Raw genomic sequence first — 57,671 nt, forward strand, 5'->3', positions numbered from 1 at the left:
CACTGGCCAGCAGTTGAATCTTGCTCATCACATCCGGCGATTTTTTCGCCAGCTCGATCAGTTGATCCGCACTGCTGCCCAATCGATCAACAAACTCACCGGGATTCTTCAGAATGTCCGAAATCAGATTGATCCCGTCCCACACCCCTTCGATCGCCGCCCAACTGCCCGCCAACATGCCGTTGCCCACCGCGATGGAAGTCGACTGCGACCACTGCGGCTTGAACCCGTCCCACTCACTGCGCAGCCACTTATCCAGCTTTGCGGTGAGGCCATCGTAAGAGTTGAAAAGCTCATCAACCTGCTCCGGCGTAACCTCACTCTGCACGCGCACACGGTAGAACTTGCCCGCCTCGCCCCTGAACTCTCCCTTACCGTTTTCATCAAGGGTGACCGGCGTCGACCCGCCACCCTCCAGCGCAATCACATCAACCTGAATGTTCCCCAGCGGAACGTCATACACCGACTCGAACTTGCTCTCGATCTGCAGAACCCCACCTTGCGCACACTGCGCAACCGTGGAGATAAAGTCGTCGTCACTGCTGCCGACGACGGTGCGGGTGGAACCCAGTTTGATCACCCGCTCCATGCCCATCAGCGAAGGCATATCCGTGGCGCGGCTGGCCTTGTCGGCAGCCTGGCTGAACCAGCGTTTGAGCTGTTGGCGATAAAGCGTCAGGGTGTCCGGAAAGCTGTCGAGCTCCTGCTCGATGCGGGTGATGTGATCCATCAGCCCACCGAAAGATCAGCAGCCGCGTAAAAAGCCGGGTCGAACATGAGCAATCCCTCGCACAGGAAATTAGGCGCGAGGGACTTTGCGGGGGATCCGCGAGGAAAGAAGTCAGGCAAGGATGATGTTGATGTAGGGCGATTCGCTAAAACAAAAAACTGGCAATTGATGCCTTCTCGGTTCAGGCCAGCTTCCACAAAGACCTGATGAACTGTGTAAGAACGAGCCTGCTCGCGAAGGCGATTTAAAGTTCAACCAATCAACCGAGCCGTACCAAACAGACTCACCCGGCTCAACTCCCCCTGCTCTTCCTCCAGCAAAATCGGCGCGGTGCCACCGGGCATCACCACTTTCACTTCGCCGGCATTCACCCACCCCACTCGCCAAGCCGCGCAAGCGACCGCAGTAGCGCTGGTGCCCGACGATGCCGTTGGCCCTTCGCCGCGTTCGAACACCCGCGCGCTCACTCGCTGCCCGGACTCATGCATCGCCCATTGCAGGTTGATCCCTGCTGGACATGGCCGTCCTGCTCCCGCTGGCATGGCGTAGGCAATACGCGTCAGCCCTTCGGACAACCCCGGCTCACGCATCTGCTCATTGCTCGGCAGGGCGTCCACGCTCTGCACCAGGGTCACGCAATGGGGATTGCCGACCCGCGCGAACTGGCTGCGTGACCAGGCAGCATTGAGTGACGACAGCGGCTGCACGTGGCTCAGCTCGCGCCCGTTAAGCGTCACGCTTTCAACCCCGTGAGCGCTGACCGCCTCCGGGCCGAATCCGGGTTTGCCCAGGTCCAGCCAAAATCCCTTTACCTCTTCGACCACGGCCGGTTTCACCGAGATTTCCCCAGGCGAAAGCACATCAGCCTTGTCGTGATGAACCCGGAGCCGGCAAGCCTCGTCCTTCGGCCACAGCCCCTGATCGCTGAGCGCCTGGGAAAAAATCGTCAGCCCGTTGCCGCTGCGTTCGGCCAGCGTGCCGTCGGTGTTGACGATCAACAAATCAAAAGGTTGCGATGACTGAAAGGGGCCGACCAGCAGCCCATCGCTGCAATGCTCCTTGCTACCGGGCGGTTGAGTGCCGGGGGGCCAGCCACAGCAAGCCTCGATCGCCGCCAACGCCCAGGCCTCGCGGGTTTGCGCAGCGTGGCTGGCCTGTTCGGGCAAGTCGATACCCTGGTGGCGCAAGTCCTCGGGCGCCACCACTATGTAGATATTGCCGCGTGCATCGTACATCCGCGCCATGGCGCCCTCCGTGCTGGAATCGTTGATCGGGCTCAACATATCGCGAAACACGCCCGGGCTGTGCAAGGATGTCAGCCTGTTTCAGCGCAAACCTTGCGGACGCTGATCGAACCCTTGCGGGAGGATCACTGTCCGTTGGAGACGCGACGTTTTTTGCCAAGGATTGATATGACCAACCTCAACACCCAGAGCTCTTTCGTTCCGGGGCGCCTGGAGCAAATGTCCACGCGCATCGCTTTTTTCATTGCCGGCTTCGGCATCGCCGCGTGGGCGCCGCTGGTGCCGTATGCCAAGGCTCGCGCCGGCCTGGATGAAGGCACCCTCGGATTGTTGCTGTTGTGCCTGGGGGTGGGCTCGATTCTGGCGATGCCCATGGCCGGGCTTCTGGCCACGCGTTTTGGCTGTCGCAAAGTGGCGACTGGCGGGACCTTGCTGATCTGTCTGGCCCTGCCGCTATTGGCGACGGTGTCTTCGATCCCGGCGCTGATCGCGGCGTTGTTCATCTTCGGTGCCGGCCTCGGCACGGTGGATTCAACGGTGAACCTGCAAGCGGTGATCGTCGAACGGGCCAGCGGCAAGAACATGATGTCGGGCTTCCACGGCTTGTTCAGCCTCGGCGGGATTGTCGGGGCGGCGGGCGTCAGTGGCTTGCTCGGCCTGGGGATTTCGCCGCTGGGCGCGACGCTGGTGGTGATCGTCTTGCTGCTGATTGCGCTGGCCAAGGCTGCGCCGCATCTATTGCCCTACGGCAGCGAGAGTTCGGGGCCGGCATTTGCCGTTCCTCACGGCATCGTGCTGTTTATCGGTGGGATGTGCTTCATCGTGTTTCTCGCCGAAGGTGCAGCGCTGGACTGGAGCGCGGTGTTCCTGGCGCAGGAGCGCGGGATCGACACGGCCTATGCCGGATTGGGGTACGCAGCGTTTGCCCTGACCATGACCGCCGGGCGGTTGACCGGTGACTCGATCGTGCGACGCCTTGGGGCGACGCGGGTGATTGTGTTCGGCGGGCTGACGGCGGCGGCCGGGTTGTTTCTCGCGACCTTTGCCCCGAACTGGGAAGCGGCGCTGGTGGGTTACGCGCTGTTGGGGGCCGGTTGTTCGAACATTGTGCCGGTGCTGTACACCGCAGTGGGTAAACAGACCGTCATGCCGGAAAGCGTCGCTGTGCCGGCGATTACCACCTTGGGTTATGCGGGGATTCTTGCGGGGCCTGCGGTGATCGGCTTCGTCGCCCATGCCGCCAGTTTGAGTTTTGCTTTTGGGCTGATGGCGCTGTTGCTGGTGGCCGTGGCGATTGGCGGGAAGGTGTTGAAGGTTTAAAAGCGAAAAGATCGCAGCCTCCGGCAGCTCCTACAGGATTGCGTCGTACTCAGTATTTGTGAACGACACTGGACCTGTAGGAGCTGCCGAAGGCTGCGATCTTTTGATTTTAACTATTAAAAACCGACACTGGCCTGCACAAAGAACGTGCGCGGTGCGCCAACATACATGCCCGAGTTGTTGTCGCTGGAGCGGGTGAAATACTGCTTGTCGAAAACGTTCTTCACCCCGGCCCCGACTTTCAGGTTCGACACCGACGGACCGAAGTCATAGCCGCTGCGCACGTTCCAAGTGACATAACCCGGAATGTCGCCGTACTGGCCATCGGCGGTGCCTTCGGTGATGTAGTTGTTGGTGAAGCTGCCATCGGCGTTCACGGCGACACCCGGCGAACGCTGTTTGGACTGGGCGAAGGCGTCGATGTTGTAGGTCCAGCGGTTGATGTCATAGCGCAGGCCGGCCGTCGCCACCTGGCGCGAGTAGAACGGCAGGTCGCGGCCCTTGAAGCCGGGAATTTCACCTTCATAAACGGCGCGGGTGTAGGTGAAGCCGGCATTGGCGGTGAGGCCTTCGAGGCGCGGGTCGAGCGCCGCCATGTTGTAGTGCACCGACGTTTCAATGCCACGGTGCGTGGTCGCGCCGAGGTTGGTCCAGCCCGCGTCGTTGCTGATGTATTGCAACTCCTTGTCGAAGTCGATGTAGAACAGCGTCACTTCGCCGCCCCACACATCATCGTTGTAGCGCGTGCCGATCTCGTAGGTCTTGGCCTTTTCCGGCTCAAGGCCATTGGCGGGTTCGTCGCCTGCGCCACCCTGACCGAGCTGGAAATATTGCAGGGCGCCGAACGAGGTTTCGTAGTTGGCGAACAGCTTCCAGGCATCGGACATGTGATACATGACGCTCAGGGCCGGCAGTGGCTCGTTGCTTTCAATGCTGCGGTGCTTTTCCGGCACAGGCCGGCCAGCGGTATCGAGCACAGGGCGGTCGTGCCAGTCGGTGCTGATGTGTTCGAAACGGATACCCGGGGTAATGGTCCAGTTGCCGACATCGATTTTGTTGTCGACGTACACCGAGTTGGCTTCAGTGCCACCGGTACGGTCCTGATAGACATGGCCGTCCGAACCGGGACGCGCCACCGGCTCGTTGTTGACCAGCGCCAGGCGGCTGGCCTCTTCGTGCATGCCTTCTTTCAGGTAGCGATAACCGACACTGACTTCCTGGGTGGTCTGGCCGAGGTCGAACACATGGGACACACGCAGTTCGATACCGAAGGTGTAGTAGGTGCGCGGGAACGAGCCGAGGGTCTTCTGATCGCGGGCGGCGATGTTGCTGCCGCGAAAACTGTCGGAATAGTAAGTCAGCACTTCAGCCTGGGTGCGCTCGCCGATGAGCCGCGCCCATTTGAACGACACGTCCTTGCGGCGGCCGCTGAAGTTGTCGTGGTCGCGGTCGGACTGGAACGGGTCGGCGTCGTACTGCGCCTGGGTCAGGCCGCCGGGCATGTCGGCCTTGGCGTCGTAGTAGTGAAAGTTGAGACTGAAATCGTCGACATCGGTGGGCGCCCAGTGGGTCTTGAGGATCACGTCGTCGATGTCGTTGCCGTTGTTGCTTTCACGATAGCCGTTGCCGTTCACGCCGGAATACAACAGCGCCACGCCCATGCCGTTATCGGCGGTGCCGCCGGCAAATAACGTGTCGATGTGCTTCCAGCCGCCGTGCTGGGACGTTTCCAGGGTAGAGCCGATTTCCGCCGAGGCTTGTTCCGGGATCGCCCGGGTCACGAAGTTGATCACGCCGCCTACGTTCTGTGGTCCGTAGCGTACGGAACCGGCGCCACGCACCACGTCGATGCTGTCGAGGTTACCGGAGGAAATCGGCGCCATGGACAACTGAGGCTGGCCGTAAGGCGCGAACGCTGCTGGCACGCCGTCGATCAACACGGTGGAGCGCGGAGAAAGACGCGAGGTCAGGCCACGCACACCGACGTTCAGGGAAATATCGCTGCCGCCCGTCCCGTTGGCGTCCTGGACTTGCACACCGGGTACGCGCTTGAGCACGTCGCCGACGTTCATGGCGCCTTGCTCGACCATCGCTTCACGTCGGATCACGGTGCGCGCGCCCGGGTGGTTTTGCACCACGGCGGCATCGGCGTCGCCGAGCCAGTCGCCGACCACTTTGATGTCGGTCACGCCCAGTTCCAGCGGGCCGTTGGCCGCCGCAACCGGTGCCGGCATCAGCGTCACCGAGCCTTCATCGATCTGGTATCGCAGTCCGCTGCCTTGCAGCAACTGACGCAGCGCCTCTTCCGGCGAGATATTGCCTTCCACCGCCGGGGCTTGCTTGCCGGCGACCAGTTCAGGACTGAAAAAAACCTGCAGCGACGTTTGCTGGCCAAGCTCGCTCAAAGCCTGACCCAATGGCTGCGCCTTGATGTGGATGGCGTCGGCGGCGAATGCCTGCGGCATCGCAACGTTGACCGCCAGCGCAAGCGCCAACGGCAACCAAGGGAATTTGTTGTTTTTAGCGGTGGATTTTTTCACGTCGAACGTAGTCCTGTGGATCGCAAGAGTGTGCGCTTGTTAATGCAAACCAGTTGCAGTTAAACAGGAAGACGACGAACTCGTAAAAAACCTGAATTTTATTTTGAAATTATTTCCTGACTGCCGTCATCGAGGGTGCGCACGGCCACCGGAAGGATGTTCGGCAAGGCCTTGAGCAGCGCGTCGGTGTTGTCGGATTTGAATACGCTGGTCAGGCGCAGATTGCCCACCGCCGCGTTACCGACCTTGAGTGGCTTCTCGCGGTAGCGCGAAACTTGCTCGGCGACATCGGCAAGGCTGGCGTTGTTGAACACCAGTTTGCCGTTACGCCAGGCGGTCATTTCCGCGGGATTAACCGCGTAAGCCGCTGCGACTTTGCCTTGGGCATCGACATGGGTGCCGAGACCGGCGGTGAGGTTGATGAAATCGGTGTCGGCGCCTTCGCGCCCCTGAACCTTGACCGTGCCCTGCTCCACCACGACCCGCGTGTCAGCGCTGCCCCGGCGCACATCGAAACGGGTGCCGGTGACCGTGACCTTGCCGCTGCCCGCTTCAACTACAAACGGCCGACTGGTGTCGTGCTCGACGCTGAACATCGCCTCGCCTTCGGTCAACTCGATGGCGCGACGATCCTTCTCAAACCGCACCTGAATCCGGCTGCGGCTGTCCAGGTCGACCACCGAGCCATCCGGCAATGCCACATGCCGACGCTCGCCCAGTGCCGTGGAAAATTCGGCGGTGTACGGCGTCGGGTGATTCAAGCCGCTGAACAGCCCCAATCCCGCCGCCACCACCAGCACACTGGCGGCCACCGCGTAACGCAGCATCGGCCGACGTTGACGGCGCGCCGGCGCTTCTTCGCACAAGGCCTGCAAACGCGCCGCTGGCACCAGGTCGGTGGCTTTCCACAGGCCCTGGAGCCATTCGAATTCGTCGCGGTGCTGGGGGTGTTCATTCAGCCAGGTTTCGAACTGGCGATACTCTACGACATCGACCGCGGGTTCCTGCAAACGCACAAACCACCGCGCCGCGTCATCGCGAACCGCTGTTTGCCCGCACGCACAATCACGAGTATCCATCATGGAAGTTCCTGTTTGGCTGGGGATGAAAAATCACACGTTCGCTTTGTGTAGGAGCTGCAGCAGGCTGCGATCTTTTGACGGCAATGAGATCGCCGCAGAGCAAGATCAAAAGATCGCAGCCTTCGGCAGCTCCTACAGGTCATTTCGAGGCCACCGTGCATCATGACTGCAACCCGTCCAGGCGATCGCGCAGATGCCGCAGCGTGCGGATCATATACTTTTCCACCATGTTCTTGGACAGTCCCAGGCGTTCGGCGATTTCGGCCTGGGTCAGGCCTTCGATTTTCTGCCAGACAAACACTTTGCGGCAGTTGACTGGCAGCTCGGTGAGCGCCCGTTCGATGGAATCAGCCAACTGGATCGCATGCATGAGATGCTCCGGGTCGCCGGATGACGACACACTGTGATCAATCGCCTCCGACTCCATGGCGCCCCGCCGATCCTCACGCCGATAGCCATCCACCGCGATATTGCGCGCGGTCTGGTGCAGATACGCCCGTGGTTGCTGCACCGCCGCCGAATCGGACTCAAGCACTCGCACGAAGGTATCGTGGGCCAGATCCTCGGCCTGCTGACGATTTCTCAGGCGACGGGTCCAGGTGCCAACCAACTCTTCGTAATGCTCGAAAAAGCCGTGTCTGCGGGGCAGCTTGGGGGTCATTGCGATGTGCTGTGTAAACGGGGCGTGAATAGTAATGCTTCTTATTAAAACGAAGCAATCGTTTGCCGCCCTGCGGTTCTGGAAGCCCTTTAATTCGGTTCCTGTAGGAGCTGCCGAAGGCTGCGATCTTTTGACGTTGATCTTTAAAGGGCAAGATCAAAAGATCGCAGCCTCCTACATTGGAATGCGAATTCCGTAGGAGCCGGCTTGCTGGCGATGGTCGTGAACGATGATGCGTGTGGTCTGGTTAACCGCGGTGCATCCATCACCAGCAAGCCGGCTCCTACAGGTATCGCGCTATCGGTTTAAGCACAAAAAAGGCCGCTGATTGCTCAGCGGCCTTGTTCAACGCGGGTTCAAGCTGTCACTCACAAATCGGTAATTTCCTTGTGACGTGGCACCAGCGTCTTCATCACACTCCACGCCACCAGGTAGGCCACGGCGCAGATGGCGAACATGATCATGTAGCCGGTACGGATTTCGCCGACCGATTTGTAATAGTCAAACACCCAGCCGCCGATCTTGGTCAGCAACACGCCGCCCAAGCCGCCCGCCATACCACCAATGCCGACCACCGAAGCAACGGTCTTTTGCGGGAACATGTCGGACACGGTGGTGAAGATGTTGGCCGACCAGGCCTGATGCGCCGAGGCGCCAATGCCAATCAGCAACACCGGTACCCAGACACTGATGTGACCAAGCGGCTGCGCCAACAGCACGACCAACGGGAACACGGCGATCACCAGCATGGCTTTCATGCGGCCGTCATACGGTTTGTCACCGCGCGCCATAAAGTAGCTCGGGAACCAGCCGCCGCCGATACTGCCGACCATGGTCATGCTGTACAGCACGGCCAATGGCACGATAATCGCTGCGCCCTTCAAGCCGTACTGTTCCGACAGGTAGGTTGGAAGCCAGAACAGAAAGAACCACCACACACCATCGGTCATGAACTTGCCGAAAGCGAATGCCCAGGTCTGACGGTATTTCAGCAGTTTGAACCACGAAACCTTTTTGTCAGCGCCAGTCTGCACTGCGGCATTGGCGGGCGAATCACTGCGGATATGTGCCAGTTCCGACGCCGACAGGCGCTTCTGGTTTTCCGGTTTGTCGTACAGCACCAGCCATACGCCCATCCAGATGAAGCCCAGCATGCCGATCACGATGAACGCGGCTTGCCAGCCCCACAGGCTGGCAATCAGCGGCACCGAAATAGGCGCCAGGATCGCGCCAACGTTGGCGCCAGAGTTGAAAATCCCGGTAGCGAAGGAGCGTTCCTTCTTCGGGAAATACTCAGCGGTAACCTTGATGGCGGTCGGGAAGTTGGCTGATTCACCTATCGCCAGCACGGCGCGCGACAGCATGAAGCCGGCGATCGAGACCGGGATGACCGCGATGCCCAGCGTGGCACAGATGGAGGCAATGCCCTCGCCCATGGGTTCGGCAAACGCGTGCATGACCGCGCCAGTCGACCAGATACAAATCGCCACCACGAAAGCCGCCTTGGTGCCGATCTTGTCGACTACCCGGCCCGCAAACAGCATGGAAATCGCGTAAGTGAACTGGAACACCGCAGCGATGTTGGCGTAATCGGTGTTGCTCCAGCCAAATTGCCTCGACAGGTCCGGCGCCAGCAGGCTGAGCACCTGACGGTCGAGGTAGTTGACGGTGGTTGCAAAGAACAACAACGCACAAATGGTCCACCGGTATTTACCGACGGACTGGCTGACACGCTGCGCAGTGAAGGTCTCGTTCAGATTCATGGCATCACTTTATTGTAGATTTTTGGTGATGATCTCTCGGTGTAAATCGAGATCAATTGGGCATTTTCGGACAGCTCATCGGACAACTCACTGCGAAACGAGACTGTTGGTCAGCCTGCATTTCTCACGCGAATCACTGCTGGGCTGTCACCGGTAACGGGCGCAATTGTGTGGGTGGGTGAACACGGGGATTTCTGAACGAGAGGGGGGCGATTGGATTCATGCTGATGTCGACACTCATTTTTATTTTTAAAATACACGCGTATGTCATATGTCGTCGTATGACTTGCGAGATTTATAGCCAGACGCTGGTTTACTGTCAACACAAAAAACCCTTAGATCTGAACGGCCTGACTAGCCTGAAAACGCTACATATAATCGAATAACGTTGTGAAACAAGCGCTTGGTTCTGTTGCAGCAGCTTCCATCTCCGACCATTGTCTGATTGGAAGTTGGTTTCTGTTAGCTCCATGTTGTACGACAACAACAGAGCATCGATCAGAACGCGCTTCATCAGAGCTAAAAAAGGCACAGATCCAAACTAATCTGGCAGGATTCCCAAAGCAGCCATTCACAGGCTGTAGCAAAGTGCGGGCATGCCTGTCATCGGTTTTTCCGAAGGAACCCAGAATGTTCACCTCCCTTGCGTTGCGAAACAGAAAACCGCTGGCCCGGCTCGCGCTGGCTATCACTTTGGGCACGCTCGGCCTGCCTTATTGGGCGGGCACTGCGCAGGCTCACGGCGGTCACGCCGAAATGGTGCCGTTGCAAGCGGGCCTCGAGGAATTTGGTGCGTCGGTCAAATGGGACGACTATTCCAACCTGTTCACCATTGCCAAGGACGGGGTCTACCTCAAGGTCAAGCCGAACAGCAAAGTGGCCATGCTCAACGGCAAACGCATGGAGCTGACGGTGCCCGTGGTGTTCAAGGGCAAAACCGCGTTCATGTCCAAGGACTTCATCAACCAGGTCTTCCAGTCCGGCCTGGACACCACTTTCGTCGTGGAAACCCGCCCTAACCCGCTCAACCCATTGAGCGCGGATGAAATCAATGCGGCGGTGGACATCGTCAAGAAGTCCGAGCACTACCAACCCGGTTTCCGCTTCACCGAAATCTCGATCAAGACGCCGCCGAAAGACCAGGTCTGGAACTTCGTCTACACCGGGCAAAACGTCACGCAGCCGCGCCAAGCCAACATCGTAGTGCTGGACGGCAAGCATGTGATCGAAGCGCTGGTCGATCTCGACAGCAAACAACTCACATCGTGGAAACCGGTTGAAGGCGCCCACGGCATGGTCTTGCTGGACGACTTCGCCACGGTGCAAGCGGCCGTGGAGAGCAGCCCGGAATACGCGCAAGCCCTGGCCAAGCGCGGCATCAATGACGTGAAAAAAGTCGTGGCGACGCCGCTGACGGTGGGTTACTTCGACGGCAAGGATGGTCTGGCGCAGGACAAGCGTCTGCTGAAGATCGTCAGCTACCTCAACACCGATGACGGCAACTATTGGGCGCACCCGATCGAGGGCCTGGTGGCCATCGTCGATCTGGAACAGAAGAAACTGATCAAGATCGAGGACGAAGCGCTCATCCCGGTGCCGATGAAACCGACGCCGTATGACGGTCGCGGGCGCAAGGGTGTGCAGGTCAAGCCACTGGAAATCATCGAACCCGAAGGCAAGAACTACACCATCACCGGCAACAGCATTCACTGGCAGAACTGGGACTTCCACGTTCGCCTCGATTCGCGGGTTGGCCCGATCCTGTCCACCGTCACTTACGATGACAAGGGCAAGAAACGCAAAATCATGTACGAGGGCTCGCTGGGCGGCATGATCGTGCCTTACGGCGACCCGGATGTCGGCTGGTACTTCAAGGCGTATCTCGACTCCGGCGACTACGGCATGGGCACCCTGACCTCGCCAATCGCCCGAGGCAAAGACGCCCCGGAAAACGCCGTGCTGCTGGATGCGACCATCGCCGACTACACCGGCGCACCGACCGCGATCCCGCGCGCCATCGCCGTGTTCGAGCGCTATGCCGGCCCGGAGTACAAACACCAGGAAATGGGCCAGCCCAACCTCAGCGCGGAACGTCGTGAATTGGTGGTGCGCTGGATCAGCACCGTCGGCAACTACGATTACATCTTCGACTGGGTCTTCCAGCAAAACGGCACCATCGGCATCGACGCGGGCGCCACCGGTATCGAAGCGGTCAAGGGCGTGAAGTCCAGGACCATGCACGAAGAAACCGCCAAGGAAGACACGCGCTACGGCACCCTGCTCGACCACAACATCGTCGGCACCACGCACCAGCACATCTACAACTTTCGCCTCGATATGGACGTGGACGGCGAGCAAAACTCGCTGGTGGAAGTGAACCCAGTGGTACTGCCGAACGACCGTGGCGGGCCGCGAACCAGCACCATGCAGACTGAAACCAAAGTGGTCAGCACCGAGCAGCAAGGTGCGCAGAAATTCGACCCGTCGACCGTGCGCCTGCTGACCAACTTCAGCAAGGAAAACAAAGTCGGCAACCCGGTTTCCTATCAACTGATTCCGTATGCCGGCGGCACGCATCCGGTGGCCAAAGGCGCCAACTTCGGCAAGGACGAATGGCTCTATCACCGCCTGAATTTCATGGACAAGCAACTGTGGGTGACGCAGTACAACCCGGAAGAGAAGTACCCGGAAGGCAAGTATCCGAACCGCTCGGACAAGGACTCGGGCCTGGGGCAATTCACCCAGGATAACCAGTCGATCGAGAACACCGACGATGTGGTGTGGCTGACCACCGGCACCACCCACATCGCCCGTGCTGAAGAGTGGCCGATCATGCCGACCGAGTGGGTGCATGTGCTGCTCAAGCCTTGGAACTTCTTCGATGAAACGCCGACGCTGAACCTCAACTCCCCGAAGTAACACCCAACCTGTAGGAGTCGGCTTGCTGGCGATCACGGTGTGTCAGGCAACAGCATTGCCAGCTGACCCACTGCCATCGCCAAGCAAGCCGGCTCCTACGGGGTGCGGGCGCGTTGAAAACCCGTGTCAGTCTCAACTCCTGTAGGAGCCGGCTTGCTGGCGATCACGGTGTGTCAGGCAACAGCATTGCCAGCTGACCCACTGCCATCGCCAGCAAGCCGGCTCCTACGGGGTGCGGGCGCGTTGAAAACCCGGATCAGCCTCAACTCCTGTAGGAGCCGGCTTGCTGGCGATCACGGTGTGTCAGGCAGCAGCTTTGCCAGCTGACACATCGCTATCGCCGGCAAGCCGGCTCCTACGGGGTTATTTGGTGTTCAATGAACGATCAAGCATGCTGCTTGCGATACTCCCCCGGCGCAATGCCGAAGCGTGATTTGAATGCGGTGGAAAAGTAGCTCGAATCGGAAAAACCCCACGAATACCCCAGCACCGACAGCTTCTGTTCCTTGCCCGATTGGCGCAGCGATTCGGCGCAAAGATCCAGGCGCCGGTTCTTGATGTAACGTGCCACCACCAGGCCTTTCTTGGCAAACATCCGGTACAACCCGCGAGTGGACATGCCCACTTCCCGCGCCAGCCATTCCGGGCAAAGCTCTTCCGAGCGAATGTGCTGATCGATAAAACTCAACGTCTTGCGGAAGGTGCGTTCGTGCAGATCGGTGCAGTCGTCGACTTGACTGATCGCCGGACGCAGCAGGCTGACAATCGCTTCCAGCGTCGCTTCGCTTTCCTGACGGCTGAGGTTCTGCTGGCGCGTCGCATCGAGGATCAACCGGTGCGACAGCATCGCAATAGGCGAAGTCGCGACGATCCGATGGCCGCACTTGACCTGATTGAAGCGCAGAGTCTGCTCCACCAGTTGATACGGCAGGATCAGCGACAACTGCCGGGAATTTTCGCTGTAGGTGAAATCACTGGGCCGCGCCGCGTCGATCAGCGTGATGTCGCCGGCGGACAGCAGCACCTTGTCATCGCCCTGAGCCATACCCGCCGTACCTTCGAGCTGGAACACCGCAAAGTATTTACCGCCCTCGCCCGCCGCCACTTCCTGCGGCGTGCGGTACAGCCGTGCCTGACAGGCATCGACAAAACTCAGTTTCAGGGCATCACTGCGGTACTCGCGGATCTGGCCGGAAAATTCGCTGCCCAGGGGTTGCGCGTTAAAGGCGCCACAGATCTGGTTGATCTGATGGATCCACTGATCGAACCCATCCTGGCGCTGTGCGGTTGTAGAAATCATGGCAGGCCTCACGCAGGCTTATTTTTATTGTCTACGTCAAAACACAGGTTCTCCTGAACAGCGACTCTCCCTGAACGACAGCGGGTTATTTCAACCCGCCAAAGCGTCGATAAAAACTCTCGCCCACGTCCGGCAACGGGCCGTCGGCGGTTTCCAGTGCACTGTTCAGCCACTCTTCGGCTTTGGCGTAGATCAAACGGTAAATGTTGCGGCACAACTGCCGGGCCGCACGCCCTTCCCAATCGCCGGGCAGCAATTCGTCCGGCAGTTGCGGGTCGCGCAGCAGCAGTTTGCGGTACTCATGAATCAGCAGAATCCGTGCCAGGAAGCAGTCGGCCGGTTGCAGGTTTTCCTGCTCGCGAAGCGCCTGCCAGAGCGGTCGGAACAATTGGATGAACTCGCTGTAGTGAGTCGCCAGTTCCTCGATGTTCCAGCTCTCGCGCACCTGCAGGCGCAGGGCCTTGGAGGCCAGCACGTCCTGGGCGGTGGTTTCGAAGACGATGGTTTCTTCCTGGGCGCCGAGGTCGATCAGGGTCGCGTTGACATCGGTACGGTCGCTCCGCGGGCACGCGAGCACCGCCGGCGAAATCGCACCAAAACCTTGCCACTCCAGTTCTTCGCGCACTTGTTTGCGCTTGTCCTGGGTCAATTGCGACAGCATCACCAGGCACCAGGAACCATCCCAAGCCGGCATGCTGGTGCTGTAGACCCGCTTGAACGCCTTGTCGAAACGCCGGCGACCGGTTCCGGTCAGGCTGTAGTAGCTACGACGACCGACTTTCTCGGCGGTCAGCCAGCCTTCCTTGGTGAGGCGAAAGATCGAAGTGCGGATCAGCCGCTCGTTGATGCCGATCGGTTCGAGCAATTGAATCAGGCTGCCCAGCCACACAGTCCCGCCATGGGGTTCGATGGCATCACCGTACAACGTGATGATCAGCGAGCTGGCGCGGATCGGCGTCTGTTCCTGGAAGCGGGTGATGAGATGGTTCAAGGGTGTCAGGGACGACATGGGCGTACCGAGCAAAAAAAGAAAAGGAATATACCGAATTATTCACCAATCCCTGTAGGGGTCAGGTGCCTTTGGGGCGATGGCCGCTGTCGCTGATTCGCGGGCGATCCGCTTCCGGCTCGCTCAACGGTTCGCAGACCTGCATCTGTTCCAGACACCGCTGGGCCAGTTGCTGATACTCGCGCGTCCCCGCCTGTTTCCACGCCACTTCCTGATCGCTGAGGCTGCGCTTGACGCTGGCCGGGGCGCCCATGATCAGCGACTGCTCCGGGCATTCGAAGCCGGCCTTGACGAACGCCGCCGCCGAGACGAATGAACGCGGGCCGATGCGCGCGTTATCCATCACCACCGCATTCATCCCCACCAACGCATCGGCGCCGATCCGGCAACCGTGCAGCACCGCGCCGTGGCCGATGTGGCCGTTGCGCTCGACCACCGTGTCGCTGTCGGGGAAACCGTGCATCACGCAGGTGTCCTGCACATTGGCGCCCTCCTCCAGCACGATCCGCCCGAAATCGCCACGCAGGCTGGCCAGCGGCCCGACATAGCATTGCGGGCCGATGATCACATCACCGATCAATACGGCTGACGGGTGGACGTAAGCACTGGGATCAACCACCGGGGTCAGGCCATTGAGGCTGTAGCAGGTCATGGCGGGTTCCTTCACAAAGCGATGCCGATATTGACTCGTTTTGTATCACATCGCTTTTACCATCACAAAGACAAAAAAACCGTATCACTTGAAAAGGGCTTTCTCTGGCGTCCTTATTGACCCATGAAAACCTCGCCAAAATCCATATAAACCGGGCATTAAAGCGACACAACCGTCCTCTTTCACTCGATAAGCTAAAACCAAACAAACGACAAAAGGACACATTAAATCAATTTCGGTGTTGCTTTTGCGTATCACGTTACAGGTATACTCCGACAAAACCGGCCCCAGCGGCCGATCCAATAACAAGCCGGCATCACCGCCGAGCGCGCACCGTGAGGGCATCCGCCATGCCTCTAACCCTTGCCGTCGAGATGATCGAGCCCGGCGTCCGCCTGATTACCCTGCAGCGCCCGCAAGCCTTGAATGCCCTGAACACCCAATTGCTGGGCGAACTGGCGGAAGAACTGAGCGCCGCACAAGCCGATCCCGAGACTCGCGCCGTAGTCATCACCGGCAGCCGCAAAGCCTTCGCCGCCGGCGCCGATATCAAGGAAATGGCCGAACGCGATCTGGTCGGCATCCTCGACGACCCGCGCCAGGCTTCGTGGCAAGCCATCACCCGCTTCAGCAAACCGCTGATCGCTGCCGTCAACGGCTTCGCTCTCGGTGGTGGCTGCGAACTGGCGATGCACGCCGACATCATCATTGCCGGCGAAGACGCTCGTTTCGGCCAGCCGGAAATCAACCTCGGGATCATGCCCGGCGCCGGCGGCACCCAACGCTTGCTACGCGCGGTCGGTAAATCCATGGCCATGCAAATGGTCCTGACCGGCGAGCCGATTGACGCGCGCCAGGCCATGCGTGCCGGACTGGTCAGCGAAGTGACGCAACCGGAATTCACTGTCGACCGCGCCCTGCAGATCGCCCGCAACATTGCCGGCAAAGCTCCACTGGCGGTGCGCCTGGCCAAGGAAGCGCTACTCAAGGCCATGGACACGGACCTGGCCAGCGGCCTGCGTTTCGAGCGCCACGCCTTCACCGTGCTGGCCGGCACCCGCGACCGCGACGAGGGCATTGCAGCCTTCCAGGAAAAACGCCTGCCGACCTTCACCGGCCAGTAATCACCGAATTCGAGATCGCCAAGAGAGCGCCAAGACCATGAACTTCGAACACATCCTGTTTTCCATCGAGGCTGGCGTCGCCCTGCTCAGCCTCAACCGTCCGGACCAGCTCAACAGCTTCAATGCGCAGATGCATGGCGAAGTGAAAGAAGCGCTCAAGCAAGTGAGGCAGAACCCTGACGTGCGCGTGCTTTTGCTGACCGGTGAAGGTCGCGGCTTCTGCGCCGGGCAGGATCTGAGCGACCGCAATGTCGCACCGGGCAGCGCCGTACCGGATCTGGGCGAGTCCATCGAAAAGTTCTACAACCCGATGATCCGCCAGTTGCGCGACCTGCCGATGCCAGTGATCTGCGCGGTCAACGGCGTGGCCGCGGGTGCCGGCGCGAACATTCCGCTGGCCTGCGACCTGGTGCTGGCGGCGCGTTCGGCCAGTTTCATCCAGGCGTTCTGCAAGATCGGGCTGATCCCTGATTCCGGCGGCACCTGGACCCTGCCGCGCCTGATCGGCATGGCCCGTGCCAAGGCTCTGGCCTTGCTCGGCAATCGCTTGAGCGCCGAACAGGCCGAACAATGGGGACTGATTTACCAGTGCGTGGACGACGCTGATTTGCGCGACGAGGCCCTGAAACTGGCCCGACATCTGGCCACGCAACCGACCTACGGTCTGGCGCTGATCAAGCGCAGCCTCAACGCCAGCATGAGCAACAGTTTCGACGAACAGCTGGAGCTGGAGCGCGACCTGCAACGCCTGGCCGGGCGCAGCGAGGACTACCGCGAAGGCGTCAGCGCCTTCATGGAAAAACGCACCCCAAGCTTCAAGGGACGCTGAGCCATGACCGCACTCAATACCAACGCACGCGTCGCCGTGATCGGCGCCGGCGCCATGGGTGCCGGCATTGCGCAGGTCGCCGCCCAGGCCGGTCATCCAGTGTTGCTGCTGGACAATCGCCCCGGCGCCGCCGCCCAAGCCATCGAAGGCATCGACCGGCAACTGGGCAAACGGGTCGAGAACGGCAAGCTGGCCGCCGAGTCGCGCAACGCCACCATCGCTCGCCTGCAAGCCGCAGAAGCCATCGAAGCGCTGGCCGATTGCGAGCTGATCATCGAAGCCATCGTCGAGAACCTTGAGGTCAAGCGCGCCCTGTTCCGTCAGCTCGAAGGCATTTGCGGCGAGCGCTGCATCCTGGCCAGCAATACCTCGTCACTATCGATCACCAGCATTGCCGCGCAGCTTGATCATCCGAATCGCCTGCTCGGCTTGCACTTCTTCAACCCGGCGCCAGTCATGGCGCTGGTGGAAATCGTCTCCGGTCTGGCCAGCGACCCGGCACTCGCCGAGTGCCTGTACGACACCGCCAAAGCCTGGGGCAAAAAACCAGTGCACACCCGCTCCACACCGGGCTTCATCGTCAACCGTGTGGCGCGTCCGTTTTATGCCGAGAGCCTGCGCCTGTTGCAGGAAGGCGCCGCCGATTGCCCGACGCTGGATGCACTGATGCGCGACGCCGGCGGGTTTGCCATGGGCGCGTTCGAACTGACCGACCTGATCGGCCATGACGTCAACTACGCCGTGACCTGTTCAGTGTTCGACGCCTATTACGCGGACACCCGCTTCCAGCCTTCGCTGATCCAGAAGGAACTGGTGGACGGCGGGCGACTGGGGCGCAAAAGCGGCCAGGGTTTCTACAGCTACGCCCAAGGTTCAGAACGCCCGCAACCGCTAGAGATCAGCAGCGATGCGAACGTAGAGGTTTGCATCGCCGAAGGTGATTTGGGCATCGCCCGAAGTTTGCTCCCGCGATTGAGCGAGCAAGGCGTCGAGGTCATCCAGCGCGATGGTCGCGGCCTGCTGCGCGTCGGTGACGCGGTACTGGCCTTGAGCGACGGTCGCATGGCCTGTCAGCGGGCCAAAGAAGACGGGCTGCGCAACCTGATCCTGCTGGATCTGACCCTCGATTACGCCAAGGCCCAGCGCATCGCCATCAGCTACGCGGCGGGCATTGATCCGCTCGCGCTCAAGCAAGGCATCGCCCTGCTGCAACAGGCCGGGCTCAAGGTCAGCCTGCTCAGCGACAGCCCGGCCCTCGCCGTCCTGCGCACGGTGGCCATGCTCGCCAACGAAGCGGCGGACGCCCTGCTGCAAGGCGTGGCCTCGGCCGCCGACATCGACCTGGCGATGCGCGCCGGAGTCAATTACCCGCAAGGCCCGCTGGCCTGGGCCGATGCCGTCGGCCTCGCGCACATCTTGAAGGTGCTGGAAAACCTGCAAGCCGGTTATGGCGAAGAACGCTACCGGCCGTCGCTGCTGTTGCGCCGCCGGGTTGCCGAAGGGAGGACATTCCATGACTAACCACGAAGCGATGAACCTGGCCGTCAACTGCGCGCAAACGCTGCTGGAGCGCGACGCCGCCAGTCAGGCGATGGGCATCCGTTTGCTCTCCGCCGCCCCCGGTTGCGCCCGCGTCGGCATGACCGTGCGTGCCGACATGGTCCAGGGCCACGGCACGTGCCACGGCGGTTATCTGTTCGCCCTCGCCGACTCGGCGTTCGCCTTTGCCTGCAACAGCTACAACGAAGCCACGGTGGCCATCGGTTGCAGCATCGACTACATCGCGCCGGCTCGGCTGGGCGACACCCTGAACGCCGATTGCATCGAGCAAAGTCGTTCCGGTCGCACCGGCAACTACGACGTCCGCATTGAAAACCAGCAGGGCCAGTTGATCGCCCTGTTCCATGGCAAATCCTACAAAGTGCGCGGCTCGGTGCTGGCGCAGGAGAATCCCAATGAATGACGCCCTGATCATCGACGCGGTCCGCACCCCGATCGGTCGCTACGCCGGAGTCTTGAGCAGCGTGCGCGCCGACGACCTCGGCGCGGTGCCCCTGCGTGAACTGCTGCGCCGTCACCCGCAAGTTGACTGGAGCAGCGTCGACGATGTGATCTACGGCTGCGCCAACCAGGCCGGCGAAGACAACCGCAACGTCGCGCGCATGTCGGCGCTGCTGGCCGGGTTGCCGGTCAGCGTGCCCGGCACCACCCTCAATCGCCTGTGCGGCTCCGGACTGGATGCGGTCGGCACGGCGGCACGGGCGATTCGCAGCGGCGAAGCCGGGCTGATGCTGGTAGGCGGCGTCGAATCGATGTCCCGCGCACCGCTGGTGATGGGCAAGGCTGAGCAGGCGTTTTCCCGTGCCGCCGAAATCTTTGATACCACCATCGGCTGGCGCTTCGTCAATCCGCTGATGAAAAAAGCCTTCGGCATCGACTCCATGCCGGAAACCGCCGAGAACGTCGCCGTACAGTTCAACATCTCCCGCGCCGACCAGGACGCCTTCGCCCTGCGCAGCCAGCAACGCGCCGCTGCCGCGCAAGCCAATGGGCGTCTGGCGAAAGAAATCGTCGCGGTCGAAATCCCGCAGCGCAAAGGCCCGGCCAAAGTGGTCGAGCACGACGAACACCCGCGCGGCGACACCACCCTTGAGCAGCTGGCCAAACTCGGCACGCCGTTCCGCGAAGGCGGCAGCGTCACTGCCGGCAACGCTTCCGGGGTCAACGACGGTGCTTGCGCATTGCTGCTGGCCAGCCCGGAAGTCGCCAAGCGTCACGGCCTCACCGCACGTGGTCGAGTGGTGGCGATGGCAACGGCTGGCGTGGAACCGCGAATCATGGGCATCGGCCCGGTCCCGGCGACCCGCAAGGTGCTGGAACTGGCCAACCTGAGCCTGGCCGACATGGACGTGATTGAGCTCAACGAAGCCTTTGCCGCGCAGGGCCTGGCGGTGTTGCGTGAACTGGGTCTGAGTGACACCGATCCGCGGGTCAACCCCAACGGCGGCGCCATTGCCCTCGGCCATCCGCTGGGCATGAGCGGCGCGCGCCTGGTGACCACCGCCCTGCATGAGCTTGAGGAACGCAATGGCCGCTACGCCCTGTGCACCATGTGCATCGGTGTTGGCCAGGGGATCGCGCTGATCATCGAGCGTCTACCCCACTAAAGAACCGCGATTCCCGAGGAGCCGAGAGGTATCCTTGGGGCATGCACTCAAAGCCCTTGTGCAAAAGGGCCGGAACACAAAAACAATTCGAGTGAAGTCATGAACATGCCAATTGCCCAATCCGTGCTTGATCCTGTGCTGGACCCGCTGGAAACCGCCAGCGTCGACGAACTCCGTCAGCACCAGCTGGAACGCCTGCGCTGGAGCCTCAACCACGCCTACAACAATGTGCCGCTGTACCGTCAGCGCTTCGATGCCCTGGGCGTGCACCCGGACGACATCAAGTCCCTCGACGACCTGGCGAAATTCCCGTTCACCACCAAGTCCGACCTGCGCGACAACTACCCCTACGGCATGTTCGCGGTGCCGATGCACGACATCGTGCGCCTGCACGCGTCCAGCGGCACCACCGGCAAACCAACCGTCGTCGGCTACACCCAGAACGACATCGACACCTGGGCCAACGTCGTGGCCCGTTCAATCCGAGCGGCGGGTGGCCGGCGTGGCGACAAAGTGCATATTTCCTATGGCTACGGCCTGTTCACCGGCGGCCTCGGCGCGCACTACGGCGCTGAACGCCTGGGTTGCACGGTGATCCCGATGTCCGGTGGCCAGACTGAAAAGCAAGTGCAGCTGATCAAGGATTTCCAGCCGGATATCATCATGGTCACGCCGTCCTACATGCTCAACATCGCCGATGAAATCGAGCGCCAGGGCATCGACCCGCACAAACTGGCCCTGCGCCTGGGCATCTTCGGCGCCGAGCCGTGGACTGCCGAACTGCGCAGCGCCATCGAACAACGCCTGGGTATCACCGCCCTCGACATCTACGGTCTCTCGGAAATCATGGGCCCGGGTGTCGCCATGGAATGCGCCGAAACCAAGGACGGCCCGACGATCTGGGAAGACCACTTCTACCCGGAAATCATCGACCCGGTGACTGGCGAAGTGCTTCCGGACGGTCAGATGGGCGAACTGGTGTTCACTTCCCTGAGCAAAGAAGCCCTGCCGATGATCCGCTACCGCACCCGCGACCTGACGCGCCTGCTGCCGGGCACTGCACGGCCAATGCGACGCATCGACAAGATCACCGGACGCAGCGATGACATGCTGATCATCCGCGGGGTCAACGTGTTCCCGACGCAGATCGAAGAGCAGGTGCTGAAAGTCAAACAGCTGGCCGAGTGTTATGAGATCCATCTGTATCGCAATGGCAACCTCGACAGCGTGGATGTGCATGTCGAGTTGAAGGCTGAACATCAGCACCTGAGCGATGAACAGCAGAAGGCTGTTTGCGGGGAGTTGAGCAAGCACATCAAGACGTATATCGGGATCAGTTCGCGGATTGTCTTGCAGCCGTTCCATTCGATCAAACGCTCGGAAGGCAAGGCTTGCCACGTATTGGATAACCGTCCGAAAGCATGACTGCTGCACCCCTTATGGCCCCGCTTTTGCGGGGCTTTTTTTTGCCTGGAGCTTGTTGATTCCGAAGCCAGTCGCAATTCCTGTAGGAGCCGGCTTGCTGGCGATGGCGGCCGTACAGTCGACATCGCTGCGCCTGACATACCGCTATCGCCAGCAGGCTGGCTCCCACAGTTTGGATTGGGTACATCCGGTGGTGATTCGTTGCCTGTAGGAGCTGACGAGTGAAACGAGGCTGCGATCTTTTGATTTAGTTTTTTAAGGGCAAGGTCAAAAGATCGCAGCCTTCGGCAGCTCCTAAAGGGTTGGGTACATTCGAGAGAGATTTGTAGGCAGGCAGGGTGCTATCGCGAGCAAGCTCCCTCCCACAGTTTTGAAATGCATACGGACCAAACAACCAGGCCGGCCGGTAGGCCGCCTCGGCCCTTTTGATTCACCCGCCCCCTCGGCAGGCTGAGTGGAGGCGTTTATCCGGGGGTGGGCGCGCAGCGCCGTGCGGCGAAGCCGCACATATCGAGAGGAGGTCGTCGCGAAGCAGACCGGAGGCGATGCCCCCCGGATGAATGCCGGAGCGAAGGAACACCGAGCCTTAGCGAGGGGCCGTACGTAAGGGGCGAGCGTTTTTTGCTTACTTTTTTAGGCGCTTGTAAAAAAGTGAGTCGCCGTAAGGGCGAAACCATAAGCCGCCGTTACCGCAGCAACGGATATGTACCCAGCCCCGAAAAAACCACCACTCATCCAAAGCGATACAAAAAACAAATACGACACGTCATTTACTGTTTGATATTAATTTATGTATCGCTTATAAAGTTCTCCATGCCCTCGAACAGATTCACGGCGGGAGACCCCCAATGTACGCACAGCTCGTAGAAACAGGCGTAAAGCGCATCAAAGACCTTTCGGAGATGTCCGAAGAGGAACGCGCTTTCCAGGAAAAAATCGATTCAGAAATCAAGATCGAAGCCAAGAATTGGATGCCAGATGCCTACCGGAAAACCCTGATCCGGCAGATTTCCCAGCACGCCCACTCCGAAATCGTCGGCATGTTGCCCGAAGGCAACTGGGTCACCCGCGCGCCGACGCTCAAACGCAAACTGCAATTGATGGCGAAAATCCAGGACGAGGCCGGTCACGGTCTGTATCTGTACAGCGCCATGGAAACCCTCGGCGCCGACCGCGACGAAGAGATCGCCAAGCTGCACAGCGGCAAGGCCAAGTATTCGAGCATCTTCAATTACCCGACGCTGAACTGGGCCGACATGGGCGCGGTGGGCTGGCTGGTGGATGGCGCGGCGATCGTTAACCAGGTGGTTTTGCAGCGCACCTCCTACGGCCCCTACTCCCGGGCCATGGTGCGCATCTGCAAGGAAGAGAGTTTCCACCAGCGCCAGGGCTACGAAATCCTCCTGACCATGATGCGCCACGGTACTCAGGCACAAAAAGACATGGTCCAGGACGCCATCAATCGCCTGTGGTGGCCGTCGTTGATGATGTTCGGCCCGAGCGATGAACACTCGCCGAACAGCGCGCAATCCATGGCCTGGAAGATCAAGCGCCAGAGCAACGACGAACTGCGCCAGCGCTTCATCGACCAGACCATCCCGCAACTGGAGCTGCTGGGCTGCACCTGCCCCGACCCGGACCTGAAGTGGAACGCCGAAACCGGCCACTACGATTTCGGCGAGATCCAGTGGAGCGAATTCTACGAAGTGCTCAAGGGCAACGGCCCGTGCAACACCGAACGCGTCGCCACCCGCCGCAAGGCGATTGAAGACGGCGCCTGGGTTCGCGAAGCCGCCGTCGCCCACGCCTACAAAAAACAAAACAAGAACGCCGCCTGATTCGGCACGTTTGATGATCTTGATCTTCGGCGACTTCCCTGCCGCCAAAAGATCGCAGGCTGCGCCAGCTCCTACAGGAGCCGGTGATCCCGTGTAGGAGCTGCCGAAGGCTGCGATCTTTTGATCTTCAGCCCCGCCAGTAAAAACCGAACAGATGTGGAGTAACTGAAATGTCCGAGTGGACCCTCTTCGAAGTTTTCGTGCGCAGCAAGCACGGCCTCAACCACAAACACGTCGGCAGCGTGCATGCCGCCGACACCACCATGGCCATTGAGAACGCCCGCGAGCTGTACACCCGTCGCAGCGAAGGCGTGAGCCTGTGGGTCGTGCCATCGGCGCTGATCACCGCCTCGTCGCCGGATGAAAAAGATCCCCTGTTCGATCCGTCGGACGACAAGGTCTACCGCCATGCCAGCTTCTACGAGCTGCCGGCCGAAGTCGGGCACATGTGAGGTCGACCATGAATAACAAGACCGATCTGATCGAATACCTGCTGCGCCTCGGCGACAGTGCCCTGATCCAGGGCCAGCGCCTGTGCCAATGGTGCGGCAAGGCGCCGGCGCTGGAAGAAGAACTGGCGCTGATGAACGTCGGCCTCGACCTGGTGGGCCAGGCGCGCAACTGGCTGGATTACGCCGCTGAACTGCTGGACGACGGCCGCGACGCCGATGACCTGGCGTTCCGCCGCGACGAACGTGCCTATCGCAACCTGCTGCTGGTGGAACAACCCAACGGCGACTACGCGGTGACCATCCTCAAGCAGTTCCTGTATGACGCCTGGCACCTGCAAGTGCTCACCGGCCTGAGCCAGTCCAGCGATGAGCGCATCGCCGGAATCGCCGCCAAAGCCGTGAAGGAAGTCACCTATCACCTGCGCCGCTCCGGCGAGTGGGTCGAGCGTCTGGGTGACGGCACCGAGGAAAGCCACCGGCGTATGCTCGCGGCGATTCCCGAGGTTTGGCGTTTCACCGTGGAACTGACCAGCGCCGACGACAGCGAACAGCGTCTGCATGCCGCTGGCATCACCCCGGACACCGCGCAAGTCGCCGCTGCCTGGCAAGCCAAGGTCAATGAAATTTTCGCCAGCGCCACCCTGCCGGTTCCCGCCGCGCCAAGCTATTTCTACCTGAACGCACGCAAGGGCCTGCACACCGAACACCTGGGCATTCTGCTGGCCGAAATGCAGTTCCTGCCACGAGCGTACCCCGATGCAACCTGGTGAGCTGATCGCCAGCGACCTCGGCGCCCGGCCGGCACAACCGACCGACCTGGCGGCTGCGTGGGCGATCCTGTCCGAAGTCATGGACCCGGAAGTGCCGGTGGTCAGCGTGGTGGACCTTGGCATCGTTCGCGATCTCGATTGGCAGGCTGGGCATTTGCACGTGGTGGTCACACCGACCTACTCCGGTTGCCCGGCCACCGAAGTGATTGAGAGTGATATCCGCCAGGCGCTGGAGCTGGCCGGTTTCCAAGCACCCAACCTGGAACGCCGTTTGACCCCGGCCTGGACCACCGACTGGATCAGCGCCAGCGGCCGCGAACGCCTGCGCGCCTACGGCATCGCACCGCCAGAAGGCAGCACCAGCAAGCGCAGCCTGCTCGGTGAAAGCCCGGTGATCGTCTGCCCGCAATGCGGCAGCGCCCACACCGAGGTGCTCAGCGAGTTCGGTTCCACCGCGTGCAAGGCGCTGTACCGCTGCGTCGATTGCCGGGAACCGTTCGACTATTTCAAGTGCATCTGAGCGGCGATCGGCCGACCCAGTTGGAGAACAATAATGAGCAAATTTCACAGCCTGACCATCAAGGACGTGCGCACCGAGACCCGTGATGCGGTGTCCATCGCCTTCGAGATTCCGCAGGAGCTGCAAGACAGCTTTCATTACACCCAGGGCCAGCACCTGGTGATGCGCACCCAACTGGACGGTGAAGAAGTACGCCGTTCTTACTCGATCTGCACCGGGGCCAACGACGGTGAACTGCGCGTTGCCATCAAGCGTGTGGCGGGCGGGCGTTTTTCCGCGTTTGCCAACGAACAGCTGAAAGCCGGGCACAGCCTGGAAGTCATGCCGCCCGCCGGACATTTCAGTGTCGAACTCGATCCTGCTCGCCACGGCAACTACCTCGCGGTCGCGGCCGGCAGCGGTATCACGCCGATCCTGTCGATCATCAAAACCACCCTGGAAACCGAGCCCCACAGCCGCGTCACGTTGCTGTACGGCAACCGTTCCAGCTCTGGCGCGCTGTTCCGCGAACAGCTCGAAGACCTGAAAAACCGCTACCTGCAACGCTTGAACCTGATCTTCGTGTTCAGCCGCGAGCAGCAGGATGTCGACTTGTACAACGGCCGCATCAATGCCGAGAAATGCGAGCAATTGTTCAGCCGCTGGCTCGACGTCAAGGCCCTCGATGCCGCGTTTATTTGCGGCCCGCAGGAAATGACCGAGACCGTGCGCGACAGCCTCAAGGCCAAGGGCATGGCGCCTGAGCGCATTCATTTCGAACTGTTCGCCGCCGCTGGCAGCCAGCAAAAACGCGAAGCCCGCGAGGCGGCGCGTCAGGTGGATGCGGCGGTCAGCCAGATCACCGTGATCAGCGACGGCCGCGCCCTGGCCTTCGACCTGCCGCGCAACAGCCAGAGCATCCTCGACGCCGGCAATGCCCAAGGCGCCGAACTGCCCTACTCGTGCAAGGCCGGCGTGTGCTCGACCTGCAAATGCAAGGTCATCGAAGGCGAAGTGGAAATGGACAGCAACCACGCTTTGGAAGACTACGAAGTGGCCGCCGGCTATGTGCTGTCGTGCCAGGCCTTCCCGATCAGCGACAAGGTGGTGCTGGATTTCGATCAGCTCTGATTCTTCTGCCGTAATTGAATGATCCACAAAAACCTGTGGCGAGGGAGCTTGCTCCCGCTGGGCTGCGAAGCGGCCCCAAAACCGGCCATCTGGTTTAGCTAGATAAAACGCGGATGCAGGATTTACGACGGCTGCGCCGCCGAGCGGGAGCAAGCTCCCTCGCCACAACACAGGCAATACGTTCGTTCATACAAAAACAATAAGGAGAGCGCTTCCATGACACCCCAAGACATAGAACTCATCCGCCAGCACCCCGACTTCATCCAGTTGGTGCGGCGCAAGCAAAAGCTCTACTGGTCGCTGTCGCTGATCATGCTGGTGATCTATTTCGGCTTCGTGCTGCTGGTGGCGTTCTCCCCTTCCACCCTCGGCCAGTCGCTGAGCGGCGGCGTGACCACCGTGGGCATGTTGGTGGGTGTGGTGATTGTGGTGCTGGCCTTTGCGTTGACCGGTTTTTATGTCTATCGCGCCAACAACGTGATCGACCCGCTGAATGAAAAACTCAAGCAGGAGTGCGCCCGATGAGCCGCCTTCTCGCGCTGTTCCTGCTGCCGCTGGCAGTGGTAACGGACCTTGCGGTCGCTGCCGACGGCGCATCGCGACCATTGAACTGGAACGCCATCGGCATGTTCCTGGTGTTCGTTTTATTCACCCTCGGCGTGACCCGTTGGGCGGCATTGCGCACCCGTTCGGCCAGCGACTTCTATACCGCCGGCGGCGGCATGAGCGGCTTTCAGAACGGCCTGGCGATAGCTGGCGACATGATCTCGGCGGCGTCCTTTCTAGGCATTTCCGCGATGATGTTCCTCAATGGCTATGACGGTTTGCTCTACGCCTTGGGCGTGTTGGCGGGCTGGCCGATCATCCTGTTTTTGATTGCCGAGCGCCTGCGCAACCTCGGTAAATACACCTTTGCCGACGTAGTTTCCTATCGCTTGGAACAAACGCCGGTGCGACTGACTTCGGCCTTTGGCACCCTGACCGTGGCGCTGATGTACCTGGTGGCGCAGATGGTCGGCGCCGGCAAATTGATCGAGTTGCTGTTCGGCATCGACTACCTCTACGCGGTGATGCTGGTCGGCGTGTTGATGGTGTTTTACGTGACCTTCGGCGGCATGCTCGCCACTACGTGGGTGCAGATCATCAAAGCGGTGATGCTGCTGTTCGGCACCAGCTTCATGGCGTTCATGGTGCTCAAGTATTTCGGTTTCAGCACCGAGGCGATGTTCGCCGGGGCCACTGCCGTGCACGCCAAGGGCAACGCGATCATGGCCCCTGGCGGCTTGCTGTCGAACCCGATTGATGCGATTTCCCTGGGAATGGGCATGATCTTCGGCACCGCCGGCCTGCCGCACATCCTTATGCGTTTCTTCACGGTCAGCGATGCCAAGGAAGCACGTAAAAGCGTGTTCTACGCCACCGGTTTCATTGGCTACTTCTACCTGCTGCTGATCATCGTCGGCTTCGGCGCCATCGTCATGGTCGGCACCGATCCTTCGTACCGCGATGCCAGCGGCGCGATCATCGGCGGCGGCAACATGGTCGCCGTGCACCTGGCCCAGGCCGTGGGCGGTAACCTGTTCCTCGGCTTCATTTCGGCGGTGGCCTTCGCCACCATTCTGGCGGTGGTCGCCGGGCTGGCATTGTCCGGCGCCTCGGCGGTGTCCCACGACCTGTATGCCTGCGTGATGCGCAAGGGCCAGGCCAGTGAACAGCAGGAAATGCGTGTCTCGCGCATCGCCACGGCTTGCATTGGTGTGCTGGCGATCATCCTGGGCCTGCTCTTCGAATCGCAAAACATTGCCTTCCTCTCGGGCCTGGTGCTGGCCATCGCCGCGTCGGTGAATTTCCCCGTGCTATTCCTTTCGATGTACTGGAAAGGCCTGACCACCCGTGGCGCGGTCATCGGCAGCCTGATGGGGCTGGTCTCGGCAATCGTCTTGCTGGTGCTGAGCCCGGCGGTGTGGGTCAACGTGATGCACCACGACAAGGCGCTGTTCCCGTATTCCAACCCGGCACTGTTTTCCATGAGCCTGGCCTTCTTCAGCGCCTGGCTGTTTTCCGTCACCGACCGATCACCCCGTGCAGTGCTTGAACGTGGCCGTTACCTGGCGCAGTTCATCCGCTCCATGACCGGCATCGGCGCCTCGGGCGCCAGCCAGCACTGACCCTTAACTTGAAGGGCGCGGCTACGGCTGCGCCAGACACTGACCAAACCCGGAGCAATTGTGATGTCCTCTTCACCCACCCTGCAAAGCTTCATCGCCGGTCGCTGGATCGGCCAACACGGCGCGCAGGTCCTGCGCAGCGCCCTCGACGGCCATGAAATATTCCGTACCCACGAAGAACGCCCGGACTTCGCCGAAGCCATCGAACACGGCCGCCGCCAAGGCGTCAGCGGCCTGATGGCGCTGGATTTCCAGCAACGCGCCCAACGCCTCAAGGCACTAGCCTTGTACTTGAGCGAGCGCAAGGAACAGCTCTACGCGATCTCCCATCACAGCGGCGCGACCCGTGCCGACAGCTGGATCGACATCGAAGGCGGCAACAGCACGCTGTTCACCTACGCCAGCCTCGGCTCCCGTGAATTGCCATCCGGCAACGTCGTCCACGAAGGCCCGGCGCTGCAACTGAGCAAAATGGGCACCTTCGCCGGCACCCACATTCTGGTGCCGCGCGGTGGCGTGGCGGTGCACATCAACGCCTTCAACTTCCCGATCTGGGGCATGCTGGAAAAGTTCGCCCCGAGCTTCCTCGCGGGCATGCCGTGCATCGTCAAACCGGCCAGCGCCACCAGCTACCTGACCGAAGCCGTGGTGCGCATGATGGACGAATCGGGCCTGCTGCCGGCGGGCAGCCTACAACTGATCATCGGCGGCACCGGCGATTTGCTCGACCGCCTGCAAGGCCAGGACGTGGTGACCTTCACCGGTTCCGCCGACACCGCGGCCAAGCTGCGCGTAAACCCGAACCTGATCCGCAATTCGGTGCCGTTCACCGCCGAAGCCGACTCGCTGAACTGCGCAATCCTCGCCCCGGACGTCACCCCGGAAGACGAAGAATTCGAGCTGTTCATCAAGGAAGTCGCTCGGGAAATGACCACCAAGGCCGGGCAGAAATGCACCGCCATTCGCCGCGCCATTGTGCCGGCCAAACACATCGATGCAGTGGCCACGCGCCTGCGTGATCGTCTGGCAAAAGTGGTCGTCGGCGACCCGTCGGTGGAAGGGGTGCGCATGGGTGCGTTGGCTTCCCACGATCAGCAGAAAGACGTGGCCGAACGCCTGGAAGCCCTGTTGCAGAGCAGCGATATGCTGTTCGGCGCCCGCGATGGCTTTGAACCACGCGGTGTGAACGTAGATAAAGGCGCGTTCTTCGCCCCGACGCTGTTGCAGTCCCGCGATCCGCATGCCGAAGGTGGCGCCCACGATATCGAAGCGTTTGGCCCGGTCAGCACGTTGATGGCTTACGACGATCTGGATGAAGCACTGGCACTCGCCGCACGCGGTAAAGGCAGTCTGGTCGCCAGCCTGGTGACCAAGGATCCGCAAATCGCCGCCAAAGCGATTCCGGTGGCGGCGGCATTGCACGGCCGTTTGCTGGTGCTGGACCGCAATTGCGCGGGTGAATCCACCGGTCACGGCTCGCCTCTGCCGCAGCTGAAACACGGTGGCCCAGGTCGTGCCGGCGGTGGTGAAGAACTCGGTGGTTTGCGTGCGGTGAAACATTACCTGCAACGCGCGGCGGTGCAAGGTTCGCCGACCATGCTGGCAGCCGTTACCGGCGAATTCGTACGTGGCGCCAAGGTCATTGAAACCGAGGTGCATCCGTTCCGTCGCTACTTCCAGGATCTGCAGATTGGCGAGTCGCTGCTGACGCACCGTCGTACCGTAACCGAGGCGGACCTGGTGAATTTCGGTTGCCTGTCCGGCGATCACTTCTACATGCACTTCGACGACATCGCGGCCAAGGAATCGCAATTCGGCAAACGTATCGCCCACGGTTATTTCGTGCTGTCGGCAGCCGCCGGTTTGTTCGTATCCCCCGGCGTCGGCCCGGTGCTGGCCAACTACGGCCTCGACACCTTGCGCTTCATCAACCCGGTGGGCATCGGCGACACCATCCAGGCGCGCCTGACCTGCAAACGCAAAATCGACCAGGGCAAAAAGAGCCCGCAAGGCGTTCCGCAAGGGGTGGTGGCGTGGGATGTGGAAGTCACCAACCAGCTCGGTGAGTTGGTCGCCAGCTATGACATTTTGACCTTGGTCGTCAAACGCGAAGACTGACCGCCTCTTGTAGGAGCCGGCTTGCTGGCGATGGCGATCTGTCGGTCACGATGATGTCAGCTGATATGCCGCCATCGCTGGCAAGCCAGCTCCCACAAGGTTACGGGTAGGCCCCAGGAATTTGATCCACCGCAAAACCCGTAGGAGCCGGCTTGCTGGCGATGGCGATCTATCGGTAACGAAGATGTCGACTGACACACCGCCATCGCTGGCAAGCCAGCTCCTACAATGCCTGCGTTATGTTCAGTGCTTGCGCAACCACTCGATAAACAGCGCAAACAACTCCGACTGCGATCCCACTTCCAACTTCATATACAGATTCTTGCGGTGCATGCGCACGGTTTCCGGTGAGATGCTCATCTGGCTGGCCGTGGACTTCACCGAGTGGCCCCTGAGTACCATGTGGGCCACTTCCCGCTCGCGTTCGGTCAGCACGTCGCAACCGAATTGCTCGAACGCCGACTGCACCCGGTGCTTGAGATCATCGCGCAGGCCTTGATCGTTATTGCTCTGGATTTCGCTATTGCGCTGCAAGCCACGCTGACTGAACTCGCTGACAAACTCGCGCACCAGCGGCTCGACGGCGCGCAACACATTCAACTGTTCGACCCGCAGGCACTCACCGCCGAAACCTTGAAAGAGGCTCACGGAAATCTTCGTGTCATTGCCGGCGTCGACGATGTAGTAGCTGTCTTCCGAACAACCCGCGTTCAGGTAGTAAGTCTTGTAATAGTCACTGTCGAAAAAGTTGTCCGGGGCAATTTCCTCCAGGTGATAGAACCCCTGCGCCAGCCCCTGCTCCACCGCCAGGCAAAATGGGTCGAGCAAATAGCCGCCGGAAAAATAGCGCTCGAGAATCGACACCTGATACTCCTGGGCAATCCCGCGCTGATGCAGCAACTGCGGCGCGCGGTCCTTGCGCTCCAGGCTGATCATCATCGACTCGATGGACACCAGTTGCGCCAAGGCTGACGCCAGGTATTGCAGGGCGTCAGGCTCGTCGATATGGGCGAATGCCTCGCGCATTCCCCCATGCCATTTGTGCAACGCCCCGAAGGGCATTGCGATCAACGTATCGTCGTTCGGTTTGCTCATGCCCCGCAGTCTAGCGGGTGAGCAGGCCCTAGGTAAAAGCCTGACTGAAGCACTCATTGCCCGGAATACTGGCCGCTCTGCTCAAGCTCGGCCGCCACTTCCAGAATGCACTCGCGCAGGATCTCGACGATTTCATCCACTTGGGCGTAAGTGAGAATCAGCGGCGGCGACATGACATTGAGGTGCATGATCGGCCGCACCAGCAAGCCTTTGGCCTGGGCTCGCGAATGGATTTTCTCGCCGATATTGATCTCGTCGGCGAACAACGCCTTGGTGCGTTTGTCGGCGACGAACTCCACGCAGGCCATCAACTTCAGGCAACGCACATCGCCCACCAGCGGCAAATCCCTGAGTGTGGCCAGACGCTGCTCCAGGTAGCCGCCGACATCGTCGACATGGGCCAGCAGGTTTTCCCGCTCGATGATCTCAATGTTCTTCAGCGCCGCCGTGCAGCACACCGGATGGCCGCTGTAGGTGAAACCGTGGGTGAAGCAGCGGCCCTTGCCCGGCTCGGCGATGACCTTCCAGATGCGGTCGGAAAAGATGCACGCGCCCAGCGGCAGATAGGCCGAGGTCAGCCCCTTGGCGGTGGTGATGATGTCGGGCTGAACGTCGAACACGTCCTTGGACGCGAAGAACTTGCCCAAGCGTCCGAACGAAGTGACCACTTCATCGGCGACAAACAGGATGTCGAAGCGCTGGCAGACCTCCCACATGCGCTTGAGATAACCCTTTGGCGGAATGATCACGCCACCCGAACCCATCACCGGTTCAGCGAAAAAAGCCGCAACCTTGTCGACGCCAATCGACTGGATCTTGTCTTCGAATTCCTTGACCAGGAACTCGAGAAACTGCGCCTCGTCCATGCCTTCCGGCGCGCGGTAGGGATTGGGATTGGAAACGTGGTGGATCAGCGGGTTGGCGTAATCGAACTCCGGCACCCGGTCGGCGGCCTTGTTGCCGATCGACATCGTCAGCGTGGTCGAGCCGTGATAGGCGTTGAAACGGGCGATGATGTGCTTCTTCTCCGGCTTGCCCCGGCAGTTCTGGTAGTACTGGATCAGCCGGTATGCGGTGTCCACCGCCGTGGAGCCGCCGGTGGTGAGGAACACATGGTCGAGATCGCCGGGCGCGAGGCTGGCAAGTTTTTCGCACAGCTGAATCGCCACGTTGTTCGACATGTCGGAAAACGGATTGGAATAGGCCAGCTGCCGCACTTGATCGGCGATGGCCAGGGCCATTTCCTCGCGACCGAGGCCAATGTTGGTGCACCACATGCCGCCGACCGCGTCGAGAAAGCGGTTGCCCTCGGTGTCGTAAATGTAGGCGCCGTCACCGGCCACGATGTTCAGCGAGCCTTGCTCGGCATGCTCGTCGAACACGTGATAGCCGTGCATGTGATGAGCCTTGTCGGCCTTGACCAGCTCGGCCGCTTCCACGGTCGAGAACAGTTTTTTAGTCGAGTTAGTCATACCAAAACCTCAAACAAAACGATTGAACGATCAAATTCCGCTTTTCACGGTGCTCCAGACGCGTGTCATGGCACGCATGTCTTTCGCGTTCTGGGTTTTCTGCGGGAAGAGCCGCTCGCGGGTTTGTGCATCGGGGTAGATGGCCGGGTTGTCGCGCACACTGGCATTCAACAAGGGCGTGGCCGCCGCATTGCTGTTGGCGTAATTGATGTAATCGCTTACGTCCGCCATCACCTGCGGCTGCATCAAGTACTCCAGAAACTTGTGGGCGTTGGCGACGTGGGGCGCGTCGGTCGGGATGTACATGTTGTCGAACCAGATCAGCGAGCCTTCCTTGGGAATGAAGTACGCCAGGTTGATCTGCTTCTTGGCTTCTTCGGCACGGGCCATGGCTGTCGCGTAGTCGCCAGACCAGGTCATCGCCATGCACACGTCGCCATTGGGCAGGCTAGTGAGGTAATTGACCGAGTCGAATTTGCGGATGTAAGGCCGCACCGACAGGAGCAAATCCTGGGCGGCTTTCAGATCCTCCGGCGCGGCGCTTCTTGGGTCTCGCCCCAGATACGTCAGGGCCATCGGGATGACTTCGGTGGGGGCGTCGAGCAGGGTCACGCCGCAGTCGGCGAAGCGCGAGACGATCTTCGGATCGAAGATCATCGCCAGCGAACCGATTGGCGCATCCGGCATGCGTTCCTTGATCTTGTCGACGTTATAGGTGACGCCGTTACTGCCCCAGGTGTAGGGCGCCGAGTAGGCGGTGCCCGGATCGAACCCTTGCAAGTCGTGCAGCACTTTCGGGTCGAGATTGCTCCAGCCCGGCAGCAACTTCTTGTCCAGCGGCTGGAAGACTTTGGCCTGGATCAGCGGCGGCACCAGGGACGCGTTGAGCACGATCAGGTCATAACCGGAGTGGCCGGTGAGCAACTTGGCCTGCACCGTTTCATAGGCATCGAACGTGTCATAGATGACCTTGATACCGGTGGCCTTTTCAAAGTCCGCCAGGGTGTTCTCGCCGATGTAATCCGTCCAGTTGTACAACCGCAGCGTATTGCTGTCGTTCACCTCGGCGGCGTAGGCATTCAAAGTCAGCGGTACAACAAACAGACTGGAAATCACCTTAAGCAGTGTCTTGCCCATAGCAAATGCACCTTATCAAGCGAGTTCGGCTCTGGATGAGCGGATGAACCTACTATTGGTGGATTCGCCGGACGGCACCATACCCCGAATGGGTGTGTGGTCGTTTTCGCGACGCCATATGGCAAAAAGCATCAGCTCGGTTGACCCGTTTTGTCATAGCTCCGGAGTAAGCCCGGCGCTTAAAGTGGCCGTCGAACCGACTCTGCAAGAGCCAGCAATGACCGACCTGATCAAACAAGAGCATCGCGATGGAGTGCTGACGCTGACGATCGATCGTCCCGACAAGCTCAACGCGTTGACCAACAGCATGTACACGAGGTTGGCCGACCTGTTGTTTGCGGCGGACGAAGACGACTCGGTCGGGGTGATCATCGTGACCGGCGGCCCGACGTGCTTTACCAGCGGCAACGACCTGGTGGATTTCCTTCAGGAACCACCGACGCATCTGGACAGCCCGGCATTCCGCCTGATGCGCGCCGTGACTCACCTGCAAAAACCGCTGATTGCTGCGGTTTGCGGGGCGGCCATCGGCATCGGCACCACGTTGCTGCTGCATTGCGATCAGGTCCTGGTCACCCGCAACGCCAAGCTGCGCATGCCTTTCGTCAACCTGGGCCTGTGTCCGGAGTTTGGCGCCAGCCTGCTGCTGCCGCGCCTGCTAGGTCAGGCCCGAGCGACGCGTCTGCTGTTGCTGGGCGACAGCCTCGACGGCAGCGAAGCGTTGACGTGGGGCCTGGCCAACGAAGTATTCGACGACGGCGCGCAATGCCTGGCGGCGGCCACCCGTCTCGCCCAGCGACTGATGGCAATGCCACAAGAATCCCTGCGCCAATCGCGTCAATTGATGAAACAGGCCGGCATGGCCGAACTGCAAGCCACCCTGCGCGAAGAGAACTTGCTGTTCATCCAGCGCCTCAACAGCGATGAAGCAAAAACGGCCTTGAACGCCCTGCTCAATCGCAGTACAGATAAGAATCCACCGAAAGGAAAACAGCCATGAACACCCCGGAAATCTACGTTGTCAGCGCCGCCCGTACCGCCATTGGCACCTTCGGCGGTTCGCTCAAGGACGTGCCACCGGCCGACCTCGCGACCACCGCTGTGAAAGCCGCCCTGGAACGCGCCGCCGTGGACCCGGCACTCGTCGGTCACCTGGTGATGGGTAACGTGATCCCGACCGACACCCGCGATGCCTACATCTCCCGCGTCGCCGCCATCAACGCCGGCATCCCGAAAGAAACCCCGGCCTATAACGTCAACCGCCTCTGCGGTTCCGGCCTGCAGGCCATCATCAATGCCGCCCAGACCTTGATGTTGGGCGATGCCGACATCGCCATCGGCGCCGGCGCCGAGTCCATGAGCCGCGGCCCGTACCTGCTGCCGTCCGCCCGTTGGGGTGCGCGCATGGGCAATGTGCAAGCCATCGACTACATGCTGGGCATCCTGCACGACCCGTTCCACGGCATCCACATGGGCATCACCGCCGAAAACGTCGCCGCGCGCAACGGCATCACCCGCGAAATGCAGGACGCCCTGGCGCTGGAAGACCAGAAACGCGCCGCCCATGCGATTGCCAACGGCTACTTCAACGAGCAGATCGCGACCGTGGAAATCCAGGATCGCAAAGGCACCAAGCTGTTTAGCGTCGACGAGCATCCACGCGCCACCTCCCTGGAACAATTGGCGGCGATGAAGCCAGCGTTCAAAAAGGACGGCTCGGTCACCGCCGGCAACGCTTCCGGCCTGAACGACGGTGCCGCCGCACTGGTCATGGCCACCGGCGCCGCGGTACAGGTCAACAACCTGCGCCCACTCGCCCGCCTGGTCAGCTACGCCCACGCCGGTGTCGAACCGGAACTGATGGGCCTTGGCCCAATCCCGGCCACACGCCTGGCGCTCAAACGCGCCGGCCTGACCGTCGCCGACATGGACGTGGTCGAAGCCAATATCGCCTTCGCCGCACAAGCCTGCGCCGTCAGCCAGGAACTCGACCTCGACCCGGCCAAAGTCAACCCTAACGGCTCGGGCATCGCCCTCGGCCACCCGGTCGGCGCCACCGGCGCCATCATCGCCACCAAAGCCATCCACGAACTGCACCGCATCAACGGCCGTTATGCGCTGGTGACCATGTGCATTGGTGGCGGTCAGGGGATTGCAGCGATTTTTGAGCGCGCCTGAGAGTTTGCTGTTTTGAAACGCTGAAACCGGGCGCCGAAAGGCGCCCTTTTTTATCTACGCTGAAACCTGCCGCTGCAATCGTCGCCCGACGACATCCAACAAATCACAGCCATCGCGCAGTGAAGTCACCAATACCCGCGCTGCGGTGGATGACAACATCGGGAGCTTTTCCGATGGATCGACGTTAGCCCTGACCTGTAGGAGCTGGCTTGCCAGCGATGACGACCTCGAGAACAGCACATCTCTGAGATCCCAATCGCCAGCAAGCCGGCTCCTACAGATCGCAGTTCAGTTCACGATCACACGCACCTGACGACCGGCAACAAAAACCAATTGCTACCAAATATGACATACGTCATATTACGTGCGTAATTTATCGCCGTTTCCGACAGGTAATTCTCCATGACCAGCATGCCCACCGTTGAACCCGACCTTGCTGTGCCGGTGAACACCCCGAAGCCTTCCCTGCTAAAGCGCCTGTTACTGGCGACAACGGTCATCGCTGCGCTAGTGCTGGCCGGTGTGTACGTCGCGCATTGGTGGACGGCCGGGCGGTTCATTGAAGAAACCGACGACGCGTACATCGGCGGCGACGTGACGGTGATTGGGTCGAAGGTCGCGGGTTACATCGATGAAGTGCTGGTGACTGATAACCAGAAGGTCAAGGCTGGCGATGTGTTGATTCGTCTCGACGCCCGCGATTACCGCGCCAACCTGGCCAAGACCGAAGGCGCGGTGGCGGCGGAAGAAGCCTTGCTCGCCAACCTTGATGCCACCGAGCAACTGCAACAAGCGGTGATCGGCCAGGCACGAGCCGGCATTGACGCCGCCGGTGCCGAAACCTTGCGCTCGCGCGATGACGATGCGCGCTACAAAAAGCTCGTCACCACCAACGCGGTCTCGGTGGAAAGCGCGCAACGGGCCAACGCCACTTTCAAGACGGCACAGGCCCAAAGCAATCGCGCCCAGGCTGAATTGCTGGCAGCGCAACGGCAATTGAATGTGATCGCTACCCAGAAACAACAAGCCCGCGCCGCGTTGATTCAAGCCAAAGCCGAGCGTGACCTGGCGCAGTTGTACGTCGGCTACACCGAACTTCGCGCCCCTGTGGATGGTGTGATCGGCAATCGCCGGGCGCGGGTCGGCGCTTATGCCCAGGCCGGTTCGCAGTTGCTGTCGGTGGTGCCGTCCAGCGGCTTGTGGGTCGATGCCAATTTCAAGGAAGACCAACTGGCGCGCATGGTGCCGGGGCAACGGGTGGTGATTCATGCCGACGTGCTTTCCGGGCAAGAATTCCACGGTCATCTGGACAGCCTTGCTCCCGCCAGCGGTTCGCAATTCAGCGTGCTGCCGCCAGAAAACGCCACCGGCAACTTCACCAAGATCGTGCAGCGAGTGCCGGTGCGAATTCATCTTGATCCGGCCGATAGCGTGCTCGGCCATCTACGCCCCGGCTTGTCTGTCACCGCGGAAGTCGACACGCGCAAGGAGCCTGAAACCACAGCCGTGGCCAGCGTACCATGAGCCGCGCGCTCGCCCTCCCCGCGCAACCGTTCGATGCCGCGAGCATGACGACGGCGACCAAGGTCTTCGCCTTCGCCAGCATGTGCATCGGCATGTTCATTGCGCTGCTGGATATCCAGATTGTCTCGGCGTCGTTGCGTGACATTGGCGGTGGCCTCTCCGCCGGCACCGACGAAACCGCCTGGGTGCAAACCAGCTACCTTATCGCTGAAATCATCGTGATTCCGCTGTCCGGCTGGCTGTCGCGGGTGTTTTCCACGCGCTGGTTGTTCTGCGCGTCAGCGGTGGGTTTTACCCTGACCAGCCTGCTTTGCGGCGCGGCGTGGAACATTCAGAGCATGATCGCCTTCCGCGCCTTGCAAGGTTTTCTCGGCGGTTCGATGATTCCGCTGGTATTCACCACCGCATTCTTTTTCTTCACCGGCAAGCAACGGGTGATTGCCGCCGCCACCATCGGCGCTGTGGCTTCGTTGGCGCCGACCCTGGGTCCGGTGATTGGTGGCTGGATCACCGACATTTCCTCTTGGCACTGGCTGTTCTACATCAACCTGGTACCGGGGATTTTCGTCGCGGTGGCGGTGCCGATGCTGGTGAAAATCGACCAACCGGAACTCTCATTGCTCAAGGGCGCCGACTATCTGAGCATGGTGTTTCTGGCGCTGTTTCTCGGTTGCCTGGAATACACCCTCGAAGAAGGCCCGCGCTGGAACTGGTTCAGCGACCGCACCATTCTCACCACGGCGTGGATCAGCGGCCTGGCCGGCCTGGCGTTCATTGGCCGGACCTTGCACGTGGCCAATCCGATCGTCGATTTGCATGCCTTGAAGGACCGCAACTTCGCCCTCGGCTGCTTCTTTTCCTTCGTCACCGGGATTGGTCTGTTCGCCACCATTTACCTGACGCCACTGTTTCTTGGCCGGGTGCGTGGGTATGGCGCGCTGGACATTGGTCTGGCGGTTTTCTCCACTGGGGTGTTCCAGATCATGGCGATTCCGCTGTACGCCTTTCTGGCCAATCGCGTCGACCTGCGCTGGATCATGATGACCGGCCTTGGGTTGTTTGCCTTGTCGATGTGGGATTTCAGCCCGATCACCCACGACTGGGGCGCCAGGGAATTGATGCTGCCGCAAGCCTTGCGCGGCATCGCCCAGCAACTGGCGGTGCCGCCAGCGGTGACTTTGACTTTGGGTGGATTGGCACCGGCGCGACTCAAACATGCTTCAGGGCTGTTCAACCTGATGCGCAACCTGGGCGGCGCCATCGGTATCGCCGCGTGCGCGACCATTCTCAACGATCGCACCAATCTGCACTTCACAAGATTGGCGGAAAACCTCAACAGCACCAACGAGGCGCTGAACCAGTGGCTGTCCCAGGTCGCAAACAACTTCGCCGCCCTGGGCCAGGGCGGCGATGTCGGGGTCACTGCGAGCCTGCATCAGCTCTGGCTGCTGACCTATCGCGAAGCGCAAACGCAAACCTACGGCGACGCGTTTCTGATGATCATGGTCTGCTTCATCATCGCCACGGTGATGGTGCCCTTGATGCGCAAGGTGCAACCACCGGCCGCGCCGAGTGCCGATGCTCACTGAGGCATCGGCGCTCCTGCTGAAAGTCAGGCTTGAGGTGTTTTGCGGAAGCCAACGGCCAGGCGATTCCAGCTGTTTATGGTGCTGATGGCCACGGTCAGGTCGACCATTTCCTTCGGTGTGAACTGAGCGCTGACCACTTCGTAGTCTTCGTCCGGGGCGTGGGTCAGGCTGAGTTGGGTCAGGGATTCGGTCCAGAGCAGCGCGGCACGCTCGCGCTCGGAAAAGAACGGCGCCTCACGCCAGGCGGTTACGGCGAAGAGACGACGTGGGGTCTCGCCCCCCTTGATCGCATCGGCCGTGTGCATGTCGATACAGAAGGCACAGCCGTTGATCTGCGACGCGCGCAGCTTGACCAGTTCAATCAGGTTCTTTTCCAGCGGCAGTTTGGAGACGGCGGTTTCCAGGGCGATCATCGCTTTGAGAGCGTCAGGCGAGGCGGTGTAGAAATCGATACGCGGTTGCATGGAAGGCTCCAGGGCAGGTGAATGTGTCATTACGTTAGCCCCGCGACCGGTTTGCACAAATAGCCAATATTCCAGAAGTCGAGGAGGCCAATGACCTCCAGGAACGCAGCGGCTTACGCCCGATTAAGCAACCACTTCAAAAACCCCTTCTTCTGCACCACCAACGGCACGTCCTGACTCATCGCCTTGACCTTGTGCAAGCGGAAATCCAGCAAGTTTTGCATCGCATCGTTGATGTCGTGGCGAGCCTCCAGGCACGGTCTCAAATAGCCCTTTTCAATGCGATAAAGCACACAAGCAGTTTTCGCGGCGAATTCCGCCGGCAGCGAGCTATCGGTCAGGATGCCGGCCTCGCCGATCACTTCACCCGGCCCCATGCGACCGGTTTCCATGAGCGTCCCGTTGCGGTTCAGCGTCACCGACACCACCCCGGACTCGATGATGAACAAATGATCGCTGACCTCCTCCGCCGCCAGGATCGTCTCCCCGGCGCGGAAGTTTTGCAGGGTCATGTTCTGGCTGAAGGTTTCTTTCTCTTCCTCACGCAAGGTCGAGAAAATCGGCGAACTGTCGATCAACGCCCGTGGCCGTGAGAGGTCGGTGGTCGGAATCGGTTCCACGCTCGACAGCAAATTGACCCCGGATGCGCGCAAGTGCCGATACGCCAGATCGTAGAGTTGATTGCGCACCTCGCGCTTTTCGCTCATCGAGGCGACAAAGCCGCTGATTTCGTATTCCACGCCAGCGGCCGTAGAGCTTTTCAGCGCGACTTTTGGCGAAGGCTTGCTGAGCAGAATGCGGCAGCCCTGCTTTGCGCGCTCAAGGGCTTCGATCACCGTACTGGGACGGACATGGGGGCTGATCTGCAGACTGATCGCAACGCCGAACATGTCGCTGGGCCGGCTGAAGTTGGTGATCTTGGCCTTGGCCGCCAGCGAGTTGGGAATCACGATCATGCTGCCCTGGGAGGTTTGCAGCCGCGTGGCGCGCCAGTCGATGTCGATGACCCGGCCTTCCGTGCCGTCGATCGCGATCCAGTCATCCAGTTGATAGGGTTTGGTGGTGTTGAGGACGATCCCGGAAAACACGTCGCTGAGGGTACTTTGCAACGCCAGGCCGACGATGATCGCCAACGCGCCGGACGTGGCCAGCACGCCCCTGACCGGCAGATTGAGCACGTAGGCCAGGGCGGCGATGACCGCGACCAGGAAGATCACCGCACCCAGCAAATCCTGGAGCAAACGCCCGGTATGCCCCACCCGTTGCATCAGTCCCGCGCCGATCAGCACGGTCAGGGTGCGCGCAGCGAACAGCCACCAGCCGATCTGCAACCCCGTGGCCGCCAGATGCAACGGCACGTTCTCGACCCAGGGCGCCGGTTCCAGCGGGTTCATGCCTTCGTTGAACAGCACCAGGCTGTACAGCGCGAAAATCACCACCCGTACCAGCAGTTTCACGTTGTGGCCACGGGTGCCAATCAAGCGCCACAACACCAGATCGGTCAGGATCAGGACCAACGCGCAAATCAGCGGATGTTCAGTGAGCAACGACAGCATCAAGCAACTCCAGCACGGGTTATCGGCGCAATATCGCATACATTGTAGGAGCTGCCGCAGGCTGCGATCTTTTGATCTTCAATCAAGATCAAAAGATCGCAGCCTGCGGCAGCTCCTACAGTGGGGCGATGTGCGCTTGTGCTATTTGCTGTCGGTCAGGGTGTTGTAGCTGGTCATCAGGTTGCGGTAGTCCGGGATGTGGTTGGAGAACAAGGTCCCCAGGCCTTCCACATCGTTGCGCCAGTCGCGATGCAGCTCACAGGCCAGGCCGAACCAGGTCATCAGTTGCGCGCCGGAGGCCGACATGCGGTCCCATGCCGATTGACGGGTCAGTTCGTTGAAAGTGCCGGAAGCATCGGTCACCACGAACACGTCAAAGCCTTCGGCCAGCGCCGACAGCGCCGGGAACGCCACGCACACTTCAGTCACCACACCAGCGATGATCAATTGCTTCTTGCCGGTGGCCTTGATCGCCTTGACGAAGTCTTCGTTGTCCCACGCGTTGATCTGGCCAGGGCGAGCAATGTATGGCGCGTCCGGAAACAGCGCCTTGAGCTCGGGCACCAGCGGGCCGTTGGGGCCGGTTTCAAAACTGGTGGTCAGAATGGTCGGCAATTTGAAGTACTTGGCCAGGTCGGCCAGGGCCAGCACGTTGTTCTTGAAACGATCCGGTTCGATGTCGCGTACCAGCGACAGCAGGCCTGCCTGATGATCCACCAACAGAACGGCGGCGTTATCCTTGTCGAGACGCTTGTAAGAAGTAGTCATTGCAGTAGTCCTCACGTTTTATCGATGCCGAGGGAAGTCGGCGTGGTGGTTGCAGTTAGCGCTGGGAATCCAGCGTTTCGTGTTCATTCGCCACTTGCTGAGCCTTGAGATAGCTCTCGATCAGCAATTGATAATGCGGCATGGCCTGGGCGTAGACAGCGGCCCACTGCTCGGCGTCCGAACGGTTCCACGAGCCTTGCAGCTCAGAGAGCGTGGCCATGATGTCGATCGGCACCGCTCCGGCCTGAGCCAAACGGGCGATTGTCAGATCGGTGGCCAGTTTCGAGTGGTTGCCCGAAGCGTCGACCACGGCGAACACCTTGTAGCCTTCATGCACCGCCGCAATGGAGGGGAACGCCAAGCACACGCTGGTCAGGGTGCCGGCGATCACCAGGGTTTTCTTGCCGGTGGCTTTGACCGCCGCGTGAAATTCCGGGTTGTCCCAGGCATTGATTTCACCTTTACGGGCCACGTATTGCGCATGCGGCGCAGCTTCGTGAATCTCAGGGATCAGCGGCCCGTTCGGACCTTGTGGCACGGAAGCGGTGGTAATGACGGGCATCTTCAGCAGGGTCGCGGCTTTCGCCAGGGCAATGGCGTTGGCCCGCAGCTGCGGTACGTCGATGTCTTTGACGATCTGAAACAGTCCGCTCTGATGGTCGATTAACAGCATGGCGCTGTCGTTGGGGTCGATGGTCGGTTTCTGGCCGTTGAAGTTGGCCGCGTTGACGTTGTTCATATGCGTTTCCTCTTTCGATTGGGCAACAGCCATCCCTGGCCTGAAAACCGGCCCACTCATCCTGGGTAGAGTCGGGTTGTAGAAGCGCTACGGATTAACCGTGCATCCGGCCGAAGCGGCCGGACTGGAAGTCGGCGAAGGCCTGGTGAATTTCTTGCTCGGTGTTCATCACGAACGGGCCGTGACCGACGATCGGTTCGTCAATCGGTTCGCCGCTGAGCAGCAGCACCACCGCGTCCTCGCTGGCTTCGAGGGTAATTTGATCGCCCTTGCGGTCGAACAATGCCAACTGCCCTTGACGCACCGACTCCAGGCCGTTGACTTGAATCGAACCGCGCAAAACCACCAGTGCGGTGTTGCGCCCTTCATGCAGATCCAGCGTTAGCAACTTGCCGGCATTCAGGCGCAGGTCCCAGACGTCGATCGGGGTAAAAGTGCGCGACGGCCCTTTGTGGCCTTCGAATTCACCGGCGATCAATCGCACGCTGCCGGCGTTGTTCTTCAAGGCAATGCTCGGGATGTCGCCATCCAGAATCGTCTGGTAACCGGCCTCGGCCATTTTGTCCTTGGCTGGCAGGTTGACCCACAACTGCACCATTTCCAGGGTGCCACCGCTTTTGGCGAAGCCTTCGGAGTGGAACTCTTCATGGAAAATTCCCGAGGCGGCGGTCATCCATTGCACGTCGCCGGGGCCGATCTTGCCGCCGCTGCCGGTGGAGTCGCGGTGTTCCAGCTCGCCTTTGTAAACGATAGTCACGGTTTCGAAGCCACGGTGCGGATGCTGACCAACGCCACGACGCTCGGTGGTCGGGGTGAATTCAGCAGGACCGGCGTGATCCAGCAGCAAGAACGGGCTGATGTGTTTGCCCAGGTTGTCGTAGGAAAACAGCGTGCGAACCGGGAAACCGTCGCCGACCCAATGGGCTCGCGGGCTGGTGTAGATACCGATGATGTTTTTCATGGTGCCTCCGAATCAGGTGGTTGAAGCCATGGACAAAGCTTAAAACCGAGGCCTTTGCTGCGCTAGACTGCAAAAATCAACCTTAGCGTTCTATTTGGAGAACGATGGTGGAAGACCTCAACACCCTCTACTACTTCACCCAAGTGGTGGAACATCAGGGCTTTGCTGCGGCCGGGCGGGCGCTGGACATGCCCAAGTCCAAGCTCAGTCGACGCATTGCCGAACTCGAGGAGCGCCTTGGCGTGCGGTTGCTGAATCGCACCAGCCGCCAATTTTCGCTGACAGAAATCGGCCTGGCCTATTACCAGCGTTGCCTGGCGATGCGCGTCGAAGCGGAAAGCGCTGCCGAATTGATCGAACGCAATCGCTCGGAACCCCAGGGTCTGGTGCGCATCAGTTGCCCGACGGCGTTGCTGAACTCCTGGGTAGGGCCGATGCTGACCCGCTACATGCTCAAGTATCCGCTGGTGGAGTTGTTCATCGAGAGCACCAACCGCCGGGTCGACTTGATCCACGAGGGTTACGACATTGCGTTGCGGGTACGTTTTCCGCCGTTGGAAAACACCGACATGGTGATGAAGGTGCTGGGCAACAGCACTCAGTGCATTGTGGGCAGTCCGGCATTCGCCGAACACCTGTCGTCACCGCCCTCTCCCGCCGACCTGAGCGGCTTGCCCAGCCTGCACTGGGGCGGTGCGCAGCGTGAATATCAATGGGAGTTGCTCGGTGCCGACGGCGCCAGCGCGACAATTCGGCACACGCCAAGAATGGTCACCGATGACCTGATGGCGCTTCGCCACGCGGTGGTTGCCGGTGTCGGCATCGTCCACCTGCCTGCCGTGGTCGTGCGCGATGACATTGCGGCCGGACGCTTGGTGGAACTGGTGCCGGGCTGGGCGCCGAAGTGCGGGGTCATCCATGCGATCTTCCCCTCGCGCCGAGGATTGCTGCCGTCAGTGCGCGCGCTGATCGACTTTTTAGGCGAGGAGTTCAGTCACTCCGATATTGCTTGAGAGCAGCGGCAAGTATTTAGCAGCAAGCAGCAAGCTGATTGGGGGGCTGGCGGGGATTTTATTTCGGGCATAATATCGATCTGGATTACAGCCATAATACCCAGAACTGTCCGAGGTCATGATCATGCAAAGCCCAAACCGCGACGCCACGCTCGCCCAATGGATCGCTCAGGAACAGGCCATGCGCGCCCGCCTTGCGGGGCCTGGCAGTTTGTCCCTTGCTGAGGTCAGCGCGTTATCGCCCGCCGAGTTTTTCGACGGTATCGGCAACGGCGAACTGCCCTCGCCGCCCATTGGCACGCTGATGGATTTCATCCCCATCGAATGGTCCGCCGGGCTGTTTGTCTTTCAAGGCACACCGGATTCGCGGCATTACAATCCGCTGGGCACGGTGCACGGCGGTTATGCCGCGACTTTGCTGGATTCGTGCATGGGCTGCGCGATCCATACGCAGCTGAAAAAAGGCCAGGGTTATACGACGCTGGACCTGCGCATCAGCTATGTGCGGGCCTTGAACAACGCCAGCGGACCGGTGCGGGCCGAGGGCAAGATTGTGCATCTGGGGCGTTCGACGGCATTGGCCGAGGGGCGGATTTATGACGTGGATGGGCGCTTGTATGCGACGGGATCGACGACCTGCATGATTCTTGAGGCGCGGGGTGTGTAGGAGCTGCCGAAGGCTGCGATCTTTTGATCTTTATCTTTTGATCTTTGATTTCCAGTCAACATTGCTTTGCCGCTCCAGCGGTTTTTCTCACGGATGCAGGCGCGGATACTCGCGGCCATTCCCACTGCAACCTCTGGAGTCATTCATGTCTATTCCCGAATTCGGCCTGGGCACCTTTCGCTTGCAAGGCCAGGTGGTCATTGATTCGGTAAGCACCGGCCTGGAACTGGGCTACCGGGCCATCGACACCGCGCAAATCTACGAGAACGAAGCCGAAGTCGGTGAGGCCATCGCCGCCAGCGGCATTGCCCGTGAAGAACTGTTCATCACCAGCAAGATCTGGGTCGCCAACTTCGCCAGGGATCGCTTGATCGACAGCCTCAAGGAGAGCCTGCAAAAACTGCAGACTGATTACCTGGACCTGACCCTGATTCACTGGCCGTCCCCCGAAGACCAAGTGCCGGTGGAAGAATTCATGGGCGCCCTGCTCGAAGCCAAACGCCTGGGCCTGACTCGGCAGATCGGCGTGTCGAACTTCACCGTCGACCTGATGAAGCAAGCCATCGCCGCCGTCGGTGCCGAGCACATCGCCACCAACCAGATCGAACTGCATCCGTACCTGCAAAACCGCAAAGTCGTCGAGTTCGCACAAAGCCAAGGCATTCAGATTACGTCGTACATGACCCTGGCCTACGGCGAAGTCCTGAAGGACTCGGTGATCCTGCAAATCGCCGATCGCCTGCAAGCAACACCGGCTCAAGTCACCCTGGCCTGGGCGATGCAACTGGGTTACGCAGTGATCCCTTCCTCGACCAAGCGCGACAACCTCGCCAGCAACCTGAAAGCCTGCGTGCTGACGCTGAGCGACGCCGACATGGCGTTGATCGCAAGTCTGGATCGCGGCCAGCGCTTGACCAGCCCGAAAGGCATCGCGCCGAACTGGGATTAAGCCTCAGGCCTGCGAAAAAAAGGTATCTGTGGCGAGGGAGCTTGCTCCCGCTGGGTCGCGAAGCGGCCCCTCTTCACCTGATGAAGAAGGGGGACTGCTGCGCCGTCCAGCGGGAGCAAGCTCCCTCGCCACAGGTTTGCCTATCAGGCCTGCCCCAGGCTGTGGTCCAGGCGCTGCATGGCGTGCTGCAACTGATCGACGGCCGAGTCGATCAGTGAGGTGCTGCCCGCGCTGCACGCACGCTCCAGCTGTTCGCAACATTCGACCAGACTCAGCGCCCGGACCATCAGCGCCCCGCCCTTGATGCGATGCGCCAATACCTGCAAACCATCGTGATTACCACTGGCGTGCACTTGTAGCAGACGCTCGCGGTCATCGCGGTTGGTGGTGGCCAGGTCTTGCAGCAATTGGGTGATCAACTCATGGTCCGCGCCGACGTAGTGCTCCAGCCCGGTCAAATCGATTTCGGCGTTTGGCGTGTCAGCGGTGACCCTGGCCGATTCGCTGGAAAACCTGCTGGCCAGCCAGGTACTCAGGTCCACCAAGCGGATCGGTTTGAACAGACAATCGTCCATACCGGCCTCGATACAACGAATCTTTTCCTCAGCTTGTGCATTGGCGGTAAAGCCCAGAATCAGACTGGACGCAAGGCCGTTGAACCGCTCCTCATCGCGTATTGCACCCGCCAACTCATAACCACTGAAAACCGGCATGTTGCAGTCGGTGATGACCAGGTCGAATTCGTGTTCACGCCACTGCTCAATACCTTGCTGACCATCCTCCGCTTCCAGAACCTGATGTCCCAGAAAGCGCAGTTGTCGTGAAAGCAGCAGGCGATTGGCCGGATAGTCGTCGACCACCAGAACGGTCAGCGGCCGGGTCTGCGTCTGCGCTTCACTTTGCACCACCTCACTGGCGGGTAACGGTTGCAACGCGAGCAGTTCAAGGTTGATATCTACCCGCGTGCCACGCCCGAGGGCGCTGTCGAGCAGCAATTGCCCCCCCATCATTTCGCACAGGGTACGGCTGATCACCAGTCCCAATCCGGAACCCTGGCGAGCGGTTTGCTGACTGTTGCCGGCCTGCACGAACGGGCTGAACAATCGTTTCTGGTCGTATTCACTGATACCGATGCCGCTGTCTGCGACGGCTACATTAACCGCCCAACGCCCGGATGCCGCTGCGTCCACCCGCAGCCGCAGACTGACTTCACCTTGACGGGTGAACTTGATGGCATTGCTCAACAGATTCGACAGCACCTGCTTGAAGCGCGTGGGATCAATCATCACATCGCAATCGCTGCGCGCGTCGAGTTCAACCCGCCAATTCAAATTCCTCTCCCGGGCCAGACCTTCAAAGACCCGGCACACCGACTGCACCAGCGCCTGCAAATTGGCCCGTTCCGGCGTCAACGACAAATGCCCCGACTCGATGCGGGCAATGTCGAGGATGTCGCCGATCAAGCCCAGCAATTGTTGTCCGGCATTCGACGCCACTTCGATGGCAGCGCGGTCGGTAAAGCCTTCGTCCGCTCGTTTCAGTGCCAGCTCCAGCATGCCGATCAGAGCATTCATCGGTGTACGGATTTCGTGGCTCATGGTCGCCAGAAACGTAGTCTTGGCCCGGTTGGCATCGTCGGCAGCGACCTTGGCGTCCTGCAATTGAACCAACAATTGCTGGCGCTGACGGATCTGCCGACGCTGCCAGACCATCCCGCCCAATGCGAGCAAAAGCAAGACGCCAGCGACGGCAAACGCCTGAAGAATCGTCTGTCGATTCCGCAGCCAATAGCTTTGTTCCACCAGCAAATCATTGCGCCAGGGTTGAACCAACTCGTCAATTTCCTCTGGGGGAATACTCAGCAAGGCCTTGTCCAGAATCGAATGCAACTCGATGGCTTCACGACCGGTTGCCAGGGTGCTGCGAGCAGGGTCGGTGCCCACGGTACTGGTCACTTGGAGGCGATCGCGGTATTGCCGGGAAATCAGGTAACGGGCGCTGATCAATGAGTTGATGCCCCCGTCGGCCTTGCCCTGAGCGACCATTTCCATGGCCTCGGCCGACAGTGGCGCATCCACACAACGGATCCCCGGGAAGTGTTTTCGAATGAACTCGCCGACGATATTGCCCTGGGTCAGTGCCAGGGTTTTTCCGTCCATCTCATCCAGGGTTTTCGGGCTGTCCGGTGCTATGCGGGCGACCAGTACTGACGGACTGGTCAGGAATGCCCGGGTGAAAAGCAACGCCTCTTCACGCTGAGAACTGAGGCCGATACCAGCCAGCACGTCGACCTGGCCATCTTTGATGCCCGTAAGCATCTCGGCCACCGACTGCATGGACTGGATATCGAATTGCAGGCCGGTTCGCTGGGTGATTTTCGCCAGCACTTGCACGCTGATCCCGCGTAACTTGCCTTCACTGTCGATGAACGAAATCGGCGGGACATTTTCGTTGATCGCCACCCGCACACGCGGGTGCGCATTCAGCCAGCGCTGTTCGGTCACGCTCAATTGCAGTGATTGAGTGCCCGGCATGGATAACCCGTAGGCTCCCCAACGCCGCAGGATATTCATCTGTTCACTGGGCGTGACCGCCGCCAGCGCCTGGTTGACGATGCGCAACAGCTGCACGTTGTCCCGGGCCATCGCAAAGGCGAAACGCCCGGATTCCATCCGCGAGAAATCCGCCAACTGAACGTTGTTGAGGTAATTTTTACTGATCAAGTAATGGGCACTGATCGCGTCGCCCAGATAGACGTCTGCCTGACCGAACGCTACGGCACCCACCGCTGCCAGCGTCGAGGGAAACAGTCGCACATCCGCTTGTGGATAAAAATGCTGCACGTTTTGTTCGGGCAAATAGTGATACAGCATCGCCAGGCGTTTGCCGGTCAGCGTCGGGTCCGGCACCGAAGGCGAATCGGTGCGGGTCACCAACACCGGCTGATCCACCGCGTAGGCGCGAGACATCTGCAATTGCCGATCTTCCGCCTCGAAACGATTGGCCGTACCCAGCAAGTCCGCTTCGCCTTGCTTGATCGCCCGCACCGCGTCTGCTCGCGACGGGTAGCGTTGAACCTCGACCTCCACCTTCAACAGCTGTCGCAGCAGACCGGCGTAATCTGCGGTCACCCCCTCGAACAGCTTACCCTCGACGTTGAACTCGAAGGGCGGATAGTCCGGTGCGGACACGGCCAGCACCAGTCGACCCTTTTGCTGCAGCCAGCGCGAATCTGCGCCCGAGAGTCCGGCGCTAAAACCTTCGACGCTGGATCGCCCCAGTAGCGTCAGGGATTGTGGCTGCGCACCGGCACTCGATGCCCATAGCCAAAGCAACGGCAACAAAAGATTCAGCAGGCCGAACAGACGTGGGTAGGCGTTCATTCAGATCAAATGATTGCGTCGGGCAAGGTCGCGCAAATGCACCGACGACTCCACGTTGAGCTTTTCCGTCAAGCGGGTTTTGTAGGTGCTGACGGTCTTGTGACTCAAATGCATGATTTCGGCGATCGCCTTGTTACTGATGCCCCGGGCCAGGTGCTGAAAAATGGTCAGCTCGCGATCCGAGAGCTTGTCGATCAACTCTTTTTCGCTGCGTTGCAACGTGCTCAGCGACACCGAACTCGAGGGCAGCCGGGTGAAATAGGTGTACCCCGACATCACCGCGTGCACGGCCTTGTGCAAGTGCTGTAAATCGTTGGTCTTCGCCACATAAGCCGAGGCACCCGCGCGCATGCAGCGTTCCTGATAAAACATCGGTTCCTGAGAGGTGAAGACCACGACGCGACACGGCACCTCACCGGCCTTTATCCGCGCCAGCACATCCAATCCGTCGAGGGATGGGATATTCAGGTCCAGCACGACCAGATCGGGCCGGTGCTCACGGATCATCGGCAACACTTCGTTACCGCTGTCGGCTTCGTAAATGCGCTTGTACCCTTCCTGCTTGAGAACGATTTTGACCGCGCCGCGAATCACCGGGTGATCGTCCACAATCAGCACTGACTTCATGGCAACTCCCTGTGCAAAAACACGACGATTGGGCACTAAAGGCCCGGGTTAGACGCAGCGGCTGCGCATAGACTTTTGCATGGAATGCCGGGGCGAACTACCTGACAGAAATGACAGTGCCGACGAACGGCACGCAGCGATCCACGATCCATCAAGCGCTGGATCGCTGCCAGATCGGGCAGCAACGCGTGGCTAATCTGAACCTTTCGTTGCTCGCCGGCCGCAATGCCGGGTAGCTGCGCCGCCCGGCCGTCGTAGATCAACACCCGCTCCAACTGCCGGTTATCGAGGCAGAAGTCGAGCACATCCAACTTCCCTCCCCCCAACGCGGCGTTGACGACCAGCAGATCGAATGGCTCGCTCGCGAAGTCCACCAGCGTCAGCAGCTCTTCGAGGCAGTGCACTGGAGCCACACGGAAGTACCCGAGCTGATTGAAGCAGCGTTCGATTCTGAGGCAATTAAAGTGTTGTTCGTCAGCGATCAGGATACGCAAGGACTTGCTCGACACCGTGGCCCCCGAAGCGCGGCAGATTATTGAGGCTGCAAGGCTACGGAAGACCCTTTGAGCTTTCTGTAGGACTTTTCCTAAATCCCGAGCCCCGTTGGCTACGCGTTACGCAGCGCTGGGGTTCGTTGGGGGAATCGCGGGGTTCTTCAGGACGGGTTCAGGAATCAAAAGTTGTAGGGTTCTTCAGGGCCTCATCGCTGGCAAGCCAGCTCCCACAGGGATCTTCAGTGAACACAAATATTTTGCCCAAAGATCAAACTGTGGGAGCTGGCTTGCTGGCGATGACGGCCTCAAGGCCGCCAAAGATCTCAGCTGGCAGTCGCCAACAACAAATCCACCACCGTTCGGCCATGCCCTCGATGCTTGCCATGGTCATACAACGACCCGGCAATCTCGTCGGCGCGAATCGGCAGGATCGACAACAAGGTGTCACTCAGACCATGGCTGGCCTGGCAGAAGCCCTGCATATAAATGCCAGCCTTGCAGCGCTCGTCGGTGATCAGTTTGTAATGGCGATCGACCTCGAAATCCCCCAGGTACTGCTCCAGCGGCGCCAGCAATTTGCGGTGCATCTGGCGCTCGTAACCGGTGGCCAATACCACCGCGTCGTAGTGACGGACCGAGACTTCGCCGGTGGCGTTGTTGCGCACCACCAGTTCAATGCCGCGCTCGGTGGCGGTGGCTTTTTCGATAGTGGTCAGGGTGCGGAACGCATGACGGGCAATGCCCGAGACTTTTTGCCGGTAGAAGATCCCGTAGATGCGCTCGATCAGGTCGATGTCCACCACCGAATAGTTGGTGTTGTGGTACTCGTTGACCAGACGCTCACGCTCGCTGCTTTCCTGCTGGAACACCAGGTCGGTGAATTCCGGCGAGAACACTTCGTTGACGAACGGGCTGTCGTCCGCCGGTTTCAGCGCCGAACCACGGAGGATCATGTCCACCTGCACCGACGGGAAGCTGTCATTCAAATCGATGAAGGCTTCCGCCGCACTCTGACCGCCGCCGATGATCGCGATGCTCATCGGCTGGTTGTTCACGCACGGCTGTTTGGCCATCTGCGCCAGGTACTGCGAGTGATGGAACACGCGCCCATCATCTTTCAGCGCCTTGAACGCCTCAGGAATGCGCGGGGTGCCGCCGGCGCTGACCACCACCGAACGGGTGGTGCGCACCTGTTGATGCCCGGTGGCGTCACGAGAAATCACCCGCAACGCTTCGACCTGCTGGTTGTGCAGCACCGGCTCAATGGTCAGCACTTCTTCGCCGTACCGGCTCTGCTTGTCGAACTGAGCAGCGACCCAGCGCAGGTAGTCGTTGTACTCCATGCGGCACGGATAGAAGGTGCCGAGGTTGATGAAGTCCACCAGGCGTCCGTGGGCCTTGAGGTAATTGACGAACGAATATGGGCTGGTCGGGTTACGCAGGGTCACCAGGTCCTTGAGGAAGGAAATCTGCAACTCGCTCTGGGTCGACAGGGTGTTGCCATGCCAGCTGTAGTTGGCTTGCTTGTCGAGAAACAGTACATCCAGCTCGCCCTGGCTCAGCCCGCGCTCTTGCAGAGCGATGGCCAGCGCCAGGTTCGAAGGGCCGAAACCGACGCCGATCAGGTCGTGAACGATGGGCGATGCAATTGCCTGTGTCATTTCCAGTGTCCTCTGGAGAAACCCCCTAGCGGCGGGGAGATAAGCCTAAGTGACCTGACCAGCCTTGAGCAGGACAGCAGGTCGTCTGTTGATTAGGAACGAGGACAGTGAAATAAAATTTAACAAGAACAGATGATCGCGAAGATCAATGGGCATCCCATTGCAGCATCCGCACCCGGCAATGCTTCATCGCATTGACGATGTGCTTTTCGACCAGCGCCTTGGAAATGCCTAGCTGTTCGGCGATCTCCGGGTGCGACAAACCTTCGATCTTGCGCAGCAGGAAACTCTCGCGACACAACCGAGGCAGTTCGGCCAAGGCACGCTGGAGCATGTCGAGGCGCTGGCCGTGATCGAGGCTGCTGAGGGGGGACGGACTGAAATAGCGTTCTTCATTGTCGAGCACTTCCAGCGACTCGACCTGACGCAAGGCATTGCGCCGGTGATCGTCGATCACCAGGTTCAGCGCGGTGCGATAAAGAAAGGCTCGCGGCTGCTCGATCGGCGTGTCGCTGGAGCGTTCCAGGACCCGCAGATAAGCGTCATGCACCACATCTTCGGCGACCTGACGGTTGCCGAGCTTGGCGTTCAGGAAACACACCAGCTCGCGATAGTAGTTTTCCAACATGACTCCGGCACGGGGGGCGGTTTCTGTCCTTGAACCAGGCTATCGACGCCAAAAACAGGCAACGGCACGATAGTGGCAGTTTGAGATGCGTAATTTATAGTAATTCTCATATAGATTTAAAGTATTGCTTTGGCTTGCCCGACAAATAGTCATGGTCTAGCGCCAGTACGCCCCCTGCAGGAGCTGCCGAAGGCTGCGCTCTTTTGATTTTTAAAGATCAAAAGATCGCCGCCTCGTTTCACTCGACAGCTCCTACAGGTCCTGCAGATCCACAGGTACGGGCGCAGGTGTTACGCCATGTGTCGCGGGCTAAATTCCCCGCTGCCGTCCTCGTCTACAAGGACAGCTCCATGTCCCTGCCGGCTCCACGGCAGTGTTCAACTGCTTTGGAACCCTGCATGAAACATCCCCGTCAGACCCGACGCGCCCTGCTTGCCGCACTCAGCCTGATCCCCGTTATCGCCGTCGCCGCCTGGCAGATCATCCCGCCCGGCCGTGACCAGTTCGCGACCGTGCAGGTCACCCGCGCCGACATCGAAAGCAGCGTCACCGCGTTGGGCACCCTGCAACCACGGCGTTACGTCGACGTCGGCGCCCAGGCGTCTGGGCAGATTCAAAAAATCCACGTGGAAGTCGGTGACGTGGTCAAGGAAGGTCAGTTGCTGGTGGAAATCGATCCGTCCACGCAACAGGCCAAACTCGACGCCGGGCGTTTCTCCATCGAAAACCTCAAGGCGCAGCTCCAGGAGCAACGGGCACAACACGACTTGGCGAAACAGAAATTCCAGCGCCAGCAGAACCTCAAGGCCGGCAACGCCACCCGCGAAGAAGACGTGCAGACCGCCGAGGCCGAACTGCGCGCCACTCAGGCGCGCATCGACATGTTCCAGGCGCAAATCCGCCAGGCCCAGGCCAGCCTGCGCAGCGATCAGGCCGAACTCGGTTACACGCGGATTTACGCGCCGATGTCCGGCACCGTCGTGGCGCTCGACGCCCGTGAGGGCCAGACCCTCAACGCCCAGCAACAGACACCGCTGATTCTGCGCATCGCCAAACTGTCGCCGATGACCGTCTGGGCCGAGGTTTCCGAAGCCGACATCGGCCACGTCAAACCCGGGATGAACGCCTGGTTCACCACCCTCAGCGGCGGCACCCGGCGCTGGAAAAGCACCGTACGGCAGATTCTTCCGGTGCCGCCAAAACCCCTGGATCAAACCAGCCAGGGCGGTGGCAGCCCCGCCAGCTCAAGCAAAAGTGGCAGCGCGCGCGTGGTGCTGTACACCGTTTTGCTCGACGTCGACAACGCTGACAATGCCTTGATGGCGGAAATGACCACCCAGGTATTTTTCGTTGCCGAGCAGGCGCAGAACGTACTCACCGCGCCGATTGCCGCGCTGCAAGCAGGCGCACAGGCCGATCGCCAGATCGCGCAAGTGGTGGCCAAGAACGGCAGCATCGAACAGCGCAACGTCCGCACCGGCATCAGCGATCGCCTGCGGGTACAGATCCTCGACGGCTTGCAGGAAGGCGATCACCTGTTGATCGGTCCGGCCGACGGGAGTGGCGGTTGAATGCAGACGCCCCTGATCGAACTGCAAGGCATCCGCAAAGCCTATGGCGGTGGCGACGCTCCTGAAGTTCATGTGTTACGCGGTATCGATCTGTCGATCCATGCCGGGGAATTCGTGGCGATTGTCGGCGCCTCCGGTTCCGGCAAGTCGACGTTGATGAACATCCTCGGTTGCCTCGATCGCCCGACCTCGGGCGAATACCGCTTCGCCGGGGAAAACGTCGCCGCCCTCGACAGTGATGAACTGGCCTGGTTGCGCCGCGAGGCGTTCGGCTTCGTGTTTCAGGGTTACCACCTGATCCCGTCCGGCTCGGCCCAGGAAAACGTCGAGATGCCGGCGATCTACGCCGGCACTCCGGCCGCCGAACGCCACGCCCGTGCCGCCGCCCTGCTCGACCGCCTCGGCCTGGCCACGCGCACCGGCAACCGCCCGCACCAACTCTCCGGCGGGCAACAGCAACGGGTGTCGATCGCCCGCGCCTTGATGAACGGCGGCCACATCATCCTCGCCGACGAACCCACCGGCGCCCTCGACAGTCACAGCGGCAAGGAAGTCATGGCGCTGCTCGACGAACTGGCGAGCCAGGGCCACGTGGTGATCCTGATCACCCACGACCGCGAAGTGGCGGCGCGGGCCAAGCGCATCATCGAAATCCGCGACGGCCTGATCATCAGCGACAGCGCCCGGGACAATCCCGCCGCGCAAAACTCGGCCAACCCCGGCGCCCTTCAAGCCGTCGATTTACGCAAACGCCTGAGCGAAGGCGCCGAAGCAACTGGCGCCTGGAAAGGCGAACTGGTCGACGCGGTGCAGGCCGCGTGGCGGGTGATGTGGATCAACAAGTTTCGCACCGCGCTGACCCTGCTCGGCATCATCATCGGCGTCGCTTCGGTGGTGGTGATGCTCGCGGTCGGTGAAGGCAGCAAGCGCCAGGTCATGGCGCAGATGGGCGCGTTCGGCTCCAACATCATTTACCTCAGTGGCTCGTCGCCCAACCCGCGCACGCCGCTGGGCATCGTCACCCTCGACGAAGTCAAAGCCGTGGCCAGCCTGCCTCAAGTGATGCGCATCATGCCGGTCAACGGCCAGGAAGCCGGGGTGCGTTTCGGCAACCTCGACCACTTGAGCTACGTCGGCGGCAACGACACCAACTTCCCGGCGATCTTCAACTGGCCGGTGGTCGAAGGCAGCTACTTCACCGAAGCCGATGAACAGAACGCCGCAGCGGTGGCGGTGATCGGCCACAAAGTGCGGACCAAATTGCTCAAGGACGTGGCCAACCCTATCGGCCAGTACATCCTGATCGAAAACGTGCCGTTCCAGGTGGTCGGCGTGCTGGCGGAAAAAGGCGCCAGCTCTGGCGATTCCGACAGCGACGACCGCATCGCCATCCCCTACTCCGCCGCCAGCGTGCGGTTGTTCGGCACGCATAACCCGGAGTACATCGCGATTGCCGCCGCCGATGCGCGCAAGGTCAAGGAGACGGAACACGCCATCGAACAGTTGATGCTGCGCCTGCACAACGGCAAGAAGGATTTCGAGTTGACCAACAACGCGGCGATGATCCAGGCCGAAGCGCGCACGCAAAACACCCTGTCGCTGATGCTCGGTTCAATCGCCGCGATTTCGCTGCTGGTGGGCGGCATCGGCGTGATGAACATCATGCTCATGACCGTGCGCGAGCGTACCCGCGAGATCGGCATTCGCATGGCCACTGGCGCCCGGCAACGGGACATCCTGCGCCAGTTCCTTACCGAAGCGGTGATGCTCTCAGTGGTCGGCGGATTGGCCGGGATCGCCCTGGCGCTGATGGTCGGCGGCGTGCTGATCCTCAGTGAAGTCGCCGTCGCGTTCTCGTTGATAGCGGTGCTCGGCGCCTTCGGCTGCGCCCTGGTCACCGGTGTTGTCTTCGGCTTCATGCCGGCCCGCAAAGCTGCCCGACTCGACCCGGTCACGGCCCTTACCAGTGAATGATTTCTCCATGAAGCCGCAATTGAGTCTGTTGACCCTCTGCCTGTTGCTCGGTGCTTGTGGCAGTTCCACCCAGCGCCCGGACAGCGGCATCCAGCCACCCGCCACTTGGCACTCACCGCACACCCTAGGCGCCGTTCATGACAACCGGCAATGGTGGAACCGTTTCGGCAGTCCGCAGCTGGGACGGCTGATCGAACAGGCGCGGGTCGGCAGTTACGACCTGGCCGCCGCCATGGCCCGGGTGCGCCAGGCGCAGGCCGAAACCGTGGTCGCTGGCGGTTCGCAGCTGCCGGAGGTCAAAGCCGCGCTCAATGCCAATCGGCAAAAACTGCTGCGCGGCGATGGCTACAGCCAACTGGACGCAGACAGCGACAACAGCGCCGTCGACTACTTCAACGCCAGCCTCAGCGCCAGTTACGAAATCGACTTCTGGGGCGGCCAGCGCGCCTCCCGCGACAGTGCGCAATTCGCCTTGCAGGC

At 60.5% G+C, this 57,671-nt stretch carries 47 protein-coding genes and 1 pseudogene (1 of these 48 running past the window's edge); 26 read left to right on the forward strand and 22 right to left on the reverse strand.

Annotation, left to right across the window (positions count from 1 at the left end):
• Together KGB21_RS19060 and KGB21_RS19065 are read right to left on the reverse strand one after the other, a co-directional pair.
• Positions 1 to 730, reverse strand: a pseudogene (locus tag KGB21_RS19060) (type IV secretion protein Rhs); the annotation flags it as partial.
• Positions 731 to 981: 251 nt separating this feature from the next.
• Entirely contained in the window at positions 982 to 1,974 is a 993-nt protein-coding gene (locus KGB21_RS19065; RefSeq protein ID WP_223506322.1) for a diaminopimelate epimerase, read from the reverse strand.
• Positions 1,975 to 2,142: 168 nt separating this feature from the next.
• Here KGB21_RS19065 and KGB21_RS19070 point away from each other — a divergent pair, with 168 nt between their 5' ends.
• A complete protein-coding gene (locus KGB21_RS19070) occupies positions 2,143 to 3,294 on the forward strand; it encodes an MFS transporter (RefSeq protein WP_223506324.1) in 1,152 nt (383 codons plus the stop codon).
• A 116-nt stretch (positions 3,295 to 3,410) separates the two neighbouring features.
• Here KGB21_RS19070 and KGB21_RS19075 read toward each other — a convergent pair whose 3' ends face one another.
• From KGB21_RS19075 to KGB21_RS19090, 4 genes are all read right to left on the reverse strand, one after another.
• Positions 3,411 to 5,834, reverse strand: coding sequence for a TonB-dependent siderophore receptor (locus KGB21_RS19075; RefSeq protein ID WP_223506326.1), 2,424 nt, complete (start codon positions 5,832 to 5,834; stop codon positions 3,411 to 3,413).
• 98 nt (positions 5,835 to 5,932) lie between these two features.
• On the reverse strand, positions 5,933 to 6,916 hold the full coding sequence (locus KGB21_RS19080) for a FecR family protein (protein ID WP_034149300.1): 984 nt from the start codon (positions 6,914 to 6,916) through the stop codon (positions 5,933 to 5,935).
• Positions 6,917 to 7,076: 160 nt separating this feature from the next.
• Complete coding sequence (locus tag KGB21_RS19085) at positions 7,077 to 7,577, reverse strand: sigma-70 family RNA polymerase sigma factor (RefSeq protein WP_223506328.1); 501 nt, start codon at positions 7,575 to 7,577, stop codon at positions 7,077 to 7,079.
• A 368-nt stretch (positions 7,578 to 7,945) separates the two neighbouring features.
• Positions 7,946 to 9,340 carry an MFS transporter gene (locus KGB21_RS19090; RefSeq protein ID WP_034149298.1) on the reverse strand — a complete coding sequence of 465 codons (1,395 nt, stop codon included), beginning with the start codon at positions 9,338 to 9,340 and terminating at the stop codon, positions 7,946 to 7,948.
• Between the two features lie 630 nt (positions 9,341 to 9,970).
• On the opposite strand from KGB21_RS19090, the gene tynA reads away from it, so the two are divergent.
• Positions 9,971 to 12,259 carry a primary-amine oxidase gene (gene tynA, locus KGB21_RS19095; protein ID WP_034149297.1) on the forward strand — a complete coding sequence of 763 codons (2,289 nt, stop codon included), beginning with the start codon at positions 9,971 to 9,973 and terminating at the stop codon, positions 12,257 to 12,259.
• Between the two features lie 385 nt (positions 12,260 to 12,644).
• Here tynA and feaR read toward each other — a convergent pair whose 3' ends face one another.
• The 3 genes from feaR to paaY all read right to left on the reverse strand — a co-directional run bounded on the left by feaR (position 12,645) and on the right by paaY (position 15,220).
• Positions 12,645 to 13,559, reverse strand: coding sequence for a transcriptional regulator FeaR (gene feaR / locus KGB21_RS19100; RefSeq protein WP_223506331.1), 915 nt, complete (start codon positions 13,557 to 13,559; stop codon positions 12,645 to 12,647).
• An 85-nt stretch (positions 13,560 to 13,644) separates the two neighbouring features.
• Positions 13,645 to 14,568, reverse strand: a complete 924-nt coding sequence (gene paaX, locus KGB21_RS19105) for a phenylacetic acid degradation operon negative regulatory protein PaaX (protein ID WP_223506332.1) — start codon at positions 14,566 to 14,568, stop codon at positions 13,645 to 13,647.
• Between the two features lie 61 nt (positions 14,569 to 14,629).
• Positions 14,630 to 15,220, reverse strand: a complete 591-nt coding sequence (gene paaY / locus KGB21_RS19110; RefSeq protein WP_223506334.1) for a phenylacetic acid degradation protein PaaY — start codon at positions 15,218 to 15,220, stop codon at positions 14,630 to 14,632.
• A gap of 350 nt (positions 15,221 to 15,570) precedes the next feature.
• Here paaY and paaF point away from each other — a divergent pair, with 350 nt between their 5' ends.
• The 14 genes from paaF (at position 15,571) to paaZ (ending at position 30,741) form a co-directional block, all read left to right on the forward strand.
• Complete coding sequence (paaF, locus tag KGB21_RS19115; RefSeq protein WP_223506336.1) at positions 15,571 to 16,344, forward strand: 2,3-dehydroadipyl-CoA hydratase PaaF; 774 nt, start codon at positions 15,571 to 15,573, stop codon at positions 16,342 to 16,344.
• A gap of 37 nt (positions 16,345 to 16,381) precedes the next feature.
• Positions 16,382 to 17,173: a 2-(1,2-epoxy-1,2-dihydrophenyl)acetyl-CoA isomerase PaaG gene (gene paaG / locus KGB21_RS19120; RefSeq protein ID WP_223506338.1), complete on the forward strand. Its 792-nt coding sequence runs from the start codon at positions 16,382 to 16,384 to the stop codon at positions 17,171 to 17,173.
• Positions 17,174 to 17,176: 3 nt separating this feature from the next.
• Entirely contained in the window at positions 17,177 to 18,694 is a 1,518-nt protein-coding gene (gene paaH / locus KGB21_RS19125; RefSeq protein WP_223506340.1) for a 3-hydroxyacyl-CoA dehydrogenase PaaH, read from the forward strand.
• Positions 18,687 to 19,136, forward strand: coding sequence for a hydroxyphenylacetyl-CoA thioesterase PaaI (paaI, locus tag KGB21_RS19130; protein ID WP_223506343.1), 450 nt, complete (start codon positions 18,687 to 18,689; stop codon positions 19,134 to 19,136). Before paaH ends, paaI begins: the two co-directional genes overlap by 8 nt.
• A complete protein-coding gene (gene pcaF, locus KGB21_RS19135) occupies positions 19,129 to 20,340 on the forward strand; it encodes a 3-oxoadipyl-CoA thiolase (protein ID WP_223506345.1) in 1,212 nt (403 codons plus the stop codon). Before paaI ends, pcaF begins: the two co-directional genes overlap by 8 nt.
• A gap of 99 nt (positions 20,341 to 20,439) precedes the next feature.
• Positions 20,440 to 21,765: a phenylacetate--CoA ligase PaaK gene (paaK, locus tag KGB21_RS19140; RefSeq protein ID WP_034149288.1), complete on the forward strand. Its 1,326-nt coding sequence runs from the start codon at positions 20,440 to 20,442 to the stop codon at positions 21,763 to 21,765.
• 848 nt (positions 21,766 to 22,613) lie between these two features.
• Positions 22,614 to 23,603: a 1,2-phenylacetyl-CoA epoxidase subunit PaaA gene (gene paaA / locus KGB21_RS19145; RefSeq protein WP_223506347.1), complete on the forward strand. Its 990-nt coding sequence runs from the start codon at positions 22,614 to 22,616 to the stop codon at positions 23,601 to 23,603.
• A gap of 170 nt (positions 23,604 to 23,773) precedes the next feature.
• The gene (gene paaB, locus KGB21_RS19150) at positions 23,774 to 24,055 is read left to right on the forward strand and encodes a 1,2-phenylacetyl-CoA epoxidase subunit PaaB (RefSeq protein ID WP_007943393.1); all 282 of its coding nucleotides are present in this window, start codon (positions 23,774 to 23,776) and stop codon (positions 24,053 to 24,055) included.
• Between the two features lie 8 nt (positions 24,056 to 24,063).
• Positions 24,064 to 24,825 carry a 1,2-phenylacetyl-CoA epoxidase subunit PaaC gene (gene paaC, locus KGB21_RS19155; protein ID WP_223506349.1) on the forward strand — a complete coding sequence of 254 codons (762 nt, stop codon included), beginning with the start codon at positions 24,064 to 24,066 and terminating at the stop codon, positions 24,823 to 24,825.
• Entirely contained in the window at positions 24,812 to 25,345 is a 534-nt protein-coding gene (paaD, locus tag KGB21_RS19160) for a 1,2-phenylacetyl-CoA epoxidase subunit PaaD (protein WP_034149285.1), read from the forward strand. The genes paaC and paaD overlap by 14 nt, the downstream gene beginning before the upstream one ends.
• 33 nt (positions 25,346 to 25,378) lie before the next feature.
• Complete coding sequence (gene paaE, locus KGB21_RS19165; protein ID WP_223506352.1) at positions 25,379 to 26,455, forward strand: 1,2-phenylacetyl-CoA epoxidase subunit PaaE; 1,077 nt, start codon at positions 25,379 to 25,381, stop codon at positions 26,453 to 26,455.
• 216 nt (positions 26,456 to 26,671) lie between these two features.
• The gene (locus tag KGB21_RS19170) at positions 26,672 to 26,980 is read left to right on the forward strand and encodes a DUF485 domain-containing protein (RefSeq protein WP_034149283.1); all 309 of its coding nucleotides are present in this window, start codon (positions 26,672 to 26,674) and stop codon (positions 26,978 to 26,980) included.
• The gene (locus KGB21_RS19175) at positions 26,977 to 28,623 is read left to right on the forward strand and encodes a cation acetate symporter (protein ID WP_223506354.1); all 1,647 of its coding nucleotides are present in this window, start codon (positions 26,977 to 26,979) and stop codon (positions 28,621 to 28,623) included. Before KGB21_RS19170 ends, KGB21_RS19175 begins: the two co-directional genes overlap by 4 nt.
• A gap of 63 nt (positions 28,624 to 28,686) precedes the next feature.
• Positions 28,687 to 30,741, forward strand: a complete 2,055-nt coding sequence (gene paaZ / locus KGB21_RS19180; protein ID WP_223506356.1) for a phenylacetic acid degradation bifunctional protein PaaZ — start codon at positions 28,687 to 28,689, stop codon at positions 30,739 to 30,741.
• 243 nt (positions 30,742 to 30,984) lie between these two features.
• On the opposite strand, the gene KGB21_RS19185 is transcribed toward paaZ, so the two are convergent.
• Genes KGB21_RS19185 through KGB21_RS19195 form a run of 3 tightly spaced genes read right to left on the reverse strand, consistent with a single transcriptional unit; the run spans position 30,985 to position 34,445 of the window.
• Positions 30,985 to 31,893 (reverse strand): helix-turn-helix domain-containing protein, encoded by a 909-nt coding sequence (locus KGB21_RS19185; protein WP_034149281.1) that lies wholly within the window; start codon positions 31,891 to 31,893, stop codon positions 30,985 to 30,987.
• Positions 31,890 to 33,308 (reverse strand): aminotransferase, encoded by a 1,419-nt coding sequence (locus KGB21_RS19190; protein WP_223506358.1) that lies wholly within the window; start codon positions 33,306 to 33,308, stop codon positions 31,890 to 31,892. The genes KGB21_RS19185 and KGB21_RS19190 overlap by 4 nt, the downstream gene beginning before the upstream one ends.
• 30 nt (positions 33,309 to 33,338) lie before the next feature.
• Positions 33,339 to 34,445 carry a polyamine ABC transporter substrate-binding protein gene (locus KGB21_RS19195; RefSeq protein WP_034149279.1) on the reverse strand — a complete coding sequence of 369 codons (1,107 nt, stop codon included), beginning with the start codon at positions 34,443 to 34,445 and terminating at the stop codon, positions 33,339 to 33,341.
• 217 nt (positions 34,446 to 34,662) lie between these two features.
• Here KGB21_RS19195 and KGB21_RS19200 point away from each other — a divergent pair, with 217 nt between their 5' ends.
• The 4 genes from KGB21_RS19200 to KGB21_RS19215 all read left to right on the forward strand — a co-directional run bounded on the left by KGB21_RS19200 (position 34,663) and on the right by KGB21_RS19215 (position 39,736).
• Positions 34,663 to 35,445 (forward strand): enoyl-CoA hydratase-related protein, encoded by a 783-nt coding sequence (locus KGB21_RS19200; protein ID WP_223506360.1) that lies wholly within the window; start codon positions 34,663 to 34,665, stop codon positions 35,443 to 35,445.
• Positions 35,442 to 36,623: an acetyl-CoA C-acyltransferase family protein gene (locus tag KGB21_RS19205; protein WP_223506362.1), complete on the forward strand. Its 1,182-nt coding sequence runs from the start codon at positions 35,442 to 35,444 to the stop codon at positions 36,621 to 36,623. The genes KGB21_RS19200 and KGB21_RS19205 overlap by 4 nt, the downstream gene beginning before the upstream one ends.
• A gap of 402 nt (positions 36,624 to 37,025) precedes the next feature.
• Positions 37,026 to 38,147, forward strand: a complete 1,122-nt coding sequence (locus KGB21_RS19210; protein ID WP_223506364.1) for an HlyD family secretion protein — start codon at positions 37,026 to 37,028, stop codon at positions 38,145 to 38,147.
• Complete coding sequence (locus tag KGB21_RS19215; RefSeq protein ID WP_034149272.1) at positions 38,144 to 39,736, forward strand: DHA2 family efflux MFS transporter permease subunit; 1,593 nt, start codon at positions 38,144 to 38,146, stop codon at positions 39,734 to 39,736. Before KGB21_RS19210 ends, KGB21_RS19215 begins: the two co-directional genes overlap by 4 nt.
• A 23-nt stretch (positions 39,737 to 39,759) precedes the next feature.
• Here KGB21_RS19215 and KGB21_RS19220 read toward each other — a convergent pair whose 3' ends face one another.
• From KGB21_RS19220 to KGB21_RS19240, 5 genes are all read right to left on the reverse strand, one after another.
• Positions 39,760 to 40,200: a carboxymuconolactone decarboxylase family protein gene (locus KGB21_RS19220; protein ID WP_034149271.1), complete on the reverse strand. Its 441-nt coding sequence runs from the start codon at positions 40,198 to 40,200 to the stop codon at positions 39,760 to 39,762.
• 113 nt (positions 40,201 to 40,313) lie between these two features.
• Positions 40,314 to 41,756, reverse strand: coding sequence for a mechanosensitive ion channel family protein (locus KGB21_RS19225; RefSeq protein ID WP_223506366.1), 1,443 nt, complete (start codon positions 41,754 to 41,756; stop codon positions 40,314 to 40,316).
• 141 nt (positions 41,757 to 41,897) lie between these two features.
• Positions 41,898 to 42,524 (reverse strand): isochorismate family cysteine hydrolase YcaC, encoded by a 627-nt coding sequence (gene ycaC, locus KGB21_RS19230; RefSeq protein ID WP_034149269.1) that lies wholly within the window; start codon positions 42,522 to 42,524, stop codon positions 41,898 to 41,900.
• 55 nt (positions 42,525 to 42,579) lie between these two features.
• A complete protein-coding gene (locus KGB21_RS19235; protein ID WP_223506368.1) occupies positions 42,580 to 43,263 on the reverse strand; it encodes an isochorismatase family protein in 684 nt (227 codons plus the stop codon).
• Between the two features lie 94 nt (positions 43,264 to 43,357).
• On the reverse strand, positions 43,358 to 44,224 hold the full coding sequence (locus KGB21_RS19240; protein ID WP_223506370.1) for a pirin family protein: 867 nt from the start codon (positions 44,222 to 44,224) through the stop codon (positions 43,358 to 43,360).
• Positions 44,225 to 44,328: 104 nt separating this feature from the next.
• Between KGB21_RS19240 and KGB21_RS19245 the strand changes: the two genes are divergently transcribed.
• The 3 genes from KGB21_RS19245 to dkgB all read left to right on the forward strand — a co-directional run bounded on the left by KGB21_RS19245 (position 44,329) and on the right by dkgB (position 46,853).
• Positions 44,329 to 45,237, forward strand: a complete 909-nt coding sequence (locus tag KGB21_RS19245) for a LysR family transcriptional regulator (RefSeq protein ID WP_223506373.1) — start codon at positions 44,329 to 44,331, stop codon at positions 45,235 to 45,237.
• Between the two features lie 124 nt (positions 45,238 to 45,361).
• A complete protein-coding gene (locus KGB21_RS19250; protein WP_034149318.1) occupies positions 45,362 to 45,904 on the forward strand; it encodes a PaaI family thioesterase in 543 nt (180 codons plus the stop codon).
• Between the two features lie 145 nt (positions 45,905 to 46,049).
• Positions 46,050 to 46,853 carry a 2,5-didehydrogluconate reductase DkgB gene (gene dkgB, locus KGB21_RS19255; RefSeq protein ID WP_034149265.1) on the forward strand — a complete coding sequence of 268 codons (804 nt, stop codon included), beginning with the start codon at positions 46,050 to 46,052 and terminating at the stop codon, positions 46,851 to 46,853.
• Between the two features lie 143 nt (positions 46,854 to 46,996).
• Here dkgB and KGB21_RS19260 read toward each other — a convergent pair whose 3' ends face one another.
• The 5 genes from KGB21_RS19260 to KGB21_RS19280 form a co-directional block, all read right to left on the reverse strand.
• Positions 46,997 to 50,236, reverse strand: a complete 3,240-nt coding sequence (locus tag KGB21_RS19260) for a transporter substrate-binding domain-containing protein (RefSeq protein ID WP_223506375.1) — start codon at positions 50,234 to 50,236, stop codon at positions 46,997 to 46,999.
• Entirely contained in the window at positions 50,237 to 50,863 is a 627-nt protein-coding gene (locus KGB21_RS19265; protein WP_034149264.1) for a response regulator transcription factor, read from the reverse strand. It abuts the gene before it with no gap.
• Between the two features lie 35 nt (positions 50,864 to 50,898).
• The gene (locus tag KGB21_RS19270) at positions 50,899 to 51,357 is read right to left on the reverse strand and encodes a response regulator (protein WP_223506377.1); all 459 of its coding nucleotides are present in this window, start codon (positions 51,355 to 51,357) and stop codon (positions 50,899 to 50,901) included.
• A 323-nt stretch (positions 51,358 to 51,680) separates the two neighbouring features.
• The gene (locus KGB21_RS19275) at positions 51,681 to 53,018 is read right to left on the reverse strand and encodes a lysine N(6)-hydroxylase/L-ornithine N(5)-oxygenase family protein (protein WP_223506379.1); all 1,338 of its coding nucleotides are present in this window, start codon (positions 53,016 to 53,018) and stop codon (positions 51,681 to 51,683) included.
• 145 nt (positions 53,019 to 53,163) lie between these two features.
• On the reverse strand, positions 53,164 to 53,646 hold the full coding sequence (locus KGB21_RS19280; RefSeq protein WP_034149262.1) for a sigma-70 family RNA polymerase sigma factor: 483 nt from the start codon (positions 53,644 to 53,646) through the stop codon (positions 53,164 to 53,166).
• Between the two features lie 398 nt (positions 53,647 to 54,044).
• Here KGB21_RS19280 and KGB21_RS19285 point away from each other — a divergent pair, with 398 nt between their 5' ends.
• The 3 genes in view from KGB21_RS19285 to KGB21_RS19295 are tightly spaced (at most 7 nt apart) and all read left to right on the forward strand, a layout consistent with a single transcriptional unit that may run on beyond the window.
• Positions 54,045 to 55,217, forward strand: coding sequence for an efflux RND transporter periplasmic adaptor subunit (locus KGB21_RS19285; protein WP_223506381.1), 1,173 nt, complete (start codon positions 54,045 to 54,047; stop codon positions 55,215 to 55,217).
• Entirely contained in the window at positions 55,218 to 57,191 is a 1,974-nt protein-coding gene (locus tag KGB21_RS19290; RefSeq protein WP_034149260.1) for a MacB family efflux pump subunit, read from the forward strand. It begins immediately after the preceding gene.
• A gap of 7 nt (positions 57,192 to 57,198) precedes the next feature.
• Positions 57,199 to 57,671, forward strand: the start of a protein-coding gene (locus KGB21_RS19295; protein WP_223506383.1) for an efflux transporter outer membrane subunit. Its footprint extends 922 nt past the window's final position; only the first 473 of its 1,395 coding nucleotides appear in the window; its start codon is at positions 57,199 to 57,201; its stop codon lies off the right edge, out of view.

This window comes from Pseudomonas sp. GL-RE-29 (assembly GCF_019947275.1).
Lineage (GTDB): Bacteria > Pseudomonadota > Gammaproteobacteria > Pseudomonadales > Pseudomonadaceae > Aquipseudomonas > Aquipseudomonas fluorescens_A.

Excerpts from the sequence above, each read along its gene's own strand:
- KGB21_RS19080 (WP_034149300.1), bottom strand. The coding sequence starts at position 6,916 with ATGATGGATACTCGTGATTGTGCGTGCGGGCAAACAGCGGTTCGCGAT.
- tynA (WP_034149297.1), top strand. The coding sequence starts at position 9,971 with ATGTTCACCTCCCTTGCGTTGCGAAACAGAAAACCGCTGGCCCGGCTC.
- KGB21_RS19070 (WP_223506324.1), top strand. The coding sequence starts at position 2,143 with ATGACCAACCTCAACACCCAGAGCTCTTTCGTTCCGGGGCGCCTGGAG.
- KGB21_RS19215 (WP_034149272.1), top strand. The coding sequence starts at position 38,144 with ATGAGCCGCGCGCTCGCCCTCCCCGCGCAACCGTTCGATGCCGCGAGC.
- KGB21_RS19235 (WP_223506368.1), bottom strand. The coding sequence starts at position 43,263 with ATGAACAACGTCAACGCGGCCAACTTCAACGGCCAGAAACCGACCATC.
- ycaC (WP_034149269.1), bottom strand. The coding sequence starts at position 42,524 with ATGACTACTTCTTACAAGCGTCTCGACAAGGATAACGCCGCCGTTCTG.
- KGB21_RS19090 (WP_034149298.1), bottom strand. The coding sequence starts at position 9,340 with ATGAATCTGAACGAGACCTTCACTGCGCAGCGTGTCAGCCAGTCCGTC.
- KGB21_RS19065 (WP_223506322.1), bottom strand. The coding sequence starts at position 1,974 with ATGGCGCGGATGTACGATGCACGCGGCAATATCTACATAGTGGTGGCG.
- KGB21_RS19290 (WP_034149260.1), top strand. The coding sequence starts at position 55,218 with ATGCAGACGCCCCTGATCGAACTGCAAGGCATCCGCAAAGCCTATGGC.
- KGB21_RS19185 (WP_034149281.1), bottom strand. The coding sequence starts at position 31,893 with ATGAGTGCTTCAGTCAGGCTTTTACCTAGGGCCTGCTCACCCGCTAGA.
- KGB21_RS19225 (WP_223506366.1), bottom strand. The coding sequence starts at position 41,756 with ATGCTGTCGTTGCTCACTGAACATCCGCTGATTTGCGCGTTGGTCCTG.
- KGB21_RS19285 (WP_223506381.1), top strand. The coding sequence starts at position 54,045 with ATGAAACATCCCCGTCAGACCCGACGCGCCCTGCTTGCCGCACTCAGC.
- paaI (WP_223506343.1), top strand. The coding sequence starts at position 18,687 with ATGACTAACCACGAAGCGATGAACCTGGCCGTCAACTGCGCGCAAACG.
- paaY (WP_223506334.1), bottom strand. The coding sequence starts at position 15,220 with ATGACCTGCTACAGCCTCAATGGCCTGACCCCGGTGGTTGATCCCAGT.
- paaC (WP_223506349.1), top strand. The coding sequence starts at position 24,064 with ATGAATAACAAGACCGATCTGATCGAATACCTGCTGCGCCTCGGCGAC.
- KGB21_RS19205 (WP_223506362.1), top strand. The coding sequence starts at position 35,442 with ATGAACACCCCGGAAATCTACGTTGTCAGCGCCGCCCGTACCGCCATT.
- KGB21_RS19085 (WP_223506328.1), bottom strand. The coding sequence starts at position 7,577 with ATGACCCCCAAGCTGCCCCGCAGACACGGCTTTTTCGAGCATTACGAA.
- KGB21_RS19280 (WP_034149262.1), bottom strand. The coding sequence starts at position 53,646 with ATGTTGGAAAACTACTATCGCGAGCTGGTGTGTTTCCTGAACGCCAAG.
- paaK (WP_034149288.1), top strand. The coding sequence starts at position 20,440 with ATGAACATGCCAATTGCCCAATCCGTGCTTGATCCTGTGCTGGACCCG.
- KGB21_RS19210 (WP_223506364.1), top strand. The coding sequence starts at position 37,026 with ATGACCAGCATGCCCACCGTTGAACCCGACCTTGCTGTGCCGGTGAAC.
- pcaF (WP_223506345.1), top strand. The coding sequence starts at position 19,129 with ATGAATGACGCCCTGATCATCGACGCGGTCCGCACCCCGATCGGTCGC.
- KGB21_RS19220 (WP_034149271.1), bottom strand. The coding sequence starts at position 40,200 with ATGCAACCGCGTATCGATTTCTACACCGCCTCGCCTGACGCTCTCAAA.
- KGB21_RS19190 (WP_223506358.1), bottom strand. The coding sequence starts at position 33,308 with ATGACTAACTCGACTAAAAAACTGTTCTCGACCGTGGAAGCGGCCGAG.
- dkgB (WP_034149265.1), top strand. The coding sequence starts at position 46,050 with ATGTCTATTCCCGAATTCGGCCTGGGCACCTTTCGCTTGCAAGGCCAG.
- paaD (WP_034149285.1), top strand. The coding sequence starts at position 24,812 with ATGCAACCTGGTGAGCTGATCGCCAGCGACCTCGGCGCCCGGCCGGCA.
- paaG (WP_223506338.1), top strand. The coding sequence starts at position 16,382 with ATGAACTTCGAACACATCCTGTTTTCCATCGAGGCTGGCGTCGCCCTG.
- paaA (WP_223506347.1), top strand. The coding sequence starts at position 22,614 with ATGTACGCACAGCTCGTAGAAACAGGCGTAAAGCGCATCAAAGACCTT.
- KGB21_RS19245 (WP_223506373.1), top strand. The coding sequence starts at position 44,329 with ATGGTGGAAGACCTCAACACCCTCTACTACTTCACCCAAGTGGTGGAA.
- KGB21_RS19170 (WP_034149283.1), top strand. The coding sequence starts at position 26,672 with ATGACACCCCAAGACATAGAACTCATCCGCCAGCACCCCGACTTCATC.
- KGB21_RS19240 (WP_223506370.1), bottom strand. The coding sequence starts at position 44,224 with ATGAAAAACATCATCGGTATCTACACCAGCCCGCGAGCCCATTGGGTC.
- paaZ (WP_223506356.1), top strand. The coding sequence starts at position 28,687 with ATGTCCTCTTCACCCACCCTGCAAAGCTTCATCGCCGGTCGCTGGATC.
- feaR (WP_223506331.1), bottom strand. The coding sequence starts at position 13,559 with ATGATTTCTACAACCGCACAGCGCCAGGATGGGTTCGATCAGTGGATC.
- KGB21_RS19265 (WP_034149264.1), bottom strand. The coding sequence starts at position 50,863 with ATGAAGTCAGTGCTGATTGTGGACGATCACCCGGTGATTCGCGGCGCG.
- KGB21_RS19260 (WP_223506375.1), bottom strand. The coding sequence starts at position 50,236 with ATGAACGCCTACCCACGTCTGTTCGGCCTGCTGAATCTTTTGTTGCCG.
- KGB21_RS19275 (WP_223506379.1), bottom strand. The coding sequence starts at position 53,018 with ATGACACAGGCAATTGCATCGCCCATCGTTCACGACCTGATCGGCGTC.
- paaB (WP_007943393.1), top strand. The coding sequence starts at position 23,774 with ATGTCCGAGTGGACCCTCTTCGAAGTTTTCGTGCGCAGCAAGCACGGC.
- paaX (WP_223506332.1), bottom strand. The coding sequence starts at position 14,568 with ATGTCGTCCCTGACACCCTTGAACCATCTCATCACCCGCTTCCAGGAA.
- KGB21_RS19200 (WP_223506360.1), top strand. The coding sequence starts at position 34,663 with ATGACCGACCTGATCAAACAAGAGCATCGCGATGGAGTGCTGACGCTG.
- paaH (WP_223506340.1), top strand. The coding sequence starts at position 17,177 with ATGACCGCACTCAATACCAACGCACGCGTCGCCGTGATCGGCGCCGGC.
- KGB21_RS19250 (WP_034149318.1), top strand. The coding sequence starts at position 45,362 with ATGCAAAGCCCAAACCGCGACGCCACGCTCGCCCAATGGATCGCTCAG.
- paaE (WP_223506352.1), top strand. The coding sequence starts at position 25,379 with ATGAGCAAATTTCACAGCCTGACCATCAAGGACGTGCGCACCGAGACC.
- KGB21_RS19175 (WP_223506354.1), top strand. The coding sequence starts at position 26,977 with ATGAGCCGCCTTCTCGCGCTGTTCCTGCTGCCGCTGGCAGTGGTAACG.
- KGB21_RS19195 (WP_034149279.1), bottom strand. The coding sequence starts at position 34,445 with ATGGGCAAGACACTGCTTAAGGTGATTTCCAGTCTGTTTGTTGTACCG.
- paaF (WP_223506336.1), top strand. The coding sequence starts at position 15,571 with ATGCCTCTAACCCTTGCCGTCGAGATGATCGAGCCCGGCGTCCGCCTG.